Origin of the sequence: Pseudomonas fluorescens, from assembly GCF_002022275.1 — a bacterium.
Classification (GTDB): Bacteria; Pseudomonadota; Gammaproteobacteria; order Pseudomonadales; family Pseudomonadaceae; genus Aquipseudomonas; species Aquipseudomonas fluorescens_AJ.
In genome coordinates this window covers 1-56,294 of record NZ_MSDF01000044.1, presented here as the reverse complement: position 1 = coordinate 56,294, position 56,294 = coordinate 1, and the positions used below count along the sequence as shown (strand labels likewise).

The 56,294-nt window shown below is 59.4% G+C and carries 55 protein-coding genes and 3 pseudogenes (1 of these 58 running past the window's edge); 27 read left to right on the top strand and 31 right to left on the bottom strand.

Features of this window, described 5'->3' with window-relative positions:
* On the top strand, positions 1-58 hold the 3' portion of the coding sequence (locus BFW87_RS23855) for a CAP domain-containing protein (RefSeq protein WP_078742164.1). 794 nt of this gene lie to the left of the window's left edge; the window shows 58 of its 852 coding nt (coding positions 795-852); its start codon lies beyond the left edge, outside the window; its stop codon occupies positions 56-58.
* A 149-nt stretch (positions 59-207) separates the two neighbouring features.
* Entirely contained in the window at positions 208-2,394 is a 2,187-nt protein-coding gene (locus BFW87_RS23850) for an ATP-binding protein (protein WP_078742163.1), read from the top strand.
* A gap of 3 nt (positions 2,395-2,397) precedes the next feature.
* Here the strand turns inward: BFW87_RS23850 and BFW87_RS23845 are convergent, their stop codons facing one another.
* The 4 genes from BFW87_RS23845 to BFW87_RS23830 all read right to left on the bottom strand — a co-directional run bounded on the left by BFW87_RS23845 (position 2,398) and on the right by BFW87_RS23830 (position 11,341).
* A complete protein-coding gene (locus BFW87_RS23845; RefSeq protein ID WP_078742162.1) occupies positions 2,398-3,564 on the bottom strand; it encodes a GGDEF domain-containing protein in 1,167 nt (388 codons plus the stop codon).
* Positions 3,565-3,615: 51 nt separating this feature from the next.
* Positions 3,616-5,853 carry a 1,4-alpha-glucan branching protein GlgB gene (gene glgB, locus BFW87_RS23840; RefSeq protein WP_078742161.1) on the bottom strand — a complete coding sequence of 746 codons (2,238 nt, stop codon included), beginning with the start codon at positions 5,851-5,853 and terminating at the stop codon, positions 3,616-3,618.
* Positions 5,850-9,197, bottom strand: coding sequence for a maltose alpha-D-glucosyltransferase (gene treS / locus BFW87_RS23835; RefSeq protein ID WP_078742160.1), 3,348 nt, complete (start codon positions 9,195-9,197; stop codon positions 5,850-5,852). The genes glgB and treS overlap by 4 nt, the downstream gene beginning before the upstream one ends.
* A gap of 155 nt (positions 9,198-9,352) precedes the next feature.
* Complete coding sequence (locus BFW87_RS23830; RefSeq protein WP_078742159.1) at positions 9,353-11,341, bottom strand: alpha-1,4-glucan--maltose-1-phosphate maltosyltransferase; 1,989 nt, start codon at positions 11,339-11,341, stop codon at positions 9,353-9,355.
* Between the two features lie 205 nt (positions 11,342-11,546).
* On the opposite strand from BFW87_RS23830, the gene BFW87_RS32045 reads away from it, so the two are divergent.
* A complete protein-coding gene (locus BFW87_RS32045; RefSeq protein WP_176159813.1) occupies positions 11,547-11,702 on the top strand; it encodes a hypothetical protein in 156 nt (51 codons plus the stop codon).
* 182 nt (positions 11,703-11,884) lie between these two features.
* Positions 11,885-13,168, top strand: coding sequence for a hypothetical protein (locus BFW87_RS32360; protein WP_254865938.1), 1,284 nt, complete (start codon positions 11,885-11,887; stop codon positions 13,166-13,168).
* Between the two features lie 33 nt (positions 13,169-13,201).
* Here BFW87_RS32360 and BFW87_RS23820 read toward each other — a convergent pair whose 3' ends face one another.
* Positions 13,202-13,699, bottom strand: coding sequence for an MgtC/SapB family protein (locus tag BFW87_RS23820; RefSeq protein WP_078742158.1), 498 nt, complete (start codon positions 13,697-13,699; stop codon positions 13,202-13,204).
* 120 nt (positions 13,700-13,819) lie between these two features.
* Here BFW87_RS23820 and BFW87_RS23815 point away from each other — a divergent pair, with 120 nt between their 5' ends.
* The 4 genes from BFW87_RS23815 (at position 13,820) to BFW87_RS23800 (ending at position 17,745) form a co-directional block, all read left to right on the top strand.
* On the top strand, positions 13,820-14,059 hold the full coding sequence (locus BFW87_RS23815) for a DUF3203 family protein (RefSeq protein WP_078742157.1): 240 nt from the start codon (positions 13,820-13,822) through the stop codon (positions 14,057-14,059).
* Positions 14,060-14,243: 184 nt separating this feature from the next.
* On the top strand, positions 14,244-15,653 hold the full coding sequence (gene ccoG / locus BFW87_RS23810; RefSeq protein WP_078742156.1) for a cytochrome c oxidase accessory protein CcoG: 1,410 nt from the start codon (positions 14,244-14,246) through the stop codon (positions 15,651-15,653).
* 156 nt (positions 15,654-15,809) lie between these two features.
* Complete coding sequence (mapR, locus tag BFW87_RS23805) at positions 15,810-17,219, top strand: GntR family transcriptional regulator MpaR (RefSeq protein WP_078742155.1); 1,410 nt, start codon at positions 15,810-15,812, stop codon at positions 17,217-17,219.
* 61 nt (positions 17,220-17,280) lie between these two features.
* The gene (locus tag BFW87_RS23800; protein ID WP_254865937.1) at positions 17,281-17,745 is read left to right on the top strand and encodes a hypothetical protein; all 465 of its coding nucleotides are present in this window, start codon (positions 17,281-17,283) and stop codon (positions 17,743-17,745) included.
* Between the two features lie 12 nt (positions 17,746-17,757).
* Here the strand turns inward: BFW87_RS23800 and BFW87_RS23795 are convergent, their stop codons facing one another.
* The 4 genes from BFW87_RS23795 to BFW87_RS23780 all read right to left on the bottom strand — a co-directional run bounded on the left by BFW87_RS23795 (position 17,758) and on the right by BFW87_RS23780 (position 22,574).
* Entirely contained in the window at positions 17,758-18,504 is a 747-nt protein-coding gene (locus BFW87_RS23795) for an SDR family oxidoreductase (protein ID WP_078742154.1), read from the bottom strand.
* Between the two features lie 54 nt (positions 18,505-18,558).
* Positions 18,559-20,655: a putative bifunctional diguanylate cyclase/phosphodiesterase gene (locus BFW87_RS23790; protein ID WP_078742153.1), complete on the bottom strand. Its 2,097-nt coding sequence runs from the start codon at positions 20,653-20,655 to the stop codon at positions 18,559-18,561.
* Between the two features lie 122 nt (positions 20,656-20,777).
* Positions 20,778-21,968: an alpha/beta fold hydrolase gene (locus BFW87_RS23785; protein ID WP_254865939.1), complete on the bottom strand. Its 1,191-nt coding sequence runs from the start codon at positions 21,966-21,968 to the stop codon at positions 20,778-20,780.
* An 18-nt stretch (positions 21,969-21,986) separates the two neighbouring features.
* Positions 21,987-22,574 (bottom strand): NUDIX domain-containing protein, encoded by a 588-nt coding sequence (locus BFW87_RS23780; RefSeq protein ID WP_078742174.1) that lies wholly within the window; start codon positions 22,572-22,574, stop codon positions 21,987-21,989.
* 216 nt (positions 22,575-22,790) lie between these two features.
* Between BFW87_RS23780 and BFW87_RS23775 the strand changes: the two genes are divergently transcribed.
* Entirely contained in the window at positions 22,791-23,717 is a 927-nt protein-coding gene (locus tag BFW87_RS23775) for an alpha/beta hydrolase (RefSeq protein ID WP_078742151.1), read from the top strand.
* 177 nt (positions 23,718-23,894) lie between these two features.
* Here the strand turns inward: BFW87_RS23775 and BFW87_RS32355 are convergent.
* Positions 23,895-24,068: pseudogene (locus tag BFW87_RS32355) on the bottom strand (L-lactate dehydrogenase); the annotation flags it as partial.
* Between the two features lie 106 nt (positions 24,069-24,174).
* On the opposite strand from BFW87_RS32355, the gene BFW87_RS23770 reads away from it, so the two are divergent.
* Positions 24,175-24,960, top strand: coding sequence for a DeoR/GlpR family DNA-binding transcription regulator (locus BFW87_RS23770; RefSeq protein WP_078742150.1), 786 nt, complete (start codon positions 24,175-24,177; stop codon positions 24,958-24,960).
* Positions 24,961-25,031: 71 nt separating this feature from the next.
* Here BFW87_RS23770 and BFW87_RS23765 read toward each other — a convergent pair whose 3' ends face one another.
* Positions 25,032-25,463 (bottom strand): DNA methylase, encoded by a 432-nt coding sequence (locus BFW87_RS23765; protein WP_078742149.1) that lies wholly within the window; start codon positions 25,461-25,463, stop codon positions 25,032-25,034.
* Positions 25,464-25,465: 2 nt separating this feature from the next.
* Positions 25,466-25,690 carry a hypothetical protein gene (locus BFW87_RS23760; RefSeq protein ID WP_078742148.1) on the bottom strand — a complete coding sequence of 75 codons (225 nt, stop codon included), beginning with the start codon at positions 25,688-25,690 and terminating at the stop codon, positions 25,466-25,468.
* A gap of 286 nt (positions 25,691-25,976) precedes the next feature.
* Between BFW87_RS23760 and BFW87_RS23755 the strand changes: the two genes are divergently transcribed.
* Positions 25,977-26,537, top strand: coding sequence for a type 1 glutamine amidotransferase domain-containing protein (locus BFW87_RS23755; protein WP_078742147.1), 561 nt, complete (start codon positions 25,977-25,979; stop codon positions 26,535-26,537).
* Between the two features lie 60 nt (positions 26,538-26,597).
* On the opposite strand, the gene BFW87_RS23750 is transcribed toward BFW87_RS23755, so the two are convergent.
* Entirely contained in the window at positions 26,598-26,804 is a 207-nt protein-coding gene (locus BFW87_RS23750) for a PLDc N-terminal domain-containing protein (protein WP_078742146.1), read from the bottom strand.
* Between the two features lie 266 nt (positions 26,805-27,070).
* On the opposite strand from BFW87_RS23750, the gene BFW87_RS23745 reads away from it, so the two are divergent.
* Positions 27,071-27,547, top strand: a complete 477-nt coding sequence (locus BFW87_RS23745) for a hemerythrin domain-containing protein (RefSeq protein WP_078742145.1) — start codon at positions 27,071-27,073, stop codon at positions 27,545-27,547.
* A 375-nt stretch (positions 27,548-27,922) separates the two neighbouring features.
* On the opposite strand, the gene BFW87_RS23735 is transcribed toward BFW87_RS23745, so the two are convergent.
* Positions 27,923-28,339, bottom strand: coding sequence for a winged helix-turn-helix transcriptional regulator (locus tag BFW87_RS23735; RefSeq protein ID WP_078742143.1), 417 nt, complete (start codon positions 28,337-28,339; stop codon positions 27,923-27,925).
* A gap of 91 nt (positions 28,340-28,430) precedes the next feature.
* Between BFW87_RS23735 and BFW87_RS23730 the strand changes: the two genes are divergently transcribed.
* Positions 28,431-29,345 carry an aromatic alcohol reductase gene (locus BFW87_RS23730; RefSeq protein WP_078742142.1) on the top strand — a complete coding sequence of 305 codons (915 nt, stop codon included), beginning with the start codon at positions 28,431-28,433 and terminating at the stop codon, positions 29,343-29,345.
* On the opposite strand, the gene BFW87_RS23725 is transcribed toward BFW87_RS23730, so the two are convergent.
* Together BFW87_RS23725 and BFW87_RS23720 are read right to left on the bottom strand one after the other, a co-directional pair.
* Positions 29,320-29,859 carry a putative natural product biosynthesis protein gene (locus BFW87_RS23725; RefSeq protein WP_078742141.1) on the bottom strand — a complete coding sequence of 180 codons (540 nt, stop codon included), beginning with the start codon at positions 29,857-29,859 and terminating at the stop codon, positions 29,320-29,322. The genes BFW87_RS23730 and BFW87_RS23725 overlap by 26 nt on opposite strands.
* A 62-nt stretch (positions 29,860-29,921) precedes the next feature.
* Positions 29,922-30,305 (bottom strand): DUF2946 domain-containing protein, encoded by a 384-nt coding sequence (locus BFW87_RS23720; protein ID WP_078742140.1) that lies wholly within the window; start codon positions 30,303-30,305, stop codon positions 29,922-29,924.
* A gap of 169 nt (positions 30,306-30,474) precedes the next feature.
* Here BFW87_RS23720 and BFW87_RS23715 point away from each other — a divergent pair, with 169 nt between their 5' ends.
* Together BFW87_RS23715 and BFW87_RS23710 are read left to right on the top strand one after the other, a co-directional pair.
* A complete protein-coding gene (locus tag BFW87_RS23715) occupies positions 30,475-31,083 on the top strand; it encodes an SCO family protein (protein WP_078742139.1) in 609 nt (202 codons plus the stop codon).
* Entirely contained in the window at positions 31,083-31,550 is a 468-nt protein-coding gene (locus BFW87_RS23710) for a copper chaperone PCu(A)C (protein WP_078742138.1), read from the top strand. The genes BFW87_RS23715 and BFW87_RS23710 overlap by 1 nt, the downstream gene beginning before the upstream one ends.
* Positions 31,551-31,729: 179 nt before the next feature.
* On the opposite strand, the gene BFW87_RS23705 is transcribed toward BFW87_RS23710, so the two are convergent.
* Complete coding sequence (locus BFW87_RS23705) at positions 31,730-32,611, bottom strand: LysR family transcriptional regulator (protein ID WP_078742137.1); 882 nt, start codon at positions 32,609-32,611, stop codon at positions 31,730-31,732.
* A gap of 201 nt (positions 32,612-32,812) precedes the next feature.
* Between BFW87_RS23705 and BFW87_RS23700 the strand changes: the two genes are divergently transcribed.
* Positions 32,813-34,435 carry an argininosuccinate lyase gene (locus BFW87_RS23700; RefSeq protein WP_078742136.1) on the top strand — a complete coding sequence of 541 codons (1,623 nt, stop codon included), beginning with the start codon at positions 32,813-32,815 and terminating at the stop codon, positions 34,433-34,435.
* A 120-nt stretch (positions 34,436-34,555) separates the two neighbouring features.
* On the opposite strand, the gene BFW87_RS23695 is transcribed toward BFW87_RS23700, so the two are convergent.
* The gene (locus tag BFW87_RS23695) at positions 34,556-35,767 is read right to left on the bottom strand and encodes a cation:dicarboxylate symporter family transporter (RefSeq protein ID WP_078742135.1); all 1,212 of its coding nucleotides are present in this window, start codon (positions 35,765-35,767) and stop codon (positions 34,556-34,558) included.
* 117 nt (positions 35,768-35,884) lie between these two features.
* Here BFW87_RS23695 and BFW87_RS23690 point away from each other — a divergent pair, with 117 nt between their 5' ends.
* Entirely contained in the window at positions 35,885-36,793 is a 909-nt protein-coding gene (locus BFW87_RS23690) for a LysR family transcriptional regulator (RefSeq protein WP_078742134.1), read from the top strand.
* 44 nt (positions 36,794-36,837) lie between these two features.
* Positions 36,838-37,323, top strand: a complete 486-nt coding sequence (locus BFW87_RS23685; protein WP_078742133.1) for an HIT family protein — start codon at positions 36,838-36,840, stop codon at positions 37,321-37,323.
* Positions 37,324-37,448: 125 nt separating this feature from the next.
* On the opposite strand, the gene BFW87_RS23680 is transcribed toward BFW87_RS23685, so the two are convergent.
* Positions 37,449-37,883 (bottom strand): GNAT family N-acetyltransferase, encoded by a 435-nt coding sequence (locus BFW87_RS23680; RefSeq protein ID WP_078742132.1) that lies wholly within the window; start codon positions 37,881-37,883, stop codon positions 37,449-37,451.
* A gap of 417 nt (positions 37,884-38,300) precedes the next feature.
* On the opposite strand from BFW87_RS23680, the gene BFW87_RS23675 reads away from it, so the two are divergent.
* From BFW87_RS23675 to argE, 4 genes are read left to right on the top strand one after another with little or no spacing between them, the layout of a single operon-like run.
* Positions 38,301-39,590 carry a flavin-containing monooxygenase gene (locus BFW87_RS23675; protein WP_078742131.1) on the top strand — a complete coding sequence of 430 codons (1,290 nt, stop codon included), beginning with the start codon at positions 38,301-38,303 and terminating at the stop codon, positions 39,588-39,590.
* A 24-nt stretch (positions 39,591-39,614) separates the two neighbouring features.
* The gene (locus BFW87_RS23670) at positions 39,615-40,025 is read left to right on the top strand and encodes a RidA family protein (protein WP_003207327.1); all 411 of its coding nucleotides are present in this window, start codon (positions 39,615-39,617) and stop codon (positions 40,023-40,025) included.
* Positions 40,026-40,036: 11 nt separating this feature from the next.
* Positions 40,037-40,714: a DUF1028 domain-containing protein gene (locus BFW87_RS23665; protein ID WP_078742130.1), complete on the top strand. Its 678-nt coding sequence runs from the start codon at positions 40,037-40,039 to the stop codon at positions 40,712-40,714.
* Positions 40,711-41,856 carry an acetylornithine deacetylase gene (argE, locus tag BFW87_RS23660; RefSeq protein WP_078742129.1) on the top strand — a complete coding sequence of 382 codons (1,146 nt, stop codon included), beginning with the start codon at positions 40,711-40,713 and terminating at the stop codon, positions 41,854-41,856. The genes BFW87_RS23665 and argE overlap by 4 nt, the downstream gene beginning before the upstream one ends.
* Positions 41,857-42,262: 406 nt before the next feature.
* Here argE and BFW87_RS23655 read toward each other — a convergent pair whose 3' ends face one another.
* Entirely contained in the window at positions 42,263-43,174 is a 912-nt protein-coding gene (locus BFW87_RS23655) for a LysR substrate-binding domain-containing protein (protein ID WP_025857480.1), read from the bottom strand.
* 216 nt (positions 43,175-43,390) lie between these two features.
* Between BFW87_RS23655 and BFW87_RS23650 the strand changes: the two genes are divergently transcribed.
* Positions 43,391-44,806 (top strand): purine-cytosine permease family protein, encoded by a 1,416-nt coding sequence (locus BFW87_RS23650; protein WP_078742128.1) that lies wholly within the window; start codon positions 43,391-43,393, stop codon positions 44,804-44,806.
* A gap of 185 nt (positions 44,807-44,991) precedes the next feature.
* Positions 44,992-45,732, top strand: coding sequence for an SDR family NAD(P)-dependent oxidoreductase (locus tag BFW87_RS23645; protein WP_217699425.1), 741 nt, complete (start codon positions 44,992-44,994; stop codon positions 45,730-45,732).
* 17 nt (positions 45,733-45,749) lie between these two features.
* Here the strand turns inward: BFW87_RS23645 and BFW87_RS23640 are convergent, their stop codons facing one another.
* Positions 45,750-46,331 carry a glutathione S-transferase N-terminal domain-containing protein gene (locus tag BFW87_RS23640; protein ID WP_078742126.1) on the bottom strand — a complete coding sequence of 194 codons (582 nt, stop codon included), beginning with the start codon at positions 46,329-46,331 and terminating at the stop codon, positions 45,750-45,752.
* A gap of 97 nt (positions 46,332-46,428) precedes the next feature.
* On the opposite strand from BFW87_RS23640, the gene BFW87_RS23635 reads away from it, so the two are divergent.
* Entirely contained in the window at positions 46,429-46,818 is a 390-nt protein-coding gene (locus BFW87_RS23635) for a winged helix-turn-helix transcriptional regulator (protein WP_078742125.1), read from the top strand.
* 312 nt (positions 46,819-47,130) lie between these two features.
* Positions 47,131-47,616, top strand: a complete 486-nt coding sequence (locus BFW87_RS23630) for a MarR family winged helix-turn-helix transcriptional regulator (protein WP_078742124.1) — start codon at positions 47,131-47,133, stop codon at positions 47,614-47,616.
* Here the strand turns inward: BFW87_RS23630 and BFW87_RS23625 are convergent.
* The 10 genes and pseudogenes from BFW87_RS23625 to BFW87_RS23575 form a co-directional block, all read right to left on the bottom strand.
* Positions 47,608-48,018: an ester cyclase gene (locus BFW87_RS23625; RefSeq protein WP_078742123.1), complete on the bottom strand. Its 411-nt coding sequence runs from the start codon at positions 48,016-48,018 to the stop codon at positions 47,608-47,610. The two genes, BFW87_RS23630 and BFW87_RS23625, sit on opposite strands and share 9 nt — an antisense overlap.
* A 275-nt stretch (positions 48,019-48,293) precedes the next feature.
* Positions 48,294-48,782: a hypothetical protein gene (locus BFW87_RS23620; RefSeq protein ID WP_078742122.1), complete on the bottom strand. Its 489-nt coding sequence runs from the start codon at positions 48,780-48,782 to the stop codon at positions 48,294-48,296.
* 195 nt (positions 48,783-48,977) lie between these two features.
* Positions 48,978-49,295 (bottom strand): hypothetical protein, encoded by a 318-nt coding sequence (locus tag BFW87_RS23615; RefSeq protein WP_078742121.1) that lies wholly within the window; start codon positions 49,293-49,295, stop codon positions 48,978-48,980.
* Positions 49,296-49,499: 204 nt separating this feature from the next.
* A complete protein-coding gene (locus tag BFW87_RS23610; RefSeq protein ID WP_254865936.1) occupies positions 49,500-49,847 on the bottom strand; it encodes a barstar family protein in 348 nt (115 codons plus the stop codon).
* A gap of 270 nt (positions 49,848-50,117) precedes the next feature.
* A pseudogene (locus BFW87_RS23605) lies at positions 50,118-51,547 on the bottom strand (IS1182 family transposase).
* 597 nt (positions 51,548-52,144) lie between these two features.
* Positions 52,145-52,756, bottom strand: coding sequence for a hypothetical protein (locus tag BFW87_RS23595; RefSeq protein ID WP_078742119.1), 612 nt, complete (start codon positions 52,754-52,756; stop codon positions 52,145-52,147).
* Between the two features lie 488 nt (positions 52,757-53,244).
* Positions 53,245-53,538 carry an antibiotic biosynthesis monooxygenase family protein gene (locus BFW87_RS23590; protein ID WP_078742118.1) on the bottom strand — a complete coding sequence of 98 codons (294 nt, stop codon included), beginning with the start codon at positions 53,536-53,538 and terminating at the stop codon, positions 53,245-53,247.
* A 42-nt stretch (positions 53,539-53,580) separates the two neighbouring features.
* Positions 53,581-54,555, bottom strand: a complete 975-nt coding sequence (locus BFW87_RS23585) for a zinc-dependent alcohol dehydrogenase family protein (protein ID WP_078742117.1) — start codon at positions 54,553-54,555, stop codon at positions 53,581-53,583.
* A 62-nt stretch (positions 54,556-54,617) separates the two neighbouring features.
* Complete coding sequence (locus BFW87_RS23580) at positions 54,618-54,920, bottom strand: ArsR/SmtB family transcription factor (RefSeq protein ID WP_078742116.1); 303 nt, start codon at positions 54,918-54,920, stop codon at positions 54,618-54,620.
* Between the two features lie 73 nt (positions 54,921-54,993).
* Complete coding sequence (locus BFW87_RS23575) at positions 54,994-55,887, bottom strand: LysR family transcriptional regulator (RefSeq protein WP_176159812.1); 894 nt, start codon at positions 55,885-55,887, stop codon at positions 54,994-54,996.
* A gap of 94 nt (positions 55,888-55,981) precedes the next feature.
* On the opposite strand from BFW87_RS23575, the pseudogene BFW87_RS23570 reads away from it, so the two are divergent.
* Positions 55,982-56,251 (top strand): annotated as a pseudogene (locus tag BFW87_RS23570) (MFS transporter); the annotation flags it as partial.
* Positions 56,252-56,294: the final 43 nt, after the last annotated feature.

Here is a 56,294-nt window from a genome sequence, read left to right as displayed (position 1 = left end):
AATGGACCCCAAGAGCGACGCAGGGATTTACTGGACGGGGGTTTTGGGGTCGCAGTAGTCGCGAGGCAATCGGATAACACGGAAGAGGTATCAGAGTGCCATCTCATGGATAATCGCACTGAACTGGCAACGGTCCGCCCGGTCTGTTGCCTGATGCCCTGAGCATTCACACGCCCTCAAGACCGCTGTAGATAAGGTGTTGCCCCCATGATGAATTGGCTGCAAAGCAGCAGCGACATGGCCGAGCAGGTTCGCTTGCATGATTGGGCCAGTACCCCCCTGGGGCCGCTGGAACACTGGCCTGACGTGCTCAAGACCACCGTCGCGCTGTGCTTTGCGTCAAGTTTCCCCCAGTCGATCATCTGGGGGCCGTCCATGACCCTGCTCTACAACGATGCCGCCATTCCGATTCTGGGCGACAAACCCTACGCACTCGGTCGCCCGTTCAACGAAGTGTGGCGGGAGGTCTGGGAGGAAGTGCGCCCCATCGCCCAGGCGGCTTATGAAGGCCACGCGACCTACGTGGAAAACTACCCGCTGGTGATTGAGCGCGGTTCCGGCCCGGAACAAACCTACTTCACCTTCTGCTACAGCCCCATCCGCGACCCCATGGGCAATGTGATGGGGATGCTCAATACCGTCACCGAGACCACCGCCACCGTGTTTCTGGCACGGCGCCTGGCGGTGCTCGATGCGATCGGCAGCGGCGTGGCCAATGCCATCGACGCCGAAGCCATCATGACCATCACCACACGCCTGTTGGCCCAGCACCTGCAGGTGTCCAATTGCGCCTACGCTGACATGGACGCCGATGAAGACGGCTTCACCATTCGCGGCAATTGGGCGGCGCCCGGCTCGCCGAGCATCGTCGGGCGCTACAGCCTGGCCTCGTTCGGCGCGCGGGCGGTCCAGCAACTGCACGCGGGTGAAGCGCTGGTGGTGCGTGACAACCGCGTGGAATTCACGCCTGAAGAGTCCGCCAGCTACCAGGCCCTGGGCGCCACGGCGACGGTGTGCTTCCCGCTGATCAAGGATGGCCGCCTGACCGCCTTGATGGCCGTGCATGACAAATATGCACGCGCCTGGTCGCCCTATGACCTGGCATTGGTGGGCGAGGTCACCGAGCGCTCCTGGGCGCACATCGAGCGCGTGCGCGCCGACGCGGCTGTGCGCGAAGGCTTGGCGGCGATCACCGAACTCAATGCCACCCTGGAACAGCGCGTAGAAGACCGCACCGCCGCGCTGACCCAGGCCGAGGCCGCCTTGCACCAGTCGCAGAAACTGGAAGCCATCGGCCAGTTGACCGGCGGCGTGGCCCACGACTTCAACAATTTGCTGACGATCATTCGCTCCTCGATGGATTTCCTGCGGCGGCCAGGCTTGTCCGAAGAACGCCGCCAGCGCTACATGGGCGCGGTCTGCGACACCGTCGAACGCGCCAGCAAGCTGACCAGTCAGTTGCTGGCTTTTGCCCGCCGCCAACCGCTGAACCCTGAAGTCTTCGACGTTGGCCATCGCGTCAGAAACATCGGCGAGATGCTCGAAAGCGTGACTGGCGCACGTATTCATGTGCAGATGGAATTTCCCGAACACCCCTGCCATGTGCGCGTGGACTCCAACCAGTTTGAAACCGCGCTGATCAATATCGCGCTGAATGCGCGCGATGCCATGGAGGGGCAAGGCACCCTGACCCTGCGCGTAGAGCGCGTGGCCGCATTGCCGCGTATCCGCGGTGAGGCGCAGGTACGTCAGCCATTTGTCAGCGTTTCACTGGCCGACACCGGCACCGGGATCACCCGCGACATCGCCGAGCGCATGTTCGAACCCTTCTTTACCACCAAGGCGGTGGGCAAAGGCACCGGGCTGGGCCTGTCGCAGGTGTTCGGGTTTGCCAAGCAGTCCGGCGGTAACGTCGACATGGCCAGTGCCCTCGGCCAGGGCACCGTGTTCACCCTGTACCTGCCCGAAGCACAGCCGGAGGCGGAGCAGCTCCCCGCCGCCCAGGAAGAATCCGGCCCTGTCCACGACACCTCCCTGCACCACATTCTGGTTGTGGAAGACAACCTGGAAGTCGGCCGTTTCGCCAATCAGATCCTGCAGGACCTGGGCTACCAGACTACCTGGGCCACCGATGCCGAACAGGCGTTGGCACTGGCCGGTCCCGACGTGGCCGCCTTCGATGCGATCTTTTCGGATGTGGTGATGCCCGGCATGACCGGCGTGGCGATGGCCAAACTGCTGCGCCAGCGCCGCCCCGCTCTGCCGGTGGTGCTCACCTCCGGTTACAGCGAAGAGCTGGCTGACAGTGGTTACGACGGCTTCGAATTTCTCCCCAAACCCTACTCCGCCGACCAAGTGGCGCGGGTGCTGGCCAAGTCGATGCGCAAGGACTGAGCCCTAGTCCGCCACCGCGACCTGGTTACGCCCCATGGCCTTGGCGCGGTAGAGCGCCTTGTCGGCCGTATTCATCAAGCTGTGCAGGTCCTGATCGAGGCTGCGCGTGGAGGCGACACCGAGGCTCGCGGTCAGGCCCTGCACCGGCTCGGACGCCAGGCCGGAAATCGCCTTGATCAGTTGTTCGGCGATGTCCCGTGCGGTTTCCAGCGAAGTGTTGGGCAACAGCACCGCAAACTCCTCGCCGCCAAGCCGGCCATACACATCGGCCTGACGAAACGACGCGCTGATCACCCCGCCGATCTGGCGCAATACCTGATCGCCGGCCTGGTGGCCGTAGGTGTCATTGATGCTTTTGAAGTGGTCCATGTCCATCATGAGTGCGCACAGTGGTTGCCGGTTGTGGCGGCATTGCGCGTACAGCAGGTGGGCATGTTCGAAGAATGCGCGACGGTTCATCAGCCCGGTGAGTTCATCGGTCTGGGCGGCGCGCGTGGAAATATTGTGGGCGCGCTCCATTTGCCGGGTCAGGCGAAAGGCTTTTTCCAGGGCATCGGACAACTTGCGCGTGGCGCTGACGACAAAGGTCGAAAACACCAACACCGCAATGGCCACGCCGACTTGCATCGGCGCAGGCTGGAACAGCAGCCACAGCGTGCACGGCAACAGCACCAGGGCCATGGAGCCAAGGGTCATGTAGCGATAAGCCGAATAACACGAAACCGCGCTGACCGACATGCCCACGGTAAACAGCATGACCAGCACCTGGGAGACGCGATCGTCGGTGGGCATCACCGCCAGCGCGCCAATGCCCCACACGCCCGCCGAAAGCATCAACGTCACCCAATAGCGACGCTCCCAGCGATCAGGCGTGCGCTCGATGTTCGGGCAACGAAACCAGTCCATGAACATCTTGACGCGCAACAGTGACGTGACCGCCAGCACCGTCAGCCAGACCAGCATGACTTGGTGGTCGAAGCGGTCCCAGCACAGCCAGCACAGCATGACGGCGCCCAGGTAGCTGCCGAAAATGGCAGCGAACGATTGACGAAACAGCTGGTGCAAACGGTCGGTTCGCACCTGCTCCTCGATAAAGCCATCCTGGTCCTGCCCACGCCCAAGGCCGTTCATGAAATCCGCCTGATTCAACTGCCACGACAAAGGCGCCATTGTGGCACCCTGCCAGTAGCCCGGACAACAGAATCCAGCACGGTAGAGCCCTTAAAGCGCTTCGGGCCGAAGAATCAATACACCCAGGGGCGGCAGATTCAACGACAGCGACACCGGCTGCCCATGGCGGGGCTCATCAGCCGTGAACACCTCGCCACCGTTGCCGTAGTTGGAACCGGCGTACGTGTCGGCGTCACTGTTGATCACCTCGCTCCAGCGCCCGGCGAAAGGCACACCGACGGAATAAGCCTCACGCGGCACCGGGGTGAAGTTGGCCACCACCAGCACCGGCTTGCCGTCCTTGCTCCAGCGCAACCAAGCGTAGACGCTATTGATCGCATCGTCGCCAATCAGCCACTGAAAACCTTGCGGCGCATCATCCTGCTCATGCAGCGCAGGCTCCTCCCGGTACAGGCGGTTAAGGTCACCGACGAGTTTCTGCACGCCCCGGTGCTCGGGGTATTGCAGCAGGTACCAGTCCAGTTGCTGGTCATGGTTCCACTCGCGCCACTGGCCAAATTCGCAGCCCATGAACAGCAGCTTTTTGCCCGGGTGCATCCACATAAAGCTCAGGTAAGCGCGCAGGTTGGCGAACTTCTGCCAACGGTCACCGGGCATCTTGTCGATCAGCGAGTGTTTGCCGTGCACCACCTCATCATGGGAAATCGGCAAAATGAACCGCTCGGACCAGGCATACACCAGGCCAAAACTCAGCTCATTGTGATGATGGGCGCGGTACACCGGGTCCTGCTGGATGTAATGCAGGGAGTCGTGCATCCAGCCCATATTCCACTTGTAGTTGAACCCCAAACCGCCCTGTTGGGTCGGCTGGCTGACACCCGGCCACGCCGTGGATTCCTCGGCAATCACCAAAGCACCTGGCGCTTCCAGGGCAACCACGTCGTTCAAATGACGCAGGAAATCGATGGCTTCCAGGTTCTCGCGACCGCCATGGCGGTTGGGCACCCATTCGCCCGCCTTGCGGGAATAGTCGCGATACAGCATCGAGGCCACCGCATCCACGCGCAGGCCATCAATGTGGAAATGCTTGAGCCAGTGCAGCGCCGAAGCCAGCATGAAGCCGTGCACTTCCGTGCGGCCCAGGTTGTAGATCAGCGTGTCCCAGTCCTGATGGAAGCCTTCCAGCGGGTTGGCGTATTCGTACAGCGCGGTGCCGTCAAATTGTGCCAGGCCGTGGGTATCGGTCGGGAAATGCGCGGGCACCCAGTCCAGGATCACGCCAATGTTGGCCTGGTGCAGGGCGTTGATAAAGAAGCCGAAGTCTTCCGGCGAGCCAAACCGCGCGGTCGGCGCGAATTGTGACAACGCCTGGTAGCCCCAGGAGCCGCCAAACGGATGCTCCATGATCGGCATCAGCTCGATATGCGTGAAGCCCAGCTCCTGTACATACGGAATCAAGCGCTCGGCCAATTCGCGCCAGCCGTACTGGCGGGCGACTTCACCGGCCTCATCCAGCTCGCACTGCCACGAACCCACGTGCAGCTCGTAGATCGACAGCGGCGCGCTGGATTTTTGCCGCTCGGTACGCGACGCCATCCATTCGTGGTCTTGCCAGTCCACCTGCAAGGGCGCCGCGACTTTGGATGCGGTGTCCGGCGGCAGCTGGGTCGCCAGCGCCATGGGGTCGGCCTTGAGCGGCAGGATCCCGTTGGCACCGAGAATTTCGTACTTGTAGGCTGCACCTGCTTGCAGGCGTGGAATAAAGATCTCCCACACGCCGGACGGGTGCCGCAAACGCATCGGATGACGGCGGCCATCCCAGATATTGAAATCCCCCACCACCGAAACACGTCGGGCATTCGGCGCCCACACGGCAAAACGCACGCCGTCTACGCCATCGACGCTGGTGACTTGCGCCCCCAGGCAACTGCTGAGGTCACGGTGGTTACCTTCAGCAAACAGGTACAGGTCCATCTCGCCCAGCAACAATTGATTGAAGCTGTACGGGTCTTCGGTGATCTGCTCGCCACCGGCCCACTGGATTTTCAGCAGGTAACCCTGGCGCGTCGTGAAGTGCCCGACAAACAAGCCCGGCACCTGCGTGGCATCGAGGCTGCCGATGTGTTCACCGCTGTCGCGCGCCAGTACCTGGACGCTCAAGGCCTCCGGCAGGAATGCACGGATAAACTGGCCGCCGTGTTCATCGTCGTGCGGCCCAAGGATCGAGAATGGGTCGTGGTGTTCCGCGCGGACCAAGGCTTCGACGTCTTTCGGCGCCGGCATTGCAGTCAACTTCGCGTGCAGCGGTTCTTTATTTGTAAAGCTCATGACGTCTCCCCACCGCGTGCAGTTTTCGATATAGGTATGAGCCCGCTGAGCAGGCCGTGCAAACCTTGCAACGGCACCGGCAACCAGGTCGGGCGATTTTCCGCTTCGTAAGCCACTTCGTACGCGGCCTTCTCCAGGCTGAACAACGCCAGCGCTGCGTCCTGGCCTTTGGCATCCTGCCAGTCATGCGCCAGTGTAGACGTAGCTTGATGATAAGCCTGGATAAATGCCTGGCGCGCTTCACTCAAATAACGGTCGGTCACCCGCTTGCGCGCAGTGTCCGCTTCGGGCGAGTGATCCACCCCTTGCACATTCAGCGCCATGGCGGCTGCGTAATCAAACGAGCGCAGCACACCACTCACATCTTTATACGGGCTGTGCTTGCCGCGCCGCTCGTGCAGAGGCCGCGCCGGCTCACCTTCAAAGTCGATCAAAAACGCATCGCCCTTGACCACCAGCACCTGCCCCAGGTGCAAGTCACCGTGGACACGAATCCGCAAGCCGCCCGCCGTGGCTTTCGCCAGGGCCTGGACATGACTGCCGATGACCTTTTTCTGCGCCAGTAACTCACTGACCAACGCCTGATCGGCGGGGTTCAACCGGTCTTGATGAAGTTTTAGTAATTGCAGGGCGCGGTCGATCTGCGCGCCCACATCCTTGGCCCAGGCTTGCGTGTCCTTCGCTGTGGTGGCTTCGGGTTTGAAGTCTTTGTTGGCGGTTTTCGCCGCCAACGCAACATGCATTTCGCCCAGGCGCTGGCCGAGCAAGCCGGCAAAATCCTGCAGCTCGCCGAGGGCGTTGTAGTGCTGTTCCTGTTCCGACATGGCCTCGGCCAGCTCGTCGCGAATCGCCCGCTCCAGGCTGTTTTGCGTCCAGGCCCAGGCATCGCCCTGGTTGCTCAAATAGCCTTGGGCAATCATCAGCAGGTTGTCCTGCCCTTCCCCGTCGCGGCGAATCATCGAGCCCAGCAGCGGCGAGATATTCGGGTAACCGGCTTCAGTCAGGTAAGCGCTCATTTCCAACTCAGGATGCACCCCCGCGCTGACTTTACGAATCAGTTTAAGCACCAGGCTCTCACCCACCACCACCGAGCTGTTGGACTGCTCGGCGGACAGGTAGCGCACCTCCGACTCGTCGCTCAGTTGCAGTTTGGCCAAGTGCGGCGTGGCTTCAAAACGCAGGTCACCTTCGCTGGAGTTCAGCACCGTACCGGCCTGCAGGCCGTGGATGACCGCGCGAATAAAATGCTCAAGGCTGAACGCATCGGTGACCAACCCGACCTGTCGCGTGCGGCGTACGCGGGCCAGTGCCAGCTGTTGCGGCAAGGCACTGGTGAATTGGTCTTCGCCCAAAAAGCCGAACGGCAGCTGGTAGCGGCTGACCTGGCCAGCGCTGGTCACGTCAATTTCGCTGAGCAGCACCGGATGCTCCGGGTCGCCAAACCTCACGCCATAGGCGATATGCACCTTGTCGATGGCCGTGTCCTTGCCGGCGAACCAGCGCCGCTTGGGCAGCCAGGCGGGCAGCGAGGTTTGTTCCAGAGTAGTGCGGCCCGGTTCTTCGAGTAACTCTTCCATGCGTTTTTTCAGCACCAGGGTGGTGAAGTCCGGAATGCTTTGCGCCGGCTCCACATGCCAGCTTGGCATCTGGTTTTCCGCCGCCAGCACAAACCAATAGAAGCCATACGGCGCCAGGGTCAGCAGGAAATTCAGCTGACCAATCGGCGGGAAGGCATTCCCGCCGAGCATCTCGACCGGGACCATTCCGGCAAATGCCGACAGGTCCAGCTCAGCCGCCTGGGCACTGCGCGACACGTTGGCCACGCACAGAATGATTTCATTGCGCCCGTCGTCGCCGGTGAATTCCCGGGTGTAAGCCAAAATGCGCCGGTTGCTCGGCGAGAGCATTTTCAGGCTGCCCCGGCCAAAGGCCTTGGACTGCTTGCGCACCGCGAGCATGCGCCGGGTCCAGTTCAGCAGCGAATGCGGGTCCTGGGTCTGGGTTTCAACGTTCACCGACTGGTAGCCGTACAGCGGGTCCATGATCGGCGGCAACACCAGGCTGGCCGGGTCGGCGCGAGAGAAACCGCCATTGCGGTCGATGGACCACTGCATCGGCGTGCGCACACCGTCGCGGTCGCCCAGGTAGATGTTGTCGCCCATGCCGATCTCATCGCCGTAATACAACGTCGGCGTGCCCGGCATCGACAGCAACAGACTGTTGAGCAATTCCACGCGGCGACGGTCGCGCTCCATCAGCGGCGCCAAGCGACGGCGAATGCCCAGGTTGATCCGCGCGCGGCGGTCAGCGGCGTAGTAGTTCCACAGGTAATCGCGTTCTTTGTCAGTGACCATTTCCAGGGTCAATTCATCGTGGTTGCGCAGGAAGATCGCCCATTGGCAATTCGCCGGAATCTCCGGAGTCTGGCGCAAAATATCGGTGATCGGGAAGCGATCTTCCTGGGCCAGCGCCATGTACATGCGCGGCATCAGTGGGAAGTGGAAGGCCATGTGGCACTCATCACCGTCATCGCCTTTTTTGTCACCGAAGTAGAGCTGCGTGTCTTCCGGCCATTGGTTGGCTTCGGCCAGCAGCATACGGTCGGGGTAATGCGCGTCGATCTCGGCGCGGATCTGCTTGAGGACGTCGTGGGTCTCCGGGAGGTTCTCGTTGTTGGTGCCATCGCGCTCGATCAGGTACGGGATGGCGTCCAGGCGCAGGCCGTCGATGCCCATGTCCAGCCAAAAACGCATCACCGACAGCACCGCTTTCATCACTTGCGGGTTGTCGAAATTGAGGTCCGGCTGGTGGGAATAGAAGCGGTGCCAGAAGTATTGGCCGGCGACCGGGTCCCAGGTCCAGTTGGATTTCTCGGTGTCGAGAAAGATGATGCGCGTGCCGTCGTATTTCTGGTCGTCATCGGACCACACGTAGAAATCCCGCGCCGCCGAGCCCGGCTTGGCCTTGCGCGCGCGCTGGAACCACGGGTGCTGGTCGGAGGTGTGGTTGATCACCAGCTCAGTGATCACCCGCAGCCCGCGCTTGTGGGCTTCGGCGATAAAGCGCTTGGCGTCGGCCATGGTGCCGTAGTCGCTGTGCACGCCACGGTATTCGGCGATGTCATAGCCGTCGTCGCGCCGTGGCGAGGGGTAAAACGGCAGCAACCAGATGGTGTTCACACCCAGGTCGGCGATGTAGTCGAGCTTGGCGATCAGGCCGGGAAAGTCGCCGATACCGTCGTTGTTGGAGTCGAAATAGGATTTTACGTGGACTTGGTAGATCACCGCGTCCTTGTACCAGAGCGGGTCTTTGATAAACGTCGCAGCGTTGGGTTTCTTCGCCATTGGAAACTCCTGGAAATGCTGGAAAAACCGCCGAGACAATCGCGGTTAATGTGGGAGCTGGCTTGCCTGCGATGGCGGTGAATGCGCCACCGCCTGCGGTGCTGACGGACCGCTATCGCAGGCAAGCCAGCTCCCACAGTTGATCTTCACCGGGCCTAAGAAACAGTGATTCGCCAGATGCCAAACGGGGTATGGGGCTCAAGCCGCATCCACTGGGACTTGCCGTACCAGGTCCAGCGGTGGCCATTCATCAGGTCTTCGCCCTGGGTCTGGGCATCGTCGGGCAGGCCCAGCTCCCACAATGGCAGCTCAAAATGAGCCTCCTGGGCGTTGAACGGGTCGAGGTTGACGGCCACCAGAATAAAATTACTGCCGTCCTCACTGCGCTTGCCGAAGTACAGGATGTTGTCGTTCCAGGCGTTGTAGAGCTTCAAGCCCAGATGGGTCTGTAACGCTGGGTTTTGCCGGCGGATGCGGTTGAGCTGGGCGATTTCAGCAATGATGTTGCCGGGCGCGGTGAAGTCTCTTACACGGATTTCGTACTTCTCCGAGTCAAGGTATTCCTCCTTGCCCGGCACCGGCGCGGCCTCGCACAGTTCAAAACCCGAATACATGCCCCACAGGCCCGAGCCCATGGTGGCCAGCGCCGCGCGGATCAAAAATCCAGGGCGCCCGGATTCGTGCAGGAACGGCGGGTTGATATCCGGCGTATTCACGAAAAAGTTCGGGCGATAACACTCGCGCCACGGCGACTCGTTCAACTGGGCCAGGTATTCACTCAGCTCAGCCTTGGTGTTGCGCCAGGTGAAATAGGTGTAGCTCTGGGAATAACCGACCTTGCCCAGGCGCGCCATCATGGCCGGCGTGGTAAAGGCTTCCGCGAGAAAAATCACCTCGGGGTATTTGGCCCGCACATCGCTGATCAGCCATTGCCAGAACGGCAGTGGCTTGGTGTGAGGGTTATCCACGCGAAAGGTCTTCACGCCCTCCTCGACCCAGCCCACCACGATGTCGCGCAGTTCGGTCCACAGGCTCGGGATCGAGTCAGCTGCATAAAAATCGACGTTAACGATGTCCTGATATTTCTTCGGCGGGTTTTCCGCGTACTTGATCGTGCCGTCCGGGCGCCAGTTGAACCAGCCCGGGTGCTGTTTGAGCCACGGGTGGTCCTGGGAACACTGGATGGCGAAGTCCAGGGCGATTTCCAGGCCGTGGTCGGCCGCCGCCTTGACCAGACGCCGAAAGTCGTCACGCGAGCCCAGCTGCGGATGGATGGCCTCATGGCCGCCCTCCTCGCTGCCGATCGCGTACGGGCTGCCCGGGTCATCCGGGCCTGCGGTCAGCGAATTGTTCGGGCCCTTGCGATGGCTGCGACCGATCGGGTGGATCGGCGGGAAGTACAGCACATCAAAACCCATGTCATGAATCATCGACAGCCGCGAGTGCACGTCATTAAACGTACCGTGGCGAGCCGGATCGTCGGTGATCGAGCGGGGAAACAGCTCGTACCAGCTGGCAAACTGCGCAGCTTCACGCTCCACGTCAATCGGGTAGACCGTGCTGATGCTCAAGTAAGCGCGGTGATCGGCCTGGGTCATCAGGTGTGCACTGTCTTCGTGCAGGAACAACGCCACCTGCTCGGTTTCCAGCAACCCGGAGAGCTCGTGGTGCAGCAGCATCAAGCGGTCACGCAGCTCATTGTCACTGCGCTCGGCAGCCTGCAGCACCAGACTGCGGCCCTCCTGCAATTCGAGGCTGACCGGCACACCGGCCTCGTGCTTTTTGCGCAATTCATAACCGAAGCTGGCGAAGGTATCGATCCAGGCTTCGATGCAATATTCATGGGGGCCTTGAGTGGTGACGGTAAATGCGCCTTCCCAGCCATTGTTGCCCACGTCGGCCATTACCACGCTGTGCCAGCTTTCATCCTCCAGCGGGCGCCAGCGAATCAGTACGGCGAGCTTGTCATGGCCATCGGCGAACACCTTGCTGGTGACGTTGATTTGCTGGCCCACCACGGCTTTCACGGCGAATTCGCCACCGTCAATCACGGGCGTGGTGCTTTCAATCGCGATCCTGGGCAGCAGCAGCGCCTGGGACAGCGGCAATCTGGAGTTGTCTGGAGTCAGTGTTTCAGCAGTCATCGAGCATCTTCCCCTTACGCCCTGTGGACGCTCTTTGCTTGATCCGAATTCTGATGCGGCAGCGCTCTCCCTGAGCAGGGCCGTAATAGGTCCGAGCCTGCCCCCGGGTTAAAAGTTCAGGTGGATGTACGGCCATCCGGCGGGGGAATCTATTTACCCGCCCGGCTGTCCACCGATAGAGCAAAGCACAAAGGAGGCCACACCGATGAATATCCCGATCCCGGCTGAAACACCCGATCCGAATATCGACAACCCGACCCTGCCACCGACTGAGCCCGAGCCGGTTCCGGAGAAGGAACCGCCTGAGAACGTGCCGCCTGTGGAGGAACCGCCGACGACCATGCCGCCGGTGATTGTCTGAAATAGACCTGACTTGCCCGCAACCACCGATTTGCGGGCAAGCACTACAGAAACGTCCTACCAGCGCAAAAGAGAGCTCTTAGATCCATGCAGGGCTCGTTATCAGAGAATCAACTCGCGCGGACCCCAAGCCGGCACTTCACTTGACAGGGTCCTCTTTCAAACACGCTGCGAGTATTGATCATGTCGATAACACCTTTGTCTGCTCCGCCGTTCATCCCGCAATTGCCAGGCAATTCGTCAAAAAAACCGTCAGACACAAATCCGCCTTCGCCTCCTCACGATCAAGCGCCGCGCACCTTCGCAGGCAACGAAAAGGTGAATGCCGCACCTGATACCGGGCCCTCGGCAGAGGTCCAGACAAAAATTGATAAAATCTCCACCCTGCTTGAGCGTAACAATGTCATTCAGATGATGAGCACGCCAAACGCCCGGGAGACCCGCCAGAACCTGAAAGAGATCCGCGAGTTGCTGAGCGAGGACTCGCTCAAGACACTGACGTCCAACCCCAGGGAACTGGCAAAGCTGAAGCACGATATCGGCCAGGGGCTGAACGAGAAAAACATGCGGAGTCTGCAACGTGAGGCGGCCGTCGGACCAAACCCTGAACAGTTCCATCACCACCTGTCCAATACCGATCAGGACGTACCCTGGCGCGGCGCGCAGCAAATGCAGGCCGAGCAACGCAAGGAAGACCACAGGATCAACCAGCGTGCCCGCCTTAGCGATCCACTGTGCAAGCACCTGGTCTCCATTGGCGAACCCTATCGGCCACCCGAGCCTGAAACCACACCGGCTACCGCTGCGGTCGAGCCGGACAAGGGCACTGCAGCAGACAATAAAAAACCTGAAAGTACCCTTGCATCAGGTCCAAAATCAGCGCCTCAGATTCAAACCGCTGACAACGCCCAGAAGCCCGGCGAACTCCACCCGACCCTCAAAAAAATCGACGAATTGATCAGCCGGGAAAGTCTCGTGAATATCCTGCGCGACCCGGACTCCGCGCAAAGCCTGCAGCGTGTTGAAGAACTCAAGGGGCTGCTGAACGAGGAATCACTTAATGCCTGGACCCGAGACTCGAGCCTGCAGGAAAAGCTCAAGGCGAGGGTCCGACAGGTCATTTCCGGGGAAAATCTCGACACACTAAGACGCGAAGCTGGCATCGCTGCACCCGGAACATCAGCGGGCGCCGGCGATGCCAAGGGTTCCGACGCAGCCAGCGAGAGAATCAAGAGAATTGGCGAACTGATTGCCCCGGACGCCATCCTGCGCAGACTGCGCGAGCCCGGCTCTGCCGAAAACATTCAGCAAAACAGGGAGCTCGAAGAATTGCTGAGCGAGGACTCACTCAAAGCCCTCGCAGACAAACCGAACGAGCTGGCCGAACTGAAAAAACAAATCGAGCAACTGGCCAGCGCCAATTATATTCAGGCCCTGCACAATGACCTGAGCCACGCCGTCGCCTGAAAAGTATGAGAGACAGACGCCACAACAGTGAGCTCATACCTCTTTCTCCAGTCGCTTGACGATCCACGGCATTACGCTGAACACCGCCAGCGCCAGCAAGGTGCTGAGCACGGCCGTCGATTCACGCCCCATACCCGCTGCCACCCCAATGGCAGCGGTCATCCACAAGCCGGCAGCGGTGGTCAGGCCTTTGACGTGCTGGCCCTCCTCGTCTTCCTTGCCCTTCAGAATCGTCCCCGCGCCCAGAAACCCGATCCCCGCAATCACCCCTTGCAGCACACGGCTCATGGCATCCGCCTGGCTGCCGGACATCTGCGGCACCAGCACGAACAATGCAGCGCCCATCGCCACCAGCATATGGGTACGTACCCCGGCGGCCTTGCCTTTGTGCTCTCGCTCAAACCCCAGAATGCCGCCCAGCGTTGCTGCGATCAGCAGGCGTACAGTGATTTGGGTGAGCTGTTTGGCATCACCAATGTCGGCGAACTCGGCTTGCAGGGTTTGCCAGACTTCATGCCACCAGGCGTCCATGGACAGAGTCCTTTTTAATTGTTGGTAAAGGATGGACAGCGGCAACCGCCAGTCAGTTGCCTGGAACCCTCACCACGGCGGTAAACCTAATGCCCATCAGCCTATAAAAGGTAGATCACCATGCCATTACGTATCGAAAACACGACCTGTTACTTCAAGATCGCCGATGACGGGCAGGAGCAGAGCGTTCCCGCCACCCAGGTCACGGTCAGCACCGACAGCGCCAAATCCATGTCATTTGTCGAGCTCAACGGCGAGCGGATCTATATCACCGAAGCCGAGGCCGACGCATTGACCGTCGCGGGTGCCGAGGATGGGCGTAAACATTTGAAAGCGACCGACAGTGATTCGGTGATTTGACTGATCTGTATCAGCCCCTGCCAAAAACAGCTGCACCCCAGACTCCAAGGGGTGCAGCACATTGTCGCAGGGCTGGCAGCCAGCCCCATCTGATCCGCTTTTTATCGCAATAGCTGAGCCTGTTATGCAAACAGCTCGACGCTCATAGTTCATCGGCCTGATGGAGGCTGATGAGCGAACGACCATGAGCGAAAGAATCCCAACCGTGGAAACCTTTGAGCCCAGCCACCCAAAGAAGGTGAAGGCCAAACCCGGCGACAACCTGATCCATACCCGCAGCTTTACCGGCCTGTTTCGGACCTTGCGCCTGAGCGGCGCGGCTGTGCTGTTCCTGGCCTTCTTCGGCACCGTGTGGCTGAACTGGAGTGAGCGCCAAGCCGTGCTGTGGGACCTGGCCGAAAGCAAATTCCATATCTTCGGCGCGACCTTCTGGCCCCAGGATTTCATTTTGCTTTCGGCGCTGCTGATCATCTGCGCCTTCGGCCTGTTTGCGATAACCGTGTTTGCGGGCCGCGTGTGGTGTGGCTACACCTGCCCGCAAAGCTCGTTTACCTGGCTGTTCATGTGGTGTGAGAAGGTCACTGAAGGCGAACGCAACCAGCGCATCAAGCTGCAAGCGGCGCCCTGGAGCCTGAACAAACTGGCGCGGCGCTCCGCCAAGCACGGCTTGTGGCTCGGTATCAGCGTGCTGACCGGGCTGACCTTTGTCGGCTACTTCACGCCGATTCGCCCATTGGCAGTTGAACTGCTGACCTGGCAAATGGGCGGCGTGAGCCTGTTTTGGGTGCTGTTCTTCACCGCGGCCACCTACCTCAATGCCGGCTGGCTGCGTGAAGCCGTGTGCATGCACATGTGCCCGTATGCGCGCTTCCAGAGCGTGATGTTCGACAAGGACACCCTGACCATTTCCTACGATGCCGCGCGTGGCGAGCAACGGGGCCCGCGCAAACGCGAGGTCCAGCCTGCACACGTTGGCCTGGGTGATTGCATCGACTGCCAACTGTGCGTGCAGGTCTGCCCGACCGGCATCGATATCCGTGACGGTCTGCAAATGGAATGTATCGGTTGCGCGGCCTGCATCGACGCCTGTGATTCGATCATGGACAAAATGGGCTATGCCCGTGGCCTGGTGAGCTACACCAGCGAGCATCAACTGCAAGGCGGCAAGACTCACCTGCTCAGGCCGCGGCTGATCGGCTACAGTGCCGTGCTGCTGGTGATGATTGCCGCACTGGGGGTGGCCTTGGTGGAACGGCCGATGGTCTCGCTCGACGTGACCAAGGACCGTGGCCTGTTCCGTGAAAATAGCCAGGGCTTGATCGAAAACATCTACAGTTTGAAAGTCATCAACAAAACCCAGCAGCGCCAGGACTACCGCCTGGAACTGGTGGACGGCGACGGCTTCCAGCTGCAGGGCCCAACCGTGATCAGCCTGGCGCCCGGGGAAATCAGCGATGTGCCGATGTCGGTGACGTTGCTGGCGGAAACACCGGCGAGCAGCTCGCAGACGATTCGTTTCAAGGTGTCGGAGGTGGACGAACCGTGGATTTTCAGTGCTGCCGATAGCCGCTTTGTGGCGCCGCTGAACCGTTGAGACCTCACTCACAAAAGAGATCAAGTGTGGGAGCTGGCTTGCCTGCGATAGCGGTGAGCCTGCTGATACATCTGGAAGCTGACACTCCGCCATCGCAGGCAAGCCAGCTCCCACATTTTGCCCTGCGTACCTATCAAGAACGTTAATCAGGCCACCATGAAACGCTACGAAAAATTCGCCGATGACATCGCAGAACTGGTCCGCTCCGGCGTCCTGGGTCCCGGGCAACGTGTGCCGTCGGTGCGCTATGCCAGCCAGACGTATGGCGTCAGCCCGTCCACGGTATTCCAGGCGTATTACCTGCTGGAGCGTCGCGGCCTGATCCGCGCGCGCCCGCGTTCCGGCTACTTCGTCAACGCCCACACGCCCAGCCCGTTTTCCGAGCCGGTGGTGAGCGAGCAGGTGCATGAGTCCACCGAAGTCGATGTGAGTGAGCTGGTGTTTTCCGTGCTCGACTCAATCAAGGACCCCAACACCGTCCCTTTCGGCTCGGCCTTCCCCAGCCCGATGCTGTTTCCGTTGCCGCGCCTGGCCCGCTCGCTGGCCAGCGCCAGCCGTGAGATGGATCCGCGCCTGGTGGTCACCGACATGTCGCCGGGCAACCCGCAACTGCGCCGGCAAATCGCCTTGCGGTACATGGTCGGCGGCTTGATGTTGCCCATGGAAGAGCTGCTGATCACCAACGGCGCGCTGGAGGCCCTGAACCTGTGCCTGCAAGCAGTGACCGAGCCGGGCGACCTGGTCGCCATTGAAGCCCCGGCGTTTTATGCCTGCCTGCAAGTGCTGGAGCGCTTGAAGCTCAAGGCGGTGGAAATCCCTGTGCACCCGCGCGATGGCATCGACCTAAACGCCTTGGCGCAAAGCCTTGAGCGCTACCCGATAAAGGCCTGCTGGACCATGACCAGCTTCCAGAACCCCATGGGAGCGACGCTGCCGGAGGCAAAGAAACAGGCTTTGGTAGAACTGCTGCGCAGCCATCAGGTGCCATTGATCGAAGACGACGTTTACGCAGAACTGTATTACGGGCAACAAGCGCCCAAGCCGGCAAAGGCATTCGACACTGAAGGGCTGGTCATGCATTGCGGCTCTTTTGCCAAAAGCCTGGCGCCGGGTTACCGCGTCGGCTGGGTCGCGGCGGGGCGCTTCGCGCAGAAGGTCGAACGGTTGAAATTGATGACCTCGCTGTGCCCCTCGATGCCGGCCCAGGCAGCCATTGCCGACTATCTGCAACACGGCGGATACGACCGGCACTTGCGCAAATTGCGTTATGCACTGGAGGAGCAGCAAAGCGCCATGCTGGCGGCCATCGCCCGTTATTTCCCGACACAGACGCGGGTCAGCCAGCCCGCTGGCGGGTATTTTCTGTGGCTGGAACTGCCGGAACAGACCGACTCGCTGAAGCTGTTCCAGATGGCCCTGGCACAGGGCATCAGCATCGCGCCGGGGCCGATTTTTTCGGCGACCCAACGCTTCAGAAATTGTATTCGTTTGAACTATGGCAGCCCGTGGACCGAAACCTCGGAGAAGGCGATGGAAACATTGGGGCGCATTGTTCGCTCGTTCTGATCCGGAACTCGGCGTGGGGGCTAACCACCCACCCCACATTCAATAACCTGCAGGTTCCCCCATGTGTACATCTGTCACTTCCAGCCTCCTGAGGCTGCCCATCCCACCTCACTACATGCGCACGGCCGAGCAGCGCCAAGTGCGCGAGATGACCGGGCCGACTGGCCGCTCTCCGATTGATCAACGCCCGGCCGACAGAATCATCCAGCAGAGCGCCGTCACAAGACGCTTTCTGGAAGGCCGCGATTACTATGAAGTAGGTGACGAACTCAAGCTGCAGGTCGGTGACTGGACGGAGGCCACCCCGGACCCGAAAGCCCGGGCCGACGCGGCCTACCATTTGGACAAGGTGCTGCGGTTTATCGACAACGTAGACGATCGGAGCCTGAGAGAAAGCCATAGCCGCAATGGCCATATCGATGGTTTCTACAACGACGGCTATGGCACGGTTGATAACTCGGAAGCCAGCCTGCTCAAGGAATTTTCGCGCAAGGGCTACAAGGTCTTGCGCTATCTGCCGACCTGATCGTTCGGCGCCTCAGCGGCCACCGCCCAGATCGAGGAAGGTACCCGTGGTGTAGGACGCCTTGTCCGACAGCAACCAGATAATCGCCTCGGCCACTTCATCCGGGCGCCCGCCGCGCGCCATGGGGATTCCGGATTCGAGCTTGCTGACCCGGTCCGGATCGCCGCTCAGGGCATGGAAGTCGGTAAAGATGTACCCCGGGCGCACCGCATTCACGCGAATGCCCTCGCCCGCGACCTCTTTGGACAAGCCAATGGTGAAGGTATCCAGCGCGCCCTTGGAGGCCGCGTAATCAACGTACTCGCCCGGCGAGCCGAGACGCGCCGCCACCGACGACACGTTGACGATGCTGCCGCCCTGCCCGCCATGCTTGGGCGACATGCGCAGCACTGCATGCTTGGCACACAGGATCGGGCCGAGCACGTTGGTTTTCAGGATCTTCAGGATGCGGAACTCGGACATCTCGTCCACCCGTGACTTATGCCCCACGGTACCCGCGTTGTTGACCAGCGCAGTGACGCGGCCCAGCTCTGCGTCAACGCGGCTGAACAGTGCGACCACTTCATCTTCAATGCTGACATCAGCCCGGACGGCGATCGCCTGCGCCCCCAGGCCGCGAACCTGCTCCAGAACGCGATGCGCGGCCGCTTCGTCGGACTGATAGTTGATGCAAATGCGATAGCCCTGGCGTGCAGCCAGCAATGCCGTCTCGGCGCCAATCCCGCGGCTGCCCCCAGTGATGATGACGACTTTGTCCATGCGTACGGTCTCCTGATCCAACCTTGAATTTAGGGTTGGATCCAAGAATACCCGTCACGCCCGGCTTTTGTCAGCGGTCGCGGACACTTCGGCACGCCTGATATCGGCCATGAATCCATCGGCCGGCAACGGGTGGCCCAACAAGTAACCCTGCAGGGAGTTGCAGCCCAGGCGAGTGAGGAAACTCTGTTGCACGTCGGTTTCCACACCTTCAGCGACGATCCGCAGCCCCAGGGCCTGGCCGAGGGCGACAATCGCCGAGACGATGGCAGCATCGTCGCTGTCGTGCTCCAGGTCGCGGACGAACCCGCGGTCGATCTTCAGCTCGTTGGCGGGCAAGCGTTTGAGGTACATCAGGCTTGAATAGCCAGTGCCGAAGTCATCAATCGACAAATCCACGCCCATGTCCGAGAGCTGCTGCAACACCGTCATGCTCGCATCGGCATCGCTCATCGCAGTGGTTTCAGTGATTTCAAGGGTCAGGCTGTTGGCGGGCAACCGATGACGCTCCAGCGCGGCAGCCACGCTGTTGACCAGCCCGGCATGACAGAACTGCAGCGCCGACAAATTCACCGCGATGCGCCAGTCTTCATAGCCCTCGGCATACCACAGTGCCATTTGGCGGCAGGCTTCGTTAAGCACCCACTCGCCGATCGGAATGATCAAGCCGGTTTTCTCGGCGAGTTCGATAAAGGTCGCCGGTAATAGCAGGCCCTGCAGCGGGTGCTCCCAGCGCAGCAAGGCCTCGGCGCCGACCGCAATGCCACTGGCGGCATCAAACTTGGGCTGGTAGTACAGCCGGAACTGCCCCTGTTCCACAGCGTTGCGCAAATCCTGCAGCAACTGCAGCTGTTTGCGCGCGTTGGTATTCATCGACACATCAAAGAAGCTGTAACCGTTTTTGCCCATGCCCTTGGCGTGGTACATCGCCGCGTCGGCATTCATCAACAGTTCCTGAGGGTTATTGCCGTTGCCCGGGAACATCGCGATGCCAATGCTGGCGGAGATTTTCAGCTCATGCTCGGCGACCTTGAACGCACGGTTGATCAACCCAACCTGACGTTCAGCCAGGCCCATGGCATCGTCCGGCTGGGTCAATTGCACCAGCAGCACAAACTCGTCCCCGCCGATACGCGCCAGGGTGTCGTGACTGCGCAGGTCTTCGCGCAGCCGCAGGCCGACTTCGCGCAGCAACTGGTCGCCCATATGATGGCCAAACGCGTCGTTGACCGGTTTAAAACCGTCCAGGTCGATAAACATCAGGGCAAAGCAGCCGCCTTGCTCCTTCACGGCCTGTATGGCCTGTTGAATACGGTCGGCAAGCAAGGTGCGATTGGGCAAGCCGGTGAGCATGTCATGCAGGGCCAGATGGGTCAGCTCCTGATTGGCCAGGGTCAATGAGTCCGCCAGCACCGCCGTGCGCGCTTCGAGGCGGGCGTCGAGTAATGAGGTCAACAGTGCGATGACCAGCACGGCGAGCGAGGTCACCAGCACCAGATTATCCAGGCCTTTTCCGCTCAAGCCGGTCAGCGCCGCACCGCAAAAACTGTCATCGGCAAACTGCGCCGCCGCCATTCCCGTGTAGTGCATGCCGACGATAGCGATGCCCATCACCACCGCCGCCCCGCCCCGCGCAAGGCGCACGTAGGGAGTGTTGCGGCGCAGGTTGAAGGCGATCCATAGCGCAGCGCCGGAGGCCACCACCGCGATCAGCAATGAGGCGCCAAACAACGTGGGGTCGTAGTCGATGCCTGGGGTCATGCGCATCGCGGCCATGCCGGTGTAGTGCATGCTGCTGATGCCCGCCCCCATGATCAGCGCGCCGAACCCCAGTTGCCACGCAGGCAGGCGCGGCTGGCTGACCAGCCACAACGCAAAGCCGCACGACAACACTGCGATCAGCAACGACAGCGCGGTAATGCCTAGGTCAAACCCGAGGGCAAACGGCAGGCGCAAGGCCAACATGCCGATAAAGTGCATGGACCACACACCGACCCCCATGGCCAACGCACCGCCGCTTATCCACCCGTACACGGCGCGGCCCTTGGTTGTCGCAATACGGCCGGCCAAGTCCAGCGCGGTATAGGAAGCCAGGATCGCGACGAAGAGCGAAATCACGACCAGGGAGGGGGAATAACTACCGATCAGCATGGAATTTCTCGAAACTGACGGGCTTGAGACGCCCGTGCCAGGTGGCAAAGCGGGCGATTGTAGCGAGATTAAATCTTGGGCAGTTGATTAATTATCACAGGGCCATTAGTGGCGTTTTGACGTCAATTTGTCGACTTAAAAGACGCAGGGTTGACCTGGGCTCCTCCCTCACAATTACCTGCAATCGCCTCCCCTCCAAATGCCCGACGAACAAATCCGGTGGAATCTCCCAGCGAGCCATTCACTGTGCCGGAATGGTCCAACTGCGGGTAGAAATGCCATTCAATCCGGTCCCCCGCCTTGCAGGCATCCCTGACCAACGCTTTTTGCCCCGGCACGAACACATCAAGGTCCTTGCCACCCGTACCCAAAAACACCGGCACATCGGTTTTCAGCGTGGGGTAAGCCGACTCACGGTTAACCCGTTCCAGCGCTGCTTCAGGCGAACGCTTGAAACTGTTGTTGAACGTCAAGCCGTCAGCCACCACCCGCTGCTCAATCGCATGCAGGCAGTCTTCCTGGCTGACCTTGAACGCCGGCAATGCCTGCTCGGCCAGATAATCGGCAGGTACAAATGAAGGGTCGAGCAGCGTCGCTGTGCTCAAGCGCAGCACGTTATAAGCAAACGTTGGCACCACCGAACGCCGGGCGTTGTTCAGTTCCGCGCTTTTGCCGGGGCCATGGGCTGAAGCATAGGGCGTGCCCGTGGCCACCACACCGACCAGGTCGACGTCCGGCGCATAGGCCTTGGCCGTCACTGCCGTGGCAAACGCCGCCCGACCGCCCTGGGACTGGCCAAACACCACCACCCGTTTCGATAGCTTGAATGGCGCACCGCTCACGGCACGGACGCTGTCCAGCACGCCATAGGCCAGCGGGCGAGTGAGCCCGTATGGGTGCAAGCCCGGCGTGCCCAGCCCCTGATAGTCAGTGGCGACAATCGCATAACCCTGCTCGAGCCAATAATTGAGGTAGCGCGTGTCACGCGGGCTGCGCTCATTCAATGAAGGCGCGCAACGGTCAGCACTGCCGACCGTGCCATGGGCCCAGGCCATCAGTGGCCAACCGCCTGCGGGTGGCGTGCCCTTCGGCACAAACAGCGCGCCGGATACCGTGATCGGCGTGTGGTTGTCGAGCCCATCGATAGAGGTGTAGAGAATCCGCAGGTTCAGCGCGGCGCCAGCCAGGCTTTGCTGTGGCGTCAACGCCTCGCTGCGCAACAACCGCCCGGGGTCCGCGGGCACCGGGTCGGTCCAGCGGTAAAACCCGTCGGCAGCGCTGCTACTGCTCGCTATCAATGCCCACAGCAACACCCACTCACGCTTCACGGATCACCACCCTTCTTTCAACATGCGCAGCTCAAGGTGCTGCAACAGCATGATGGTCTTGCCGTCGACAATCTCACCGCTCTGCACCATCGCCAGCGCCTGTTCAAAGCCCAGCTCCAATACTTCGATATCCTCGCCCTCCTCCTCAAGGCCACCACCGGCACCCACTTGATCCGCCGGCTGGTACTCGCCGATGAAAAAATGGATGCGCTCGGTCACCGAGCCCGGGCTCATGAACGCTGCGTAGATTTTTTCCACATGGCCGACGCGGTAGCCGGTCTCTTCTTCGGCTTCCAGACGGATACGCTCTTCGGGGCTGGCATTGTCCAGCAGCCCGGCGGCAGCTTCGATCAGATAGCCGTGGTAGTCATTGACGAACGTGGGCATGCGGAACTGGCGGATCAGCAACACCGAGCGTTGCGCGCGGTTGTACAACAGGATGGTTGCACCGTTACCCCGGTCGTACACCTCACGGGTCTGGGCTTGCCAACTGCCATCCTGGCGGCGCAGGTCAAAGCTGTATTTTTTCAGGAGGTACCAGTTTTCCGACAGGGTCTCTTCGGCGGTGATGCGAACGGGGCTGTTGTCCATGGTCAGGCCTTTGCTCAAAGGAGCTGGAGCATGTCGCGAGGGCCAGCCCAGCGTCAAGCCACGAGGGCGCAACCGGGTTCAAGTGATGACTGACGCAGAACCGCTGGCTGCGCTGTAATACTTTGCAAGCAATACGCAGCGACGGCTGTCGAATTAATTCCTGCCCCCGTAAGCCATCTGGTAAAACCCGTGCTTCGCCTTTGCACTGGAACCTTTATGCCGTCTCGTTTTCTGTCTCGCCTGGGCCTGCGCTGGTTCCCCCTGCTGTGCATGGCCATCCTGATTGTCGGCCTGCCGGTAGGCTGCGCCGTGCTGCAACACAAGGAGCGCGAGCTGGTGTTTCGCATCGAGCCGGGCACTGCCAGCTGGTACAACGGCTTGCCGAAGGCGGTGCAGGAATTCGACCTCAAACCTGCCAGTTTCAAATCCGGCCAGAACATTCACGGCTGGTGGTACCCGGCAGACAAGAAAGACGCACCGGCCATCCTCTACCTGCATGGCGTGCGCTGGAACCTGACCGGGCAGTTTTTCCGCATCGAGCAACTGCACGCATTGGGCTACTCGGTGCTGGCCATCGACTACCGGGGTTTTGGCCAGAGCCACGGGGATTTACCCTCTGAAACCAGCGTGTATGAAGACGCACGCATTGCCTGGGAACGCTTTCAGGTATTGCAACCCGACCCCGCCAAACGCCTGATCTATGGGCACTCGCTGGGTGGCGCGGTGGCGATCGACCTGGCGGCGCAGCTCAGCCGACAAACGCCGGTTCCCGTGCGCGGGCTGGTGATCGAGTCCACGTTTACCTCGCTGGCGGATGTTGCCACTGCCGTCGCCAATACCTCGTTGCCGGTGCGCTGGTTACTCTCGCAAAAATTCGATTCCATCGACAAGATCGCTGACGTGCACATGCCGCTGCTGGTGGTCCACGGCCTGGCTGACCAGTACGTGCCGCCGCGCTTCAGCCAGCAATTGTTTGAAGCGGCCCAGGAACCCAAGCGGCTGTTACTGGTGCCCGGCGCCACCCACAACAACAGCATGAGCCTGGCCGGCCGCAGTTATGGTCAGGCGCTGGAAAACCTGATGCGCGCGAAGATGCCTGCACAAGTTGTTACCCACTCCACAGGCCACAACGGCGACTCATAAAAGTACTTTTCGGCACCGGGTTCGCGCTTGGCTGTCAAGCGCAAACCCTGCCCATACTGGCCCGCGCCGAAAGTTGATCAAATATTGATCTTGGGTGAAATCGCCATACCCGCCGGGGTCTGACAAAGTTATCCACAGAGATACCCACGGTTTTCGTGGACAACTCTTTTTACTTTTTTACGTTTTTTTTGCTGAGTAAACGCATTCGGGAAAGCTGCGCGGCAGCAAAATATCGTGACTCACATCACGTATATCGTCATAGCCACACAACGCAATCCTCACGTCCAGCGCCTTGGGCACGCCCGCCTCACCGATGGCACCCAAACCGTGCAAATGCGGCCAGCCGATAACGCCCCTCGTAGGTGCTCACCACCAGCGCATCGCCAGTGCAACCCGCCATTGCGTTTGGATCACTGGAGGAATAACCTTGCACAAACCCGCAGAAAGACGCACAAACATGCAAAACACCCATCAAGCCATTGACCTGCCTTCGTTGCGCAAACAGAAGATCCTGTTGCTGCTGGAGCGCGATGGCAAAGTCACCGCCTCGGACCTGGTCGAACATTTCGCCGTGTCCCAGGACACCATCCGCCGCGACCTCGGAGAACTGGCCGCCGCCGGTTTGTTGCAGCGTGTACACGGTGGCGCTTTGCCCAGGCCCAAGGACACCGGCAAGGACTTCTTCACCCGCGTCGGCGAAACAAACGACGCCAAGCGTCGCCTCGCACAGTTGGCCGCCGACCGCGTGGAGGACGGCCAGATCGTGCTGTTCGATTCCGGTTCGACCACGCTGCAGATCGCGCAATCGTTACCGCGCGAGATTCGCCTGACCGTCGTCACCGCCTCGCCGATGATCGCCGTCGCTCTAGCGGATCACCCCTATGTCAAAGTGATTCTGGCCGGCGGCCAGCTCAACCCCGCCACCCTGTCCACTGGCGGGCAAGAGGCCGTACGCCTGATCCAGAGCGTCAAGGCCGACCTGCTGTTTACCGGCGTGTGCGCCTTGCACCCGCAAATCGGCATTACCTCGCAGCATTTTGACGAAGTGGCGGTCAAGCAAGCGCTGCTCGACAGCGCCTCCCATGTGGTGGCGGTTTCCACCGCCGACAAACTCGGCGCAGTGGAACCCTTTGTGGTGGGGCCGTGCGAACGCATCCACACGCTGATCACCGAGTGGCATGTGCCCAGTGTCGAACGGTATGAGCAATTAGGCCTGGAAGTGTTGCAGGTGGAGGTCGAGTAGGCAGAGGGCATCGGGTGTAACCGCCACCTCAGTTTCACGCGACAGGCACCAGCCTGCGTAAAGCGGTGCGCTCAAAACAGCACCGCCGCCGCATCGCGCATGAAAATCTCGATGGTCTTGGGGCCCACGCCGGCAAACTCGCCCAGACGTTTTTCGAAGGCTTGGCGGTCTTTACTGGCATCGCGCATCCGGGTCATTTTGCCCGCGTACTCGGCGTTCAACTTGGCGCTGAGGTCGAGCAGGCGCTGCGCGGTGGTTTCGTCGTAGCGCACGTAGTGGGCTCGCCCCAGCATCGCGACCAGCTCGCGGGACGTGCAGTGCTGCAACTTACGCGCGGTATCACGGCCCTCCTCCTCGACAATCACCCGGTAAGCCTGCGCCGCAATCGGCGCCTGAATACGCTTGCCCATCAGGAAGCTGGCGAGAAACCACTTGAACAGGCTGGCGTCATCTTCAGGCGTAAGGTCAATGCCCAATTCGGATGCGGTAATTGACCGGGCCATGCTCAATCGCCCAACGCGCGCTCGGCCTTGGCCGCCTGCTCATTGATGGCATCGGTCTGGCGCTGCGTTTCCTTGATCGACGTTGGCGTGAGCACCTTGTCTACGGTTTCGGTTTTTGGATTCGGGCGTTCAAGGGTTTGGCCCTTGGTGGCTTTTTCGGTGCCTTTCTGAGCGTCTTCGGAACTGATGGGCTCGGGGGTTTTGTCGGCTGTATTGCGATCAGTCATGGTCTGTCTCCGGGCAGTGGACAGCCCGCAAAAAAAGCGGGCGCTTATGCAGCAGAGCCCGCCCATTTTCGATAGTTCAAGGAAATTGCCCCGGGTGCCCGCTGGAGAAATAAGCACAAATTAATTTAAACCTTTTGCGCTGGCGCCCTCTCAATGAAATGCCGGACGACGCGAAGTTGAAAGACTTCGCTAGCCAATCGCCCCTTGAAGCGCACCTGAAAAGACTCAAGGGTCTCAAAGGCAACTACGCCCACTGATTCAATCCAGACCCGGGAGACACTCGACCATGAGTTCGCAACTCAACGGCAAGAAAATCCTCATCATTACGTCCAACTCAGGTATTGAGCGCGATGAACTGCTCAGCCCTCTGGAAGCATTGCGTGGCCACGGCGCGACGGTGACCCATGCGTCCAGCAAAGGCGGCACAACCCAGACCTTCGTCGGCGATACCGAGAAGGATAAAACCGTGGAGTCTGACACCAAATTGTCCGACGTGTCCGGCGCCGATTTTGACGCGCTGGTGATTCCCGGCGGCACTGTCAATGCCGACACCCTGCGCCTGGACGCGGCAGCACTGAAGCTCGTTAACGAGTTCGTCAAAGCGGGTAAAACCGTGGCTGCCATCTGCCATGGGCCGTGGGCTTTGATTGATGCCGGCGTGATCAAGGGCAAGACGCTGACCTCGTACAAAAGCGTGCGCACCGACCTTGTAAATGCCGGCGCAGCTGATTGGGTCGATGCCGAGGTCAAGGAGTGCAAGGCCAATGGCTGGACGCTGATCACCTCGCGTACACCGGATGATTTGCCGGCGTTCAATGAGGCGATCGCCAAGGCAGTGGCCGGCTGAAATACTACCGCTGAACGTAAACAGGCGCCCATTCAGGCGCCTGTTTTTTTACCCGCCGTTTCAGCTTCTACGATGCTCCGGCATCTCGCGTTTCGGCCCGAACATGGCCCAGGCAATCAGCCCGAACAGCGGCACAAAAATCAGAATGATCAGCCACAGCCCCTTGGTCTCCCAGCCACTGGTGCTGCGTAATACGACATTGATCGCCCACAGTTCCAAGAGCAGCAGAATCACCGCCAAACCGATCCAGACATATTCTATTTGCATGATTCACCTCCTGAGGTCTTATGGGTTAGGTCACTCATTTGCGCTGAGGGTTCATTAAAAAACCGTCAAGAGGCCCATGCGGCTTAATGCACGCCCGCCAGGGCCGGACCTTGCAACCTGCACGACGTCGTAACGCCCGCGAATCAGGTAATTCACTGATTTACTTATAAATAAAAAATGCCCGCGACTTGGTACAGCTAATGCACACCTATCCCCAAGAGGCGCGCATTTCGACCCGCCCGAGTGTTATCCGTGAGGTTCCAACCATGAACGCCATCGACCTTCTCGAAGCCGACCATGTACGCGTCAAGGCCCTATTGACGCAGTTAAGTGAGTCCACCGAACGCGGCGTCAAAAAGCGCACTGAACTGCTGGCCAAACTGGAAGCGGAAATCAGCTTGCACACCAAGCTTGAAGAAGAAATTCTCTACCCGGCGTTTCGCAAGGCCGGCGGCAAAGAACAGGACATCATGTACCACGAAGCCAAGGAAGAGCACCGCACGGTGGATTCTCTGGTCCTGCCCGACTTGCAGAAAACCGAGCCCTCCACGACGGAGTTTTCCGGTCGCGTCAAAGTGGTGAAGGAACTGCTGGAGCACCACATCGAAGAGGAAGAAACCGAGATGTTTCCTCAGGCCAAAAAGCTCTTGGGCAAAAAACTGCTGGAAGAATTGGGCGCTGAAATGGAAGCGATGAAAGCGGCCCACAAGAAGTTGCAGTCCACCAAGCCAATGGCGGCTTGATGTGGCATCACCAAGGCTCGGCGCCACGCCGGGCCTTGGTCCTGCTGGATGACCTATCCATGCACAGGGGAATGCGTCATGAAGACCAGAAGCTCCCAAAGGATGTTAGTGATTGTCGGTTTGTCGGCGCTGTTAAGCGGCCCTGTATTTGCCGCGTTCGGCGATAACCCCAACCCTTCCGTCAACGCTCTGAGCGGCGCGGGTGCCGCAGGCTCGGCGCTACCGCCCGGCACCTACCCCAGCAGCCCGGCTGATGCTGACAAGAAAACGGCCACGCCCCCCAAGGATGAAAAGGCAAACTCATCGGGGTCTTCGACCCAACAACAACCCCCCAAAAAACACAAAAAAGCACCCCCGCGTAAAGAATAAACGCGCTCACTGTTGCGTTGAAGTGACCCGCTCAGCGTCGAATCGTTGCCGTGCCTGACGGAACGCCTCGCTGTTGTCGATCACCCACGTCCACAGCGGAATCATGTGCACCAGTAACTGCGTGCCCAAAGCCGACAGCTCGTATTCGACCTTGGGCGGTACTTCTTCGAAGTCATGACGCAGCACCAATCCATCGCGTTCGAGCTGGCGCAACGTGCGGGTCAGCATGCGTTGCGTCACCCCCTGCATGCGTCGCCCAATTTCGGCGTGACGCAGGCGCCCGTTCACCCCCAGCACGTGCACGATCCCCAACGACCAGCGGTTGCCGGCGTGGGTCAGTACCTCGCGTTTGAGGCCGTCATCGTCCGCGCTGAGGGCGTCGCACGCAGCTTGCGAGCGACGGATGATTTCGTCGTTATCCATGGCGTACTCCCGGTATCACTGGTGTGCCTTCTTATGTACGGCGATTAATTCTGCAAGCATGCCACGACTTTCAACACCGACGGAGAACCCAATGACTCACTCATCCATTCTGGTACTCGGTGCCGGTGAACTGGGCATGGCCGTGCTGCAATCCCTCGCCGCACTGGCGGCACCGCACGAGACGCGCATTGCCGTGCTGCTGCGCCCTTCCCGCCTGCACGGCGCCGCAGCCGAGCGTGTGCGTGAACTGGGGATTGAAGTGCTGGCCGGCGACTTGCAAAACGACACCCAGGGCACGCTTGCCGACCTGTTCGCGCCCTTCTCGACGGTCATCTGCTGCACCGGTTTTGCAGCCGGCCCAGGCACCCAACGCAAACTCGCCCGCGCCGCCATCGAAGGCGGTGTGCAGCGCTATGTGCCGTGGCAATTCGGCGTGGACTACGACGTGATCGGCCGGGGCAGCCCGCAGGACTCTTTCGATGAACAGCTGGACGTGCGCGACCTGTTACGCGGCCAGCACGGCACGCAATGGCTGATCATCTCCACCGGGATGTTCACCAGCTTTCTGTTCGAGCCGTCGTTCGGCGTGGTGGATCTGGCGCAGAACAGCGTGCATGCCCTGGGCGACTGGGACACCGCCGTGACCGTCACCACGCCCGAGGATATCGGTCGGCTGACCGCGCAAATCGTATTGACCGAACCTGCGATCACCAACCAAGTGGTGTACACCGCAGGCGACACCCTGACCTACGGGCAACTGGCGGATACCGTCGACGAAACCCTCGGCATCACCCTCACCCGCGAGCCTTGGCCGGTCGCGACATTGTTGGCGGACCTGGCCAACCACCCGGAGGACAACCTGCAGAAATACCGCGCAGTGTTCGCCCAAGGCAACGGCGTGGCCTGGGACCCCGCCGTCACCTTCAACGCTCAGCAGCAGATCGCCGTAACCGACGTCAGAGGCTGGATTGCCCGGCACCTCAGGGCACCGGCAACCAACCGCTGAATTCACCGCGGGCGTTCAATGGGCACCAGGCGAAATCCCATGGGGACATTGGCAACACCTGGCGCTCATCGGCGCTGACAGTTTTCCAGTCGAAGACCTTCGTACCTTGCCAGGCCAGGACCACGCCCTGAGCCTGGCTGTCATCGGCGCCCACCCAGCAGGCGGCCGCAGCCGCCATGAACGCTTCGATGGGCTCATCATCAATCTGCACGCGGTACGGCGAAGCCAATAACCAGCGGCAGACATTCAGGTGATACGTCCAATCCAGTGGCGGCTGGTTGCGATACGCCCAGGTCATGAAGCTGCGAAACAGGTTCAACCCTTCTGGCGGATCAAGCTTGAGCAGCGCCGGGCAGATATCGAACAGGCTGTGCCAATGGGGCAACAACCGTGCATCGAGGTGCACGAAACAGCGGGAATTACTCGGGTACTCAGCCGGCACCGGTTCGGTGCGCAGGCGACGGGAAGCCTTGCTGACCAGGCGGCTGGCGCCTGCAGGCACTGCATGATTCATGAAACGCACTCACAGTCATGACGATGGAATGCCTCCTGTAAACAGGAAGCCCAGGGCACACGTCAGACTGCGGGGGATGCGCGGGGGTTGGCCGAGGGCCAGGAGTAACGCGGCGGCGCCTTGTTGCGCCGCTCATGCGCCGGGCGCGGTGCTTGCCCGATGCCCAGCAGCCACGCCAGGCCAATCAGAAAGACGATGGCAAGGGTGACGGCGTTGCACACCGGGCAGGCAAAGTAGTTCGAGATGTTGCTGGAAGACGGGTTAGCCAACCCTTTGTCGGAAAGTGGCAACTGCCCGCCTTGCACCGAACAGAACTGGCCGCCGATGCCATTGAGCTGCAACCCCATCATCTCGCCATGCCCCAAACCGCAGACGAACACGTTCATCAGCACGCAGAAGTACAGGGCCCAGGCGATCAGGGAACGGTCAGGGTGGCTCAATTTCATGGCGGCGACTCTACCACCGAAGGCCCACCGGGATGAAGCGCGGCGCGCCCCTGTGGCAGAACGTCGCAGATTACGCGCACCCGCCAGGGTTGGTAGACTTGGCGCCTGCCTCGCTACTCCTTTCAAAGCCTGCCAAAGCAACCCGGGCGTTTCACAGGATGCACAGTTGATGAGTACGTTATTCACCCGCCGCAAAGTGCTGACCGGTATGGGCCTGTTGGGCCTGGGCAGCCTGCTGGGCGGCTGTGACTACAGCCCCAAGCTGAACTTCAAGTACGGCAAGGACCTCAGTGACAAGATCATGGGCCGCACCTTCAAGCTCAAGAACACCGCCGGCGAAACCGTCACCCTGAGCTCGTACCGTGGCCTGATGCCCGTGGTGTTCTTCGGTTTCACCCAATGCCCGGCCGTGTGCCCGACCACCCTGGCGCGCGCCGCCCAGGCCAAGAAGCTGATGGGCCGCGACGGGAAGATCATGCAAGTGGTGTTCATCACCCTCGACCCCGAGCGCGATACCCCGGAAATTCTCGACCAGTACGTCAAGGCCTTCGACCCCAGCTTCGAAGCGCTGTACGGCACCCCGGAAGAAATCGCCGTGGCCGCCAAGGAGTTCGGGATCTTTTATGAAAAGATCCCCGCCGGTGACACCTACACCCTGTCCCACACGGCCACCAGCTTTGTGTTCGACACCCGTGGCAACCTGCGCCTGGGCCTGTCGGCATCCCTTACCGCTAAAGAGTGCGCAGAGGACCTGCTCACCGTTATGGAGGTCTGCTAATGACTGCCGTTCAACACCTCAAGCGCGCCCTGCTCGGCATGACCCTGCTGGGCTTCGCCGCCCACGCCAGTGCCCAGGTGCAAGTGACCGACGCCTGGGTGCGCGCCTCGGTACCCGGCCAGCCGTCCAGCGGCGCGTTCATGACCGTCACCGCCGACAGCGACAGCAAACTGCTGAGCGTGGCGTCGCCTGTGGCCAAGGACGTACAGATTCATGAAATGAGCATGAAAGACGACGTGATGCGCATGGGCCCGGTGGACTCGGTCGCCCTGCCCGCCGGCAAAGCTGTCACCCTCGACCCGAACGGCTACCACGTGATGCTGATGGGCCTGACCCGGCAGATCAAGGAAGGCGACCAGGTGCCGCTGACCCTGACCGTGGAAAACGCCAAGGGCGAGAAGCAGTCGATCGACATCCAGGCCCCGGCCCGTGGGCTGGATGGCATGGACCATAGCAAGATGCACTGACTGTTGCAGGCAGACTCATTGTGGCTAGAGGGCCTGTTGTGGCGAGCGGGCTTGCCCCGCGTTGGGCTGCGCAGCGGCCCCAAAACCAGACTATGCGGTCTTCCTGACACTACGCGGTGGGCTTGATGGGGCTGCTTCGCAGCCCAACGCGGGGCAAGCCCGCTCGCCACAAAGCCGGGTTACCGCAGAAAATCAATCAACGCCCGCAACTTGCGGCTCACCCGCCGCCGGTCCGGGTAGTACAAGGTGTAGCCCGGCAACGTCGGGCACCAATCCTCAAACAGGCTCACCAGTTCACCCCGCGCGATAAACGCGTCGATATGCCCGCTGATCATGTAGCCGATTCCCAGCCCGTCCAACACGCTTTGCACCAGCGCCGATGAGTCATTGACGATCATCCGGCCGCTCACCGGCAATTGCAGCGTTTCCTGGCCCCTGGTCAAATCCCAGCGTTCCACCACGCCGCTCGAAGCGCGGAAACCGATGCAGTTGTGCTCAAGCAACTCAGCGGGATGCTTGGGCGTACCGTGATGCGCCAAATAGTCCGGGGATGCAATCACATGCATGCGCAACGCCGGCCCGACCTTGACCGCCACCATGTCCTGCTCGACGAAGTCGCCAAACCGGATGCCGGCATCAAAGCCCAGGCGCACGATGTCCACCAAGGCATTTTCCACGGTCAACTCGATGTCGATGTGCGGGTGTGCGGCGAAAAACGCCGACAACACCGGTTGCAGCACCGTCAGGTAAGCAGCGCGCGGCACATTCAGGCGCAATAGCCCGGACGGCAGGCCGCTGCTGTCGCCGACTTCCAGCGCGGCAGCAGTCAAAGTGCTTACGGCAGGCTGCACCTTGGCCAGAAAGCCGCTACCCGCTTCAGTCAGGCTGACGCTGCGGGTGGTGCGGTTGAACAGCGCCACCCCGAGGCGCCGCTCCAGGTTGCGGATCACCTGGCTCACCGCCGACGGCGAAACCCCCAGACGCACCGCAGCGGCCGAGAAACTGGCGTGTTCGGCGACACACACAAAGGTCACCAAGCCGTCGAGTTGATCCTGGCGCATACCTGACTCCACAGAAAACCCAGGGTATAGCACAGGCATTGTGAAGATGGGCTTCATAGCCTTTTCACTTCATATCCAAAAGCTCTGCCTTCTACACTTACTATATATTTTCAATCTGCAAACAATCCCGATAGCCTGATTTCACCGCGCACGCTTCCTCGCGACGACGGCTCACAATTCCAAAAATAATCGGGTATTTCTGTGAACACATCCCCTCGTGCCCTCAAAAGCCTGCTTCACCTCGCCGTGGCCTTCGCCCTCTTCAACAGCGTCGGCGCCAACGCCGCCAACACCGGCGAACTGCCTTGCACCACCACCGAGCAATGCGCAGCCCAGGCGGCGAAAGTCGGCGCCACACCTGACAGCTCCCAAACCGAACACAAAGCCAAGGGCGACCCGACCCAGACGCAATTTGCGTGGCTGAACCGCATCAACAAAGCCTCGATCGTGATGCTCACCGAAGAAGGCATCGTCAAGCCGGACATGGGCACCAAGATCGCCGGCGGTGTGCGCTACGCCATCGCCCAGGCCGACCAGCCCGGCGGCACGCGCCCGAACGATGTGCTGCAGCTGGAAAAAATCATGACCGACAAGATCGGCCCTGAAGCCTCGCTGATCCACTCCGGCCGCAGCCGCCAGGACATGCTCGCAACCTACCGCCTCGCTGCGTTGCGCAGCCAGGTATTGGCCTACAGCGAAGCCCTCAACGCCACACGCCTGCGCCTGCTGAACATTGCCGACAAAAACGTCGACACCCTGGTACCCGCCTACACCAACGGCGTGCAGGCCATGCCGATCAGCTACGCGCATTACCTGCTAGCGTTTGAGGCGGCGTTTGACCGCGACGGCCAGCGCATCCGCGAGCTGTACACGCGCCTGAACAAGAGCCCGATGGGCACCGCCGTGCTGGCGAACTCGGCCTACCCGCTGAACCGCGAGCGCCTGGCCGAGCTGCTGGGCTTTGACGGCGTGCGCGAAAACTCGCTGGATTCGAGCCAGGTATCGACCTACGACATTCCGATTGAAGCGGCCAACCTGGCCTCCTCCTCGGCGATCCGCGTGGGCGCGATGATTGGCGATATCCACACCCAGTACCACCAGATCCGCCCGTGGTTGTTGCTGGACGAAGAAGCCACCTACACCAGCAGCGCCATGCCGCAAAAGCGCAACCCTGGCTTGCTGATGCGTGCGCGTGAGAGCGCCTCCGACGTGGTCGGCCTGGCCCAGGCCGTGACGCTTCGCGCGCACAACGTCACCACCGGCATGACCGATTACAAGTTCGCCTTCGACTCCCTGGGCGTGTTCCGCTCCACCAAAGAGATGTTCGACGCCACGGACGCCGTGCTCGACGCCTTGCAGATCAACCCGCAACGCTCTCTGGAAGAGCTCGAATCGGAATGGACCACCTCGATGGAGCTGGCCGACACCCTGGAGCGCCAATACAAAGTGCCGTTCCGCATCGGTCACAGCTTTGCCTCGCTGATCGTCACCGAAGCGCGCAGCAACGGCACCACGCCGAAAACCTTCCCGTATGCGGACGCGCAGAAGCTGTACAGCCAGGCCGCCGACAAATACAAATGGACCCCGAACACCCTGCCGCTGGATGAGGCGGGCTTCCGTGCGTCGCTCTCGCCAACCATCATGGTGCAGACGCGAAAAGGCACCGGCGGGCCGCAGCCGCAGGAGGTCAAACGCATGCTGGTAGAGGCGCGCAAGACGCTCGAGGGCGATCAGCAGTGGCTGAAAGAGCGGCGTGAAAAGCTGCAAAGCGCTGAGGGCAATTTGGACAAAGCCTTCGACAAACTGGCCAATTCCAAAGGTTGAAATGCAATCCAACTGTGGGAGCTGGCTTGCCTGCGATGGCGGTGGTTCAGTCGATATCTTCGGCGACTGTCACACTGCTATCGCAGGCAAGCCAGCTCCCACAGAGGATCTGTGTTCAGTTCAAGTGACCAACTCCCGCCGCAACACCTCACGATCAATCGAGCGCTGCCACCCGCAAATCGCCAGGCACGCCACGCAATTGCCCAGCACATTGGTCAGCGACCGGCACTTCATCAAGCGCTCGACGCCGAGCAGCAACCCCACCCCTTCCAGCGGTACCAGTTGCAGGATGTTCAACGTTGCAATCAGCGTAAACAGCGCTGAGCCCGCCACGCTGGTGGAGCTCAGCGACGTCACCAGACACACCACCAACACGGCGAGCAACTGCGCCATGCTCAACTCGACCCCGGCCATGTGAGCCAGGAACATGATGGCCGTGGTCAGGTACAGGTTGGTGCCCGCCAGGTTGAAGGTGTAGCCGGTGGTCAACACCAGGCGCACTAATTGACGGTCACAGCCCAGTGCCTCAAGTTTATTCACGCAGCCTGGAAGTGCGGCGACGGAAGAACCGGTAAACGTCACCAACAACAACTCTTCTTTTAAATAAGCGATCAGCCGAGATAACTTCACACCCGCCCAGCGCGTTATCACAGCAAATATCACCATCACAAATAACGCACTGACCAGATAAATAACCACGACAAACTTAAGCAATGGCAAGACTGAACTAACGCCATACTTGCCGACCACAAAGGCCATCGCACCAAACGCGGCCAGCGGCGCCAACTTCAAGATAATGCGCAGCAGGTAAAACAGCCCTTGAACACCGGCTTCCAACCAGCCCAGGCAGCGATTGCCCACGCGGCTACCCCGCCCCAGCAGTACGCCGCAGATGATCGCGACGCACATCACTTGCAGCACGAGGCTCCCGGTAAATACGTGATAAAGCGTCGAAGACGCCGACAACAGCGACAATTCGTGCAGAAAACCTTCGACCGGCAAAGGCGGTACAGGCAGCGCACTGTGCTCAAGGTTGAACACCCACCCCGTCGCCATGCCAACCACCAGCGCGGCGAAAGACATCAGTTGGAAGTACATAATAATGCGCCGCACCACATGCCGGTGATGGGGCTCACGCTTGATACCCGCGACGCCGGTGGCCACCAGTACAAACAACAGAAAAGGCATTAATAAACCGACTAACTTTATAAACCCGTCGCTGAGCCATTTCATTTCGATTGCCAGGTCCGGATACACCAACCCCAACGTCATGCCCAGTGCGATGGCAATCAAGATAGGCAGGGTTCCATTCTTGGCGTATCGGCTCGGCATCGGTACTCCAGCGGGTTTTTATTTATAGTTATTGTCGTGATCCACGGCTTTGGGCATATTGACCGCCTGGCCGCTGCAGGCCGCAAATAATAAAGTCTTGTCACGGGATATACCACCATGGAACTTCGCCATTTACGCTATTTCATCATGGTGGCTGAAGAGCGACATTTCACCCGTGCCGCCGCGCGCCTGAACATGCAGCAACCGCCACTGAGCCAACAGATTCGTGCACTGGAAACCGAGCTGGGTTTTGACTTGTTCAAGCGCCACCCCAAGGGCGTCGACCTCACCGCCGGCGGCCTGGTGTTTCTCGACGAAGCGCGGGTGATTCTGGCCCGCGTCGAACACGGCTCACTCAAGGCCGCCCGCGCCGCCCAAGGCATTGAGGGCACGCTGGTCGTGGCCTTTACCAGCTCCGCTGCCGCCCACCCCTTGATCCCGCGCATCATCCGCGCCTACCGCGAGCGCTTCCCCGGCGTGGAACTGTCGATCAACGAAGGCAGCGCCCGCGAAGTCACCGAAGACGCCATCGAAAAACGCATCGACATCGGCATTTTGCGCGCTCCCGTCAGCACCCATCAGAGCCTCACATTCCACCGCCTGCTCAACGAAGAAATGCTACTCGCACTGCCCACCGGCCATCCGCTGTTGAACGAGGCCGCCATTCCACTGGCCGCGTTGAAAGATGAACGTTTCATCCTCGTACGCCGCCCCGGCGCACCGGGCATGTACGCCAACCTGATCAAGGCATGCCAGAACGCCGGTTTCGAGCCGAAAATCGCCTTTGAAGTGGAACGCATGCTGACCAACGTCAGCCTTGTCGCCGCGGGCGAAGGCATCTCCGTGGTGCCCGCCTCGATGCGCGATGTGCACCGCGAAAGCGTGGTGTATTGCCGGATCAAAGACGCCCGCCCCAAGCTGCTGGCGCCGATCACGCTGGTGCGACGCACGTTCAACCCGTCGGCGCCGTTGCAGAATTTCATTGGCCTGGCGCGGGAGTTGGGTGGGGTGTATCGAAAGGGCTGAGGCCCTTGCTACCCTGCCCGCCCAGCCCACATGGACGCGCGCTTATGCAGATTGACCCTGCTTTCATCGTTTATGAAACCGAACACTGGCGGCTCAACCATCACCTGGCGTCGACGCTGCCGGGCTACCTGATGCTGGGTGCCAAGGCGACCATCCATTCCCTGGCCGATATGCCTGAGGCTGCATTGGCAGAATTGGGCGGGTTGCTGGCCAGGGTCCAGCGGGTGATGGAGGCGCAGCTCAAGCCAAAATGGCTATATATCAGCCGCTACGGACATATGCCGGGGTTCCCGCTGCACTTTCATTTCATCCCGGTGTACGACTGGGTGGAGGATGCGTTTTGGCGGGATGAGCGTTATCGGGTGTTGCAAGATTTTGGTGTGTGCGAGCAAGGTCAGTCGCTGACCGATGGGGCTGAGTTGACTCTGTTTGTGTGGCGCGAGTTTGGGGAAAATCCGGTGCCGCCGGAGATTGAAGGGCGTTCGATCAGCCAGGTTATCAAGCACCTGCGCACAGCCTTCCAGACCTGATAGCGATCTGCGGTGGTAGCCGCCAAGCTTTAGCCAGGCTGAAAAGGCGTTGGATCAGGCGACCTGTCTATTGGCAGTGCCGCCGCCTTCGCAGGCAAGCCAGCTCCCACAGGGGTCGTGTGTGTTTATGCGTTTTCATTACCCTCACGGGTAAATGAATAACGGTCGATATCCGTTCGTAGCTTCCAGCCCTGGCCATGCCAATACTGGGCGGCGCTGGTGTTGGTTTTGAATACGTCGAGATGGCATTTGTGGATGCCCAACTGCTCCAGTGCGAAGAGACTGCGCTCAACCAACGCTTGAGCGATGCCCCGGCGGCGGTAGTCCGGCAACACCAGCACGTGCTGCAAATACCCCCGACGCCCATCATGGCCGCACATTACGCAGGCGATCAACCGCCCTTCGGCTTCAGCGACGAAACTCAGCCCGGGGTTGCGCGCCAGGTAGCGCTCGGTGGCTTCGCGCGAATCGGCATCGCGAAGGGAGATGCCGGGGGTACTGTGCATCAGGTTGATGACAGCGTCGTAGTCAGCGGGGGTCATGTTGCGGATGGAGTACATGGAGTCGAACCCTGTGGGAGCGGGCTTGCCCGCGATGGCGGTGGGTCAGATAGAACGCTATTGGCCGGGAGATTGCAATCGCAGGCCAGCTCACACATTCCGCGTTTTGATCGTTCCCACGCTCTGCGTGGGAATGCCGCCCTGGACGCTCCGCGTCCCGAAGTCAGCGGGGAGTTAAGGTTCTGCGCCAGGTGACGCAGAGCGTCACAGGATGCATTCCCACGCAGAGCGTGGGAACGATCGGTAAGACTCTATCGCCAGGGAGATTGCAATCGCAGGCAAGCCAGCTCCCACAGCCTCTGCATCCGATATTTATGCTCAATTCCCAGCTTAATAATATTTTATTTATAGCCCCCCTCCCCCTACCTTGACGTCATGCCTGAGCTGAATCCAACTGCATTACGCAAGGACTGAGACATGACTGAAGCCATAACAAAAACAGACACGCTGGTGGTCGGCGCCGGCCAGGCCGGTGTGGCCATGAGCGAGCACCTGAGCAAGCAAGGCGTGCCGCATCTGGTGCTGGAACGCAGCCGCATCGCCGAGCGCTGGCGCACTGGCCGCTGGGATTCGTTGGTCGCCAATGGCCCGGCCTGGCATGACCGCTTTCCGGGGCTGGAATTCGATGACGTCGCCGCCGATGGCTTCGCGCCGAAAGAGCGCGTCGCCGATTATTTCGAAGCCTATGCGCGTAAATTTAACGCCCCTATCCGCACCGGTGTGGACGTGACCTCCGTGGTGCGCAACGTCGGCCGCCCTGGCTTTACCGTGCACACCAGCGAAGGCGTGATCGAAGCCAACCGCGTGGTCGCCGCCACCGGGCCGTTCCAGAAGCCGGTGATTCCGGCCATCGCACCCAAAGACGCTGCGCTGCACCAGATCCACTCCGCCGACTACCGCAACCCGGCGCAATTGCCTGCGGGTGGCGTGCTGGTGGTGGGTGCCGGTTCTTCCGGCGTACAGATCGCCGACGAGCTGCAACGCTCCGGGCGCCAGGTGTACCTGTCGGTCGGCGCCCACGACCGCCCGCCCCGTGCCTATCGCAACCGCGACTTCTGCTGGTGGCTGGGCGTGTTGGGCGAGTGGGACCAGGCCGCCATGAAACCCGGCCGCGAGCACGTGACTATCGCCGTGAGCGGCGCCCACGGCGGCAAAACCATCGACTTCCGTGAGCTGGCCCAGCAAGGCATGACCCTCGTCGGCCTGACCCAAGCCTTCAACGGCAGTACTGCCCGCTTCCAGGCCAACCTGGTAGACAACCTGGCACGCGGCGACGAAAACTATCTGGCCCTGCTGGACGCCGCCGACGCCTATATCGAGCGCAACGGCCTCGATCTGCCGCCGGAGCCCGAAGCCCGTCGCGTGTTCCCCGACGCCGAGTGCATTCAAAATCCGATTCTGGAACTGAACCTGGCAGAGGCCGGTATCACCTCGATCATCTGGGCCACCGGTTTTGCCGTGGATTACAGCTGGCTGAAAGTCGACGCCTTCGACGCTGCCGGCAAGCCGCAGCACCAGCGCGGCGTGGCCAGCGAAGCCGGGATCTACTTCCTCGGTTTGCCATGGCAATCGCGCCGGGGCTCGTCGTTTATCTGGGGCGTGTGGCACGACGCCAAATACGTGGCCGACCACATCGCCATCCAGCGCCAATACCTTGAGTACCGCGAAGCCGCGCCGGTTGTTCACCCGTCGCCTGTCATTGCCTGATCACTTATTTCCGGAGTTTTTTTGATGCCCACTCACACTCGCATCCGCATGTTCAACACCAAGGAAACCTACCCCAACCAGAGCCTGGACAATGACCTGTGCCAGGCCGTGCGCGCCGGCAACACCGTGTATGTGCGCGGCCAGGTCGGTACCGACTTTGACGGCAACCTGATTGGCCTCGGCGACCCGCGCGCCCAGGCCGAGCAGGCGATGAAAAACGTCAAGCAACTGCTGGAAGAAGCCGGGTCCGACCTGAGTCACATCGTCAAAACCACCACCTACCTTATCGATCCGCGCTACCGTGAGCCGGTGTACCAGGAAGTCGGCAAATGGCTCAAAGGCGTGTTCCCGATTTCCACCGGGCTGGTGGTGTCGGCGCTGGGCCAGCCACAGTGGCTGATGGAAATTGATGTGATCGCGGTTATTCCCGAATAAGGAGCCTCACCATGACCTTTTCCATCGTCGCCCGTTGCGCCGAGACCGGCCAACTGGGCATCGCCATCAGCTCCTCGAGCATCGCCGTGGGCGCGCGCTGCCCATGGCTGCGGCCCGGTGTGGGCGCGGTGTCGACCCAGAACATCACGCTGCCGGCCCTCGGCCCCGATGTACTGGATTTGCTGGAACAAGGCCTCGCCCCCGCCGAGGCCATCGACAAGGCCCTGACGAGCAACGGCTACAGCCAATACCGGCAACTCACGGCGATTGATCACCTGGGCCGCAGTGTGCATTTCAGCGGCAGCGAAACTCTTGGCACGCATAACGCGGTGTCGGGCGAACAGTGTGTGGCGGCGGGCAATATGCTCGCCAACCGTGCGGTGATCGAGGCGATGGTAGAAGCCTTTGAGCAAGGCGAAGGCCAACTGGCAGACCGGCTTCTGGCCGCGATGCACGCCGCCATCGCCGCCGGTGGCGAAGCGGGTCCGGTGCATTCCGCCGCCTTGACGGTGGTGGGCGACCTGACCTGGCCGATCATCAACCTGCGCGTGGATTGGGCCGATGAACAGCCCATCCTTGAGTTGCAAAAACTCTGGGACGCCTACCGCCCCCAAGTGCAGGACTACATCGACCGCGCCCTCGCCCCCGACCGCTCCCCCGGTTACGGCGTGGCTGGGGACGAGCGATGAGCACGAGCCGCGAACTGCTGCAAACGCTGGTGGGGTTTGACACCACCAGCCGCGAATCCAACCTGCAATTGATCGAGTTTGTGCGCGATTACCTGGCCGGTTTCGGCGTGGCCAGTGAGCTGATCTACAACGACGAGCGCAGCAAAGCCAACCTGTTCGCCAGCATCGGCCCGCTGGACGTGCCGGGCATTGCGCTGTCAGGGCACACCGACGTGGTGCCGGTGGACGGCCAGCCGTGGACAGTGCCGCCGTTTCAATTGACCGAGCATGACGGCAAGCTGTTTGGCCGTGGCACCGCCGATATGAAGGGCTACATTGCCTGCGTGCTCGCGCTGGTACCGGCGCTCGTCGAGGCGACATTGCGCATGCCGGTGCATATTGCGCTGTCGTATGACGAGGAAGTCGGCTGCCTCGGCGTGCGTTCACTGCTCGCCGTGCTGGAGCAGCGGCCCGTCAAGCCAATGCTGTGCATCATCGGCGAGCCGACCGAACTCAAACCGGTGCTCGGCCACAAAGGCAAGCTGGCGATGCGTTGCGACGTGCATGGCGAAGCCTGCCACTCGGCGTATGCACCGTATGGCGTGAACGCCATTGAGCATGCTGCCGAGTTGATCGGCGAGCTGGGCCGCATTGGCCAGCGCCTGCGAGAGACGCAAGACCCGAGGTTTGATCCGCCGTTCAGCACGGTGCAGACCGGGGTGATCAGTGGCGGTAAGGCATTGAACATCGTGCCGGCGGATTGTCGGTTTGATTTTGAAGTGCGCGCGTTGCCCTCGCAGGATCCGGCTGAAGTGGCCTCGGAGTTGAAGGCGTATGCCGAGCAGCAGGTGCTGCCGCGTATGCAGGCTGTGAGCGCACAGAGTGCGATCCGTTTTACCGAGTTGTCGGCGTATCCCGGCTTGGTCACTGATGAGCGTAGCCAGGCGGCCGAGTTGATCGCCGCGTTTTGCGGCTCCCGGGAATTTGGCACCGTGGCGTTTGGAACTGAGGGTGGTTTGTTTGATGCGGTAGGCATTCCGACCGTGGTCTGCGGGCCCGGGAGCATGGACCAGGGGCACAAGCCGGATGAGTTTGTGAGTGTTGATCAGCTTGATGGCTGCGATGCCATGCTGCAGCGCATGCTGGACTCGATCCGCACCTGATTCGATCAAACACCATAAATCAAATGTGGAAGCGGGCTTGCTCGCGAATGCGGTGGGTCAGTCGATTAATCTGTTAACTGACACTCCGCATTCGCGAGCAAGCCCGCTCCCACATTTTGCTCTGTGTTTTGCCAGAAAGTCTTTCAAGATCATGGAGACCCCTGTGGGAGCCGGGCTTGCCCGCGATGGCGGTGGGTCAGCCAGCACATAAGCCAGCAGGCCCACCGCCATCGCAGGCAAGCCAGCTCCCACATTTGGCTCTGTATTTAGCCAGAAAGTCTCTCGAGATCATGGAGATCCCTGTGGGAGCCGGGCTTGCCCGCGATGGCGGTGGGTCTGCCGGCACATAAACCAGCAGGCCCACCGCTATCGCAGGCAAGCCAGCTCCCACATTAGGCTCTCGTGTTTAGCCAAGGAGCCTCGCGAGTTCTTCGCGGCAGTAGTCCACAAACAACTGCACCGGTTTGGTCAGCGGCGCCCGCCGCAGCCATACGGCGGAGAGCCCGGAGCCGGTCACGGTCTCTGCCAACGGCACACACACCACCTTCTGCCCATCATAGGTGTACTCGGTAAACGGTTTGGTCACCAAAATCGAAAACCCGAACCCGCGCCCCACCATCCCGCGCACCATTTCGATCGACGGCGAGCTGAACACAATATTCGGCGTCAGCCCGCGCTCTTCAAAGATGCTCACGAAGTACGTCCGACTCGGCAGCACGTCCAGCAAAATCATCGGCTCCAGCACCAGGTCCGCCAGCGACACCTTGGCTTGTTGCGCAAACCGGTGATCCGCCGGTAACAGCGCATAGGGCTGCTGCGGCGGCATCAGCGGCGTGGTTTCGATGGTGCCGCCCAGGTCGTGCTCAAACAGCATCGCCACATCAATACTGCCCGCCGTCAGCGCCTGCACCAGTTCCTGCTGCTCGCCGTCACGGATGCGGATTTCCACCCCTGGCCAACGCGCCTTGAACCCAGCGATCAGACGCGGCAAGTACAACGGCGCCACCGTCTCAAAGCAGCCGATATCGATCTGCCCCGCCACCACATCATTGTCCGCCAGGGCGTTTTGCTCGAACTCGTGGGCCACGCGCAGCAGCTCCAGGGCCTTGCGATAAAACCGCGCGCCGCTCGGCGTGAGTGACACCCCTTGAGCGTGATGACGGATAAACAGCTGCACACCAAAGCTGTCTTCGAGCTGTTTGATCGCGGTTGAGACCGACGGCTGCGCGATATACAGCTTGCGCGAGGCCTCGGCGACGCTGCCGCATTCGGCCGTGGTGACAAAATATCTGAGTTGGCGCAGGTTATAGGCAGCCATCGGGACCTCCAGAAACGTGGGACTTCGCCCGTAACACACGTAGGCAACATACCGGAGCGTGCTCAAGCGCGAGCTATATTTTTTAAGGTCTATAGCAACAAACTTACTAATTTACCTCCCCGCGTCCATTGCAGATGATCACTCCAACAACAAAGCGTCGCCCACGCGCCGCACAGCGAAGTACGTCAACGTACTCACCTTGCCTTGGAGCTCGTCATGGTTACCACTGCAACACCTTCCGCCCCGCTGATTGAAAAACACACGATCGGCTACGTGCCCCCCGAAGACCGCCATGGAAAGGTAAGAGACCTGTTCACCCTGTGGTTCGGCGGCAACATCGCGCCGTTGCCCATCGTGACCGGCGCGCTGGGCGTGCAACTGTTTCACCTGAACCTGCTGTGGGGCATCGTCGCCATCCTCGTCGGCCACCTGGTCGGCGGCGTGCTGATGGCCCTGCACTCGGCACAAGGCCCGCAAATGGGCATCCCGCAAATGATCCAGAGCCGCGCGCAGTTCGGCTCCCTCGGCGCCCTGCTGGTGGTGGTGATCGCCGGCGTGATGTACATCGGCTTCTTTGCCTCCAACATCGTGCTGGCGGGCAAATCCCTGCACGGCGTGGTCGACAGCGTGCCCGTGCCGGTCGGCATCGTCATCGGCGCCATCGGGTCCGGCATCATCGGCATCATCGGCTACCGCTTCATCCACGTGCTCAACCGCATCGGCACCTGGGTGCTCGGCGCCGGCATCGTGCTAGGCTTCGGCTACATCTTCACCCACGTGCAAACCACGGACTTTCTGACCCGAGGCGAATTCAACATCTCCGGCTGGCTGGCGACGGTTTCGCTCGCGGCGCTTTGGCAAATCGCCTTCGCCCCCTACGTGTCCGACTACTCCCGCTACCTGCCCGCCGACGTACCGGTCGCCTCCACCTTCTGGACCACCTACCTCGGCTCGGCACTGGGCTCCAGCCTGGCCTTCATCTTCGGCGCCGTCGCCGTGCTCGCCACCCCGGTCGGCATGGACACCATGGACGCCGTCAAACTCGCCACCGGCTCCATCGGCCCGCTGATGCTCGTGCTGTTCCTGCTCAGCGTCATCAGCCACAACGCCCTCAATCTCTACGGCGCCGTGCTGTCGATCATCACCCTGATCCAGACCTTCGCCTACCGCTGGATCCCCACCGCCAAAAGCCGCGCTGTGATCTCCACCCTCGTGCTCGCCGCCTGCGCCATCGCCGCCGTGTTCGCCTCCAAAGACTTCATCGGCCACTTTGTCGACATGGTGCTGGTGTTGCTGGTGGTCCTGGTGCCGTGGACGGCGATCAACCTGATCGACTTTTATGCGATTCACAAAGGCAAGTACGACATTGCCTCGATCTTCCGCGTGGATGGCGGGATCTACGGCAAGTACAACCCACAGGCCTTGCTGGCGTATGCGATCGGGATCGCGGTGCAGATTCCGTTTATGAACACGCCGCTGTATGTGGGGCCGATTTCCGAACACATTAACGGGGCGGACCTGTCCTGGGTGGTGGGGTTGGTCGTGACGTCGCCGTTGTATTTTTGGTTGGCGAGCCGGGACAGTGCTTATAAACGCAGGATGGAAGGCGGGAAATTGGTGGGTGGGGTTTGAAGTAATTTCCCGTAATAAGTGATGGGTAGAACCATCCATATTCTGGCTTCGCAGCTGGGGTATGGGTGGTTTTTTCTTTTTCGGGTGAAACTACGGGGTTGAGTGCTTTCGGCCAAAAACAGGCCTTCACAACAGTGAGAAAAACCCGTATCAGTTGTTACGCACTTTCACCAAAGGCTCACATGATGACTCAGGCTCCCGTCGCACTGGTTACTGGCTCGACTTCGGGCATCGGCGTGGCCATTGCCCGCCGGCTTGCGAGTGAAGGGTATTCAATCGTATTGCATTCGCGTAGTTCGGCAGAGGCCGGACAGCGACTGGCACTCGAACTCGGGTCGGCGATTTATGTGCAAGCTGATTTGGCTAATGATGAAGACAGAGCACGCCTGATCCGCGAAGCCACAGGGGCCTGGGGGCGATTGGATGTTCTGGTCAATAACGCTGGAATCAGCCGTGTTATTCCTCACGAAGACTTGGCGGATGCGACGCCCGATGTGTGGCATGAACTCTATGAAGTGAACGTCATTGCTCCCTTTCGTTTGATCGCCGAAGCGCAAGCCGCATTGCGCGATTCGGCACGCTCCGGCCGACCCGGCTGCATCGTCAACATCAGCTCACATGCGGGCGTTCGCCCGAAAGGCGCATCGATTCCCTATTCCGCGACGAAAGCGGCCTTGAATCATATGACACGGCTACTCGCCGTTTCACTTGCGCCCGACATCCGAGTCAATGCTGTCGCCCCCGGGCTGGTCGATACGCCGCTTACCGCAGAGTGGACGCAGGCGCAGCAACTGTGGAAAGAGCATTCGCCGATGCGCCGAGCGGCCAGCCCGGAAGACATTGCCCAAGCCGTTGCGATGCTGGTTGCATCGGACTACCTCACCGGTGAAATTCTGCTGTCCGATGGTGGGTTGAATCTTGTGTAGCCAGGATGCCCGCGTGATCAGAGCCCTTCTGCAACCAGCGCCTTGGCAACGGACGGTATCTGCTTCATGCGCGTCAGGTAGCCATCCAGCCGCGCAGGCACAGCGACACCCATCCTCGCGGCCCAGCACAGCATGATGAACAGGTAGCAGTCGGCAATGGTCATCTGCGCACCAACCAAAAACTCGCGCTCACCCAATTGCTCGCTCAGCGTTCCAAAGCGCATCAGCAGCGTCTGCGCGGCCTGCGCCTTCTCCTGCTCGGAACCGCCACGGAAAAGAGGGATGAAGTTGCGATGAATTTCCGTGCTCATGAACGCCGTCGCTTCCAGTGCACGCCAACGGGCCAGGCCTTCTTTGGCCAGAAGCTGGCCCGACTGCTCTGCAATGAATACGAGGATCGCCAAACCTTCGGTCAGCACAGTGCCATCGTCCAGTTCAAGCGCCGGCGTATAGCCCTTGCCATTGATGAGGTTGAAGTCTTGGCCGTCTTCGGTGCGCCGCTCGCGGCCGACCTTGACCAGCTGATGCGGCAAGCCTCCCTCAATCAGAGCGATGTGGCAGGCCTGGCTGCACCCGCCGGGAAAGTAATAAAGAATCATCAAAATACCCCCTAAGTTCAGTCACCTATGTGGACCAACACTCAGTGTGCGACTATCGGGTTTTCGATGAAAACGCATATTTTTAAGGCCAAGTCAGATGAATGTGACCACCCTGCCTGCAACACCCAGTTGCCGCAACGTCAGCGAAGTGCTCAACCGCGTCGGCGACAAATGGAGCGTGCAAGTGATCGTCGCGCTACTCGACCAACCCCACCGCTTCAACGACCTGCGCCGCCAAGTCAGCGGCATCTCGCAGCAGAAGCTCACCCGCACACTCAAAGTGCTCGAACGCGACGGCCTGGTCGAACGCACGGTGCGCGCCACCTCACCGCCTCAAGTTGATTACACGCTGACGCCGTTTGGACATTCGCTCGCGCAACCGGTACGGGGTTTGGCCGAGTGGGCCGTGGCGAATATGCACACGCTTTACGACAATCGCGCTCGTTATGATGCGCACAGTGGGGAACGGGGAAGTTTGGATTCTTGAAAGGGAGATGCGAGGGATTGATCGACCAGACTTAGCTGGGTGTCTGGGGTCCCCTGAAGATATCGCAAGTGTCGTTGCGCATTTGACAGGTCTTCGCCTTTCTGGAGACTCGGCCGGGCGATACCCGGAGCCGTTGTCAGACTGCTACCCGCCTTGGGCCATTTTCCACCGTTTGAAGATCCTGAGGGTTTCAACACTATTCTGCGCGAATCTATGCAGAGCTTCGTCGTTGGCGATGGAAAGCTCCCAGCCAGAAGCGGTCATTCGAACTCATGTATGCTTGTCCTGCTCAACCACACCTGAGAAAGCCCATTGCCCTCCTCTTCAGAATCTCCCAATCATCACGCTGCTTCTTTTGAAGAGGCAGCTGAACAGTTAGCCGAAGATCTGCGAAGAGTAGTCGGCAATCTTGTCCGGGAAGTGCGCAGTGGGTCGGACACGCCGTCCTCGGCACAATCTGAAACGCTGGGTCTGCTTGACCGTCATGGCCCCGCGAGCATCAGCGCACTTGCTGCACATCGTCACGTCAAGCATCAAAGCATGCGACTGGTTATCGCCCAGTTGGAGCAGCAGCAGCGGGTTACACGACGTCCTGATCCGAGCGATGCACGAAAGCAGCTCTTCGAGCTGACGCCCCCTGGTCGAGCTGCGCTTGAACACAGTCGCCTTCAGCGCAGTGACTGGTTGGCACGCCAGCTTAAGGAAAAAACCACCGCATCACAGCTGCAAACACTCGAAGCTGCGGTCAGAATCCTGGAGCAATTGATTGCCGCCGCCCCAAGCGGTCAATCAACTTGAGCGCAAAGCCGCCAGCACACTCGGTAACGAATTGACCCCCCAGTGCTCGACATATTGGCCGTCGCGGATGCGCACGATGTCGATGACATCAATGGACACTGCACGTCCCGTTGCCTGTATACCGGCAATCACCCCGGAGTGGCGGCCGGTAATGCGCTTTCGGGTCGTCACCTTGTCGTCTTCAGCAACCTGATCGAGCACCTCGACGTGGAGGTCGGACAAGCCTGGATGCAGAACATTGTGAAAGGTATGCCATAGCCCTTCCCGACCGCCGTCTTGCCCCGCCGCCGCTGAATGGTTTATGAAATCTTGCGCAACGAGCATTTCAAATTCGTCGCGGTTGCAGTTCTCAATCACCTTCTGATTGAAACGACGGACGATAGCTTTGTTCACTGCTGACATAAATCCACCTGATGCTTGGATGCGTAGAACCCCAAATATATACAGTCAAACTGTACATATCCAGAGCATCAGTGAGCGCTGTCCGATGACATCCGCAGTGCATTGATCTAGTGCTGCCAGTCACAGACTGTCTGCTTTGGGTCGGTGTCAGCCGGTCGCGACGGGCAGAAATCGGCCAGAAGCAGCCACTCGGCTGGATCCTTTCGTTTGATTATCGGATGGAGTTTATCCCGTCCCCGGCGAGCGAAGCGAACGCTTGAACCGTAGATTTGGCTCTAGGAGTACACGGTGCCGGGTGGCATTTTTATGCCGCACAGTGCGCGGTAGCAAACACCATTTCCATATACCAAGCATTTATCCTGGGCTTGAGCTTTAAGTATTAACGCTCGCAACCTTTGGACAATCCGAACGGCTCGACGTCTGAATAACAGCGGTTTGATTGGCCGCTTTTCTTGCCTTGGGTGTTGGATTTCCCCGAGATACTCCTGCCAACTTGTTGGTTGCTGATAGAGCTGTGTTTCGAGATCGTTCAAAATTGCCAATGCGTCAGCTAGATCGTCAGTTCTCAAGCGGAACATTACATTCATTGATGTAATGCTTATCCGTGCATCTCTTTGTGCATATCGTTCAAAAGCAGGTGCTATAAGGGAAAAATATCCAAACGCATGAAAGCAGTCAGATCTGAAAACAATTCGGTCTTCTGGGCCTAGCGGCCATAAACGCTCTGTTTTTTTCGAGGTATATAAGCCGATAATATGATGCATGGTGACTGTACCTGACTACTGACATGCTTATGGGTGAAGACTGGCTCACACTCCTGCGAGGACGCAGCGTAGCAGGTTCATGCCATCCATTGGCCACTGCTTCTGGCCGGTAGCGGCCTGTAGCGAAGGTGGGATACCGATCTATAGCTGCATCCCTTCGTTATCAGAATTAGGTCGAAGGCTCACACCGACAAGCTAGAGTTTTTCGTACACCACCTCGAATTCTTCACCCAATTCCTGTTGGATGGATTTCAGTAATTTGGCGGCAGCCGCCTCAAATCTTGCGTAATCGTCTGCATTCCAAGAGCCGGGATCAGGTGGGTAATCCCAGTTCAGCGAGGTGTCATGCCACTGTGAAAGCTCGTTAAGCATTGCTTGGACTTCGTCACTGAGTGGTAGCTTCTCTTCAATAGGCCCTACAGAAAATTTATCCCGGGCAATATTGTTTCCACACCAAAGGCAACCGCCGCCCCATTCGAACATTAAGCGAACACGATAGCGTTCTGCCCTCATCATTGGGCTCCGATTTTTTTGTGGGTACATGGCGTACACATTAGGTTGGCAAAGATATCCAGGCTAGGCCAGCGACTGTTATGACAGGCAGCTTTGGGTCTTTTTCTGCCGGTCGTGACCCGCTGAAAATGGCCAATACTAGCCTGTCCTGACGGTCAATTTTCGCCCGATCGCAATCGTTGATCGATTGACGTGAGCGAGCATTTAAACATTGAAAGCAAGTGCCAGGAGTGGCGTGCCGCCAGCAACCACGATTCGCCAGTTCACAAAAGCTGCACATTCCACAAGCGCTTCAAATTGGTCAGGACAGCGGCGCTTGAAGCTCTGGGCATTGTCGATGACTAATGAAAGCGTTTGTCCGCTTTGAACGTGGATAGACGACATTTCTGCGCTGGGGTCATCGAGGTATGAAAGACAATCAACCCAGGCATCCATATTGCGACCGTAAAAGCCAGGGAAGCCGAATTTTTCTGCGAAAACACTGTGGAATGTTTGCCAGTCAGAAATCAGGTTTGCATCCACTTGCACCATCGTCAGATCAACCTTCGCCACTTTGGAAAAACCATGTATGGCGGTCTCGCAAGATGAAGTCAATTGCTGGATGCATATTTGCGCAATCCAGGCCTCAATCCGCTACAAACGACATTGCAGTGGCCGCTTTTGGCCCCGAGGGTGTGTAAACGCGCTGATGCACTGTCGGCGCGCAGCTCTGACGGCTGTTAGCTGAGTAATTGCTCACAACAAGTTCTGCGGATCATCACGAGGGCCTGGGAGCCCCAAGCACCACGTCTACCTTGCTGGGTGGCCAAAATACAGACCTCTTCAGGCCGACAGCGCCTGCATGAAACCGCTGGTACCGAGAATTTTAATGACTCGTTTCAAGTTGTAGGCGAGGACGTTCAAGCTCATCTCCGCACTTACTCCGTTCAGCTTTCGTGTCAGGACATGTGTGGCGCCCATCCATTGTTTGAGTGTCCCGAAGGGATGCTCGACCGTACGTTTGCGGACTCGCATCATCTCCGGCGCGTTGCTCAGCTTGTTCTGCATTTCCTCCAGTACGGCTTCATGCTCCCAGCGTCGAACCCGCCGTTCCGTACTCGGTGTGCACTGCGGTTTCATTGCGCAGCCTCTACATTTCGAACTCCAGTAACGGTGTAGCGTCAGGCCTTTTTCAACGGTGGTATAGCGCCAGATCAGTGCTTCTCCAGCCGGGCAAATGTATTCGTTTTTTACCGCGTCATAGATGAAGGCATCTTTATTGAAACGCCCGTCCGCTCTGGCCCCAGAGGTCATCGGCCTGGGCACATAGACAGTGATGCCTGCATCGTGACAAGCCAGGATCTCTTCGCTTTTGAAGTAACCTCGATCAGCCACTACCGACAACGTTTCTGACGCCATAGCCTCGTGGGCCTACTTGGCCATTGAGCTGAGTTGATCGCGGTCGGAACCGACGTTAGTCACCTCATGGGCAACGATTAAATGGTGCTGGGTATCCACCGCTGTCTGCACGTTGTAACCGACGATTCCTGTGCCGCGCGTCATCATGGAACGGGCGTCTGGATCGGTCAGTGAGACCTGTTTATCATGTGATTCGTTGAGCTGAGTTTCAATGACCTAAAACTCTTTCATCTGAGCTTTGAGCTTGTCGATTTTCTCTTGCAGACGAGAAGCCTTGGGCTGAGCAACCGAGGGTTCTTGGCGATCGGTTTCGTCGAGCGCAGTCAGGTACCGATTGATACTCGATTCAATTTCTTCCATCCGCCGTTCAGCTTGGCGCTGGTGAAATTGCGGTCGCGGTTATTGACGACCTTGAATTTACTGCCGTCGATGGCGACCAGATTTTCTCCAAACAATCCCAACTGCTGACACAGCATAACGAACTGGCGACAGACACCTCGTATGGCCTTGCTGCTTTCTTTTCGGAAGTTGGCAATGGTCTTGAAGTCCGGAATCAAACGCCCGGTCAGCCACATCAATTCGACGTTACGCTGGGCTTCTCGCTCCAGGCGCCGGCTCGACTGAATTCGGTTGAGATAGCCGTAGATGTAGATCTTCAGCAGGATCGCAGGGTGATAACCAGGTCGGCCTGTATCAGCAGGAATAGCGCTATCAAACCCCAAATTGACTAAGTGGAGTTCGTCGACAAAGATGTCGACTACGCTCACCGGATTGGTATCACTGACGTAGTCGTCAAGGCTTTCGGGAAGCAAAGCGCTTTGTCCGCGATGGTCACCTTGGATGAAACGTTTCATAGGCAATTCTGCGTTATCACTTTGGGCAATCGTAACAACGTCGGACGGCTCTTGATGTACTCTGATACAAGAAAGAAATGTTAGTAAATTTGGAGTTTAAGGACTTGCCCATGGATGTGATTTCAGCGCACCTATTTTCTACAAATCACCGTACTCAAATTGAAGCAAGCGATCACTGTGGCTGTTTTTACTGCTTAGGTGTGTTTTCGCCCTCAGAAATCACTGAGTGGGTTGATCTAGATCGCACCGCTCTGTGTCCGAAGTGCGGGATCGACTCGGTCATCGGTTCAGCATCCAGTCTGCCGATCACCACTGAATTTCTTTCGAAAATGCACGCACACTGGTTCTAGAAGATCCCGTCATTCGACGGCATCCCTTCGGTTTGAGATCTACAGACTAGCTTTACCTCAGTGCGCACGTTCTTGGTAAGTATTTACACACTCTGGGCCAATAGCGGTCATCGAGTGCCTACAAGACCAGTGGCAATTCATTCTAACGTTTGGTTAAGGGGTGGGCTTTAGCCCATAAGGGGCTGCTGCACGCAGTCCCAGAGAGCGAAACGAACGATTTGAACGCTTGTTAGGCATTAACCATGGGTTAGCCGCTTTTAGCGACAATTTTCAGTTCACCACCAAAATCGCGGTCTGGTGGCAGACCTTGTGCGACATGTACTCCAAGGACTTTTCCTCGGATATAAATGCTTGAACCCTGGACTAGGGTTAGATCCCCTCCGTCACTGTTCTTAAGGACTTTTCCATCGACGAAAAGTTTTACCAAACAATCAGTCTCTGGAGATGCTGGGTCTTTTGAGTAATTGAAGGAAAAAACCGCCTCGGTTTCTGTTTTAAAACTAGCTAGCGTAGCCATTTCGCCCTCTTGGGCTGGCACAACCCATTGAACAGAAACTTGGGAAAGTTGTGGCTCTTGAATTACCTCCCATGAGCCAACAAAAAATGTTCCATCGTTCACTTGCTCGATGGAAATATCTTTTGCCTCCACCAAAATGTAACCTTCTTCTGCAACCGGAAAATATAGCACTTGGCCGTCAGCAATGATCCTGAACTTTGATGGCTTTGCGTTTGTTGAACTATCGGAGATAGTTCCTATTTTGAATATTTTCGGCGAAGCAAGAGGTACGGCCGTGATTTGAGATTTCTTGTGCTTAGCGGTGGTTTTCCATCCACCCTTGTAAAAATGTGGTGTTTCCATGAAATATTCTCCGTAGTTAGCTAAGCGCCTAACTATTAGATAGAAACCGAATGGTGTGATAACTCTTTGCGTTTTGGTAGATAAGATCCCGGGGCGAGCCTGAGCCGCCAATATAAAGAGCTGTGTTTAGGACGAAGTTGGGGTTATAAGGAGTTATGCACCATGACGACAATTCCTTTTATGTGTGGGTTTTGGCTAGCATTGACCTTAGCTGAGCGCAGAGATAAGGCAAGCGGGAGAACCTGCGTGCTCCAAGCGCCCATATTGAAATGGCCGCTGACTGCTTCTGGCCGATTTCCGCCCTCCGTACAGGGCATCTTCGGGTCGACAGCTACCAGCCACGACTAGCCGATTGCTGCCTCTCACGAAGGGCAGAAATCGGCCAGAAGCAGTCATTCAAAAACAAAAATGTGGCGAACCAAACAAGAACTCGCCCTCGAATAAATTTTTCATCTCACACAGAACGCTTTGACTGAAAATCGAACCACTTAAAAAGCGCCCCCTTCAATATGGTAGACCTTCGGTTCTTCCGAAAAGTATTCCTCCAGGCCCATCATGAACATCTGATGGTCGTCACTCGTTTCGAAGCCCGGCGTGTGATCCTCAAGTGAAGCCCAGCGCACTATGAGGTTGAATTGCTCGGGGGTTTCGATCCCTTGCGCGAGCAAATGGCCGCCGTACCCCTTTGCGCGGGTGAGCAAAGGCACGACCTCGGCGAAGGCACTTCTGAATTGTTCAATGCGCTCTTTATGCACGGGGAGCAGAGCAATCTCGTAAATCATGGCGTTTCCTCTGATATGACTTAAACGGCTGAAAGTACGCATTTACGAAATGAGCGATGGCTCAACTGCAATCGCGATTTTTCCTTGGAGGCCATTGTTGGGACTCTCCAACCGGGCATGGGCTAGCCCAATGTCGGCAAGTGAATAGATCGCGCCCACATGTGGCCGCAACTGACCGCGCGCGATCAGCGTGCTCAACTCATCGAGTTTTCCACGGTTTTGTCGTGTAAATACAAAGTGATAACTGGCGTTCTTGCCCCAGGCCTGAACCAGGTTTTGCGGCTTTGCTATGTCCACAATCGAGACCACGCGGCCCAGTTCAGCGAGCACATCGGGGCTGCGCGACAATGTGTCGCCGCCGATGGTGTCAAACACCACATCAACGCCCTGGCCGCCGGTTTCCCGCAGGATGGCGTCGACGTAATCCTCCTTTCCATAGTCAATGACCACATCGGCACCCATGCTGCGCGCGAACTCAAAGTTTGCTTCGCGCACGGTCGTGAAGACTCGCGCTCCAATAGCTTTTGCCACCTGGATCGCTACATGACCTACGCCTCCCGCGCCGCCGTGTATCAGAATGCTCTCCCCCACCCTGAGTGCTGCTCGCACGGTCAGGGCTTCCCACACAGTCCCGCCAACCAAAGCAAGACTTGCCGCTTCAAGATGGCTCAGTGATGGCGGCTTATGCCCGATGATGCTTTCGACCGCGACGTGATACTCGGCATAACTTCCTGGGCCGCCGAAGATTTGCGCGGTGTACCAGACTTCGTCTCCTGGAGCGAAAGCCTCCACACCCGGGCCGACTGCTTCGACGACGCCGGATACGTCGTGTCCGGTAATAGTCGGCAGAGGCACCAAGTCGGAATAGTCGCCACGTCGAACCTGGAAATCCAAGGGGTTGATGGAGGTGGCATGTACCCGCACCAGCACCTCTCCAACACCCGGAATTGGCTTGGGCACGTCGTCGAGTTCGAACGATTCCGGTCCACCAAATGATTTAAGTGTCATCGCTTTCATTATCAAATCCTCGCATCGACAAAAAGGGATATCGAGATATATCGATATTTATAATTAAAAAATTACAGATCTGTCCCTATGATCTCGGCCAGGGCACTAATGGTTGCTTCATTGCGCTTGTAGTAAGTCCACTGACCGATGCGCCTGACCTCGACCAAGCCCACTCGTTGCAGAGTTGCCAGATAACCAGACACCGTAGACTGCGACAGCCCTATACCTTCCTGGATACTGCTGACACACACACCAACCGTGAGAACGTCACCTTCATCCTGCGCAGGGAAGTTCTTTGCGGGGTCCTTCAAGCCTTTCAAGATTTGAAGGCGTACAGGATTTGAGAGTGCTTTGAATATTTCGAGTAGGTTCATGAGTGGATAATATCGAGATTCCTCGATATATCAATGCATTTGCCAGCCTGAAAGCATCCACCCACTCCCCCACCTACATCCGATGATGCTCCAACAAAAAATCCACAAACAACCGCACCCGCGCCGGCATCGTCGGGCCACCCACAAACACCACATGAATCGGTTCCCGGTCTCCAGGGTTCCAGGCTTGCAACAGCGGTATCAGATCGCCCCGCCGCAAGTCCTCGCTGACGGTGAACTCGCCGATACGCGCAATGCCGGCGCCCAATCGCGCCAGCTGTGCCAACGCTTCCCCACTGCTGCATTCGATGTTGCCGCTGACCTTGAGGGAAAATTCTTCACCGTCGCGCGCAAACGGCCAGTTGGGTTCGGCGCGCCGGAAGTTGAAGCGAAGGCAGTTGTGCCGCAGCAGGTCTTCCGGTTCCTGCGGGGTGCCGTGGCGCTGCAGGTACTCGGGCGATGCCACCACCACCTGGCCGGTGTCGCCGATTCTGCGCTCGGTCAGCGGGCTGTCGGGCAGGTAGCCGAAACGTAGCGCCACGTCGGCCTGGCCGCTGAGGATGTCGACCACTTCGTCGCCCAGGGTGAGGTCGACGACGATGTTCGGGTAGCGCTCGCTGAAGGCCGCCACCAACGGAACGATGAACATACGCCCATGGCCAAGGGCGGCGCTGACGCGCAATCGCCCCCGGGGTACGCCTTGGTCGGCGATGGCTTCTTCGACTTCATCCATGTCGGCCAAAATGCGCCGCGCGCCGCGCAAAAACGCTTCGCCCTCGGCGGTGAAGGTGATCGCCCGCGTGGTGCGCAACAACAGCCGGGTGCCTAGGCGCTGTTCGGCACGCGCGATGATTCGACTGACCGCCGAGGGCGTGAGCCCCAATGCACGCGCGGCCGCCGACAGACTGCCTTCCTGCGCCACGGTGGCGAACACAAACATTTCACCTGATCGACCGTTGAAGTCCACTTGTGCCTCTTACGCAAAGGTGATTGCCAAAAATGCTATCTACCGCCCTAAAACGCTTGATCGTAGCATTGGCGGCATAGATAAGGAGCCTTTCATGCGTATCAATCCACCCCTTGTTGCACTCGCCATAGGTGCCTTTGGTATCGGCGTTACCGAGTTCGCCCCCATGGGCATGTTGCCGAGCATTGCTGCGGACCTCGGCGTTTCGATTCCCGCTGCGGGCTTGCTGGTAAGCGCCTACGCCCTCGGCGTACTGCTTGGCGCGCCACTGATGACCCTGACCACCGGCAAAATTCCCCGGCGCTATCTGCTGATAGGCCTCATGGCGATTTTCACCCTGGGCAACCTCATGTCCGCCCTGGCGATCATGATGCTGTAATAGTCGGTCGCCAGGGCGGACATGAGGT

Coding starts and splice junctions, on each gene's coding strand:
- BFW87_RS23755 (WP_078742147.1), top strand. CDS start 25,977: ATGAGTTCGCAACTCAACGGCAAGAAAATCCTCATCATTACGTCCAAC.
- BFW87_RS23815 (WP_078742157.1), top strand. CDS start 13,820: ATGCCATTACGTATCGAAAACACGACCTGTTACTTCAAGATCGCCGAT.
- BFW87_RS23735 (WP_078742143.1), bottom strand. CDS start 28,339: ATGGATAACGACGAAATCATCCGTCGCTCGCAAGCTGCGTGCGACGCC.
- BFW87_RS23770 (WP_078742150.1), top strand. CDS start 24,175: ATGCAAAACACCCATCAAGCCATTGACCTGCCTTCGTTGCGCAAACAG.
- BFW87_RS23845 (WP_078742162.1), bottom strand. CDS start 3,564: ATGGCGCCTTTGTCGTGGCAGTTGAATCAGGCGGATTTCATGAACGGC.
- BFW87_RS23645 (WP_217699425.1), top strand. CDS start 44,992: ATGACTCAGGCTCCCGTCGCACTGGTTACTGGCTCGACTTCGGGCATC.
- BFW87_RS23590 (WP_078742118.1), bottom strand. CDS start 53,538: ATGATTTACGAGATTGCTCTGCTCCCCGTGCATAAAGAGCGCATTGAA.
- BFW87_RS23820 (WP_078742158.1), bottom strand. CDS start 13,699: ATGGACGCCTGGTGGCATGAAGTCTGGCAAACCCTGCAAGCCGAGTTC.
- BFW87_RS32045 (WP_176159813.1), top strand. CDS start 11,547: ATGAATATCCCGATCCCGGCTGAAACACCCGATCCGAATATCGACAAC.
- BFW87_RS23800 (WP_254865937.1), top strand. CDS start 17,281: ATGTGTACATCTGTCACTTCCAGCCTCCTGAGGCTGCCCATCCCACCT.
- BFW87_RS23585 (WP_078742117.1), bottom strand. CDS start 54,555: ATGAAAGCGATGACACTTAAATCATTTGGTGGACCGGAATCGTTCGAA.
- BFW87_RS23850 (WP_078742163.1), top strand. CDS start 208: ATGATGAATTGGCTGCAAAGCAGCAGCGACATGGCCGAGCAGGTTCGC.
- BFW87_RS23725 (WP_078742141.1), bottom strand. CDS start 29,859: ATGAATCATGCAGTGCCTGCAGGCGCCAGCCGCCTGGTCAGCAAGGCT.
- BFW87_RS23730 (WP_078742142.1), top strand. CDS start 28,431: ATGACTCACTCATCCATTCTGGTACTCGGTGCCGGTGAACTGGGCATG.
- BFW87_RS23795 (WP_078742154.1), bottom strand. CDS start 18,504: ATGGACAAAGTCGTCATCATCACTGGGGGCAGCCGCGGGATTGGCGCC.
- ccoG (WP_078742156.1), top strand. CDS start 14,244: ATGAGCGAAAGAATCCCAACCGTGGAAACCTTTGAGCCCAGCCACCCA.
- BFW87_RS23695 (WP_078742135.1), bottom strand. CDS start 35,767: ATGCCGAGCCGATACGCCAAGAATGGAACCCTGCCTATCTTGATTGCC.
- BFW87_RS23710 (WP_078742138.1), top strand. CDS start 31,083: ATGACTGCCGTTCAACACCTCAAGCGCGCCCTGCTCGGCATGACCCTG.
- BFW87_RS23620 (WP_078742122.1), bottom strand. CDS start 48,782: ATGCATCATATTATCGGCTTATATACCTCGAAAAAAACAGAGCGTTTA.
- treS (WP_078742160.1), bottom strand. CDS start 9,197: ATGGCGAAGAAACCCAACGCTGCGACGTTTATCAAAGACCCGCTCTGG.
- mapR (WP_078742155.1), top strand. CDS start 15,810: ATGAAACGCTACGAAAAATTCGCCGATGACATCGCAGAACTGGTCCGC.
- BFW87_RS23595 (WP_078742119.1), bottom strand. CDS start 52,756: ATGGAAACACCACATTTTTACAAGGGTGGATGGAAAACCACCGCTAAG.
- BFW87_RS23745 (WP_078742145.1), top strand. CDS start 27,071: ATGAACGCCATCGACCTTCTCGAAGCCGACCATGTACGCGTCAAGGCC.
- BFW87_RS23580 (WP_078742116.1), bottom strand. CDS start 54,920: ATGAACCTACTCGAAATATTCAAAGCACTCTCAAATCCTGTACGCCTT.
- glgB (WP_078742161.1), bottom strand. CDS start 5,853: ATGAGCTTTACAAATAAAGAACCGCTGCACGCGAAGTTGACTGCAATG.
- BFW87_RS23750 (WP_078742146.1), bottom strand. CDS start 26,804: ATGCAAATAGAATATGTCTGGATCGGTTTGGCGGTGATTCTGCTGCTC.
- argE (WP_078742129.1), top strand. CDS start 40,711: ATGAGCACGAGCCGCGAACTGCTGCAAACGCTGGTGGGGTTTGACACC.
- BFW87_RS23760 (WP_078742148.1), bottom strand. CDS start 25,690: ATGACTGATCGCAATACAGCCGACAAAACCCCCGAGCCCATCAGTTCC.
- BFW87_RS23635 (WP_078742125.1), top strand. CDS start 46,429: ATGAATGTGACCACCCTGCCTGCAACACCCAGTTGCCGCAACGTCAGC.
- BFW87_RS23640 (WP_078742126.1), bottom strand. CDS start 46,331: ATGATTCTTTATTACTTTCCCGGCGGGTGCAGCCAGGCCTGCCACATC.
- BFW87_RS23720 (WP_078742140.1), bottom strand. CDS start 30,305: ATGAAATTGAGCCACCCTGACCGTTCCCTGATCGCCTGGGCCCTGTAC.
- BFW87_RS23665 (WP_078742130.1), top strand. CDS start 40,037: ATGACCTTTTCCATCGTCGCCCGTTGCGCCGAGACCGGCCAACTGGGC.
- BFW87_RS23690 (WP_078742134.1), top strand. CDS start 35,885: ATGGAACTTCGCCATTTACGCTATTTCATCATGGTGGCTGAAGAGCGA.
- BFW87_RS23775 (WP_078742151.1), top strand. CDS start 22,791: ATGCCGTCTCGTTTTCTGTCTCGCCTGGGCCTGCGCTGGTTCCCCCTG.
- BFW87_RS23625 (WP_078742123.1), bottom strand. CDS start 48,018: ATGTCAGCAGTGAACAAAGCTATCGTCCGTCGTTTCAATCAGAAGGTG.
- BFW87_RS23705 (WP_078742137.1), bottom strand. CDS start 32,611: ATGCGCCAGGATCAACTCGACGGCTTGGTGACCTTTGTGTGTGTCGCC.
- BFW87_RS23765 (WP_078742149.1), bottom strand. CDS start 25,463: ATGGCCCGGTCAATTACCGCATCCGAATTGGGCATTGACCTTACGCCT.
- BFW87_RS32360 (WP_254865938.1), top strand. CDS start 11,885: ATGTCGATAACACCTTTGTCTGCTCCGCCGTTCATCCCGCAATTGCCA.
- BFW87_RS23655 (WP_025857480.1), bottom strand. CDS start 43,174: ATGGCTGCCTATAACCTGCGCCAACTCAGATATTTTGTCACCACGGCC.
- BFW87_RS23670 (WP_003207327.1), top strand. CDS start 39,615: ATGCCCACTCACACTCGCATCCGCATGTTCAACACCAAGGAAACCTAC.
- BFW87_RS23675 (WP_078742131.1), top strand. CDS start 38,301: ATGACTGAAGCCATAACAAAAACAGACACGCTGGTGGTCGGCGCCGGC.
- BFW87_RS23680 (WP_078742132.1), bottom strand. CDS start 37,883: ATGTACTCCATCCGCAACATGACCCCCGCTGACTACGACGCTGTCATC.
- BFW87_RS23685 (WP_078742133.1), top strand. CDS start 36,838: ATGCAGATTGACCCTGCTTTCATCGTTTATGAAACCGAACACTGGCGG.
- BFW87_RS23780 (WP_078742174.1), bottom strand. CDS start 22,574: ATGGACAACAGCCCCGTTCGCATCACCGCCGAAGAGACCCTGTCGGAA.
- BFW87_RS23790 (WP_078742153.1), bottom strand. CDS start 20,655: ATGCTGATCGGTAGTTATTCCCCCTCCCTGGTCGTGATTTCGCTCTTC.
- BFW87_RS23615 (WP_078742121.1), bottom strand. CDS start 49,295: ATGAGGGCAGAACGCTATCGTGTTCGCTTAATGTTCGAATGGGGCGGC.
- BFW87_RS23715 (WP_078742139.1), top strand. CDS start 30,475: ATGAGTACGTTATTCACCCGCCGCAAAGTGCTGACCGGTATGGGCCTG.
- BFW87_RS23830 (WP_078742159.1), bottom strand. CDS start 11,341: ATGACTGCTGAAACACTGACTCCAGACAACTCCAGATTGCCGCTGTCC.
- BFW87_RS23650 (WP_078742128.1), top strand. CDS start 43,391: ATGGTTACCACTGCAACACCTTCCGCCCCGCTGATTGAAAAACACACG.